54 protein-coding genes and 1 pseudogene (1 of these 55 running past the window's edge) are annotated in these 57,671 nt (G+C 37.5%); 31 read left to right on the top strand and 24 right to left on the bottom strand.

Annotation, left to right across the window (positions count from 1 at the left end; all coding sequences use genetic code 11):
• Positions 1-896, top strand: the 3' portion of a protein-coding gene (locus EHQ24_RS00400) for an extracellular catalytic domain type 1 short-chain-length polyhydroxyalkanoate depolymerase (RefSeq protein WP_135599745.1). Its footprint begins 133 nt before the window's first position; only the last 896 of its 1,029 coding nucleotides appear in the window; its start codon lies beyond the left edge, outside the window; it ends in the stop codon at positions 894-896.
• Positions 897-935: 39 nt separating this feature from the next.
• On the opposite strand, the gene EHQ24_RS00395 is transcribed toward EHQ24_RS00400, so the two are convergent.
• Positions 936-2,225, bottom strand: coding sequence for an alanine racemase (locus tag EHQ24_RS00395; RefSeq protein ID WP_135599956.1), 1,290 nt, complete (start codon positions 2,223-2,225; stop codon positions 936-938).
• A gap of 237 nt (positions 2,226-2,462) precedes the next feature.
• Here EHQ24_RS00395 and EHQ24_RS00390 point away from each other — a divergent pair, with 237 nt between their 5' ends.
• From EHQ24_RS00390 to EHQ24_RS00380, 3 genes are all read left to right on the top strand, one after another.
• Complete coding sequence (locus EHQ24_RS00390; protein ID WP_135599744.1) at positions 2,463-5,687, top strand: SpoIIE family protein phosphatase; 3,225 nt, start codon at positions 2,463-2,465, stop codon at positions 5,685-5,687.
• A 111-nt stretch (positions 5,688-5,798) separates the two neighbouring features.
• On the top strand, positions 5,799-6,479 hold the full coding sequence (locus EHQ24_RS00385) for a nucleoside 2-deoxyribosyltransferase (RefSeq protein WP_135599743.1): 681 nt from the start codon (positions 5,799-5,801) through the stop codon (positions 6,477-6,479).
• Between the two features lie 108 nt (positions 6,480-6,587).
• Positions 6,588-6,962 carry a hypothetical protein gene (locus EHQ24_RS00380; protein ID WP_135599742.1) on the top strand — a complete coding sequence of 125 codons (375 nt, stop codon included), beginning with the start codon at positions 6,588-6,590 and terminating at the stop codon, positions 6,960-6,962.
• Between the two features lie 56 nt (positions 6,963-7,018).
• Here EHQ24_RS00380 and EHQ24_RS00375 read toward each other — a convergent pair whose 3' ends face one another.
• The 3 genes from EHQ24_RS00375 to EHQ24_RS00365 are packed head-to-tail and all read right to left on the bottom strand — an operon-like array spanning position 7,019 to position 8,571.
• The gene (locus tag EHQ24_RS00375; protein ID WP_135599741.1) at positions 7,019-7,504 is read right to left on the bottom strand and encodes an SRPBCC family protein; all 486 of its coding nucleotides are present in this window, start codon (positions 7,502-7,504) and stop codon (positions 7,019-7,021) included.
• 1 nt (position 7,505) lies between these two features.
• Complete coding sequence (locus tag EHQ24_RS00370; protein WP_135599740.1) at positions 7,506-7,853, bottom strand: ArsR/SmtB family transcription factor; 348 nt, start codon at positions 7,851-7,853, stop codon at positions 7,506-7,508.
• A 7-nt stretch (positions 7,854-7,860) separates the two neighbouring features.
• Positions 7,861-8,571: a glutathione S-transferase family protein gene (locus EHQ24_RS00365; protein ID WP_135599739.1), complete on the bottom strand. Its 711-nt coding sequence runs from the start codon at positions 8,569-8,571 to the stop codon at positions 7,861-7,863.
• A 471-nt stretch (positions 8,572-9,042) separates the two neighbouring features.
• Between EHQ24_RS00365 and EHQ24_RS00360 the strand changes: the two genes are divergently transcribed.
• Positions 9,043-9,918, top strand: coding sequence for a hypothetical protein (locus EHQ24_RS00360; protein WP_244310245.1), 876 nt, complete (start codon positions 9,043-9,045; stop codon positions 9,916-9,918).
• Between the two features lie 31 nt (positions 9,919-9,949).
• Entirely contained in the window at positions 9,950-10,969 is a 1,020-nt protein-coding gene (locus tag EHQ24_RS00355; RefSeq protein WP_244310244.1) for a DUF1554 domain-containing protein, read from the top strand.
• Positions 10,970-11,009: 40 nt separating this feature from the next.
• Here the strand turns inward: EHQ24_RS00355 and EHQ24_RS00350 are convergent, their stop codons facing one another.
• The 4 genes from EHQ24_RS00350 to EHQ24_RS00335 form a co-directional block, all read right to left on the bottom strand.
• On the bottom strand, positions 11,010-12,101 hold the full coding sequence (locus EHQ24_RS00350; RefSeq protein ID WP_135599736.1) for a helix-turn-helix transcriptional regulator: 1,092 nt from the start codon (positions 12,099-12,101) through the stop codon (positions 11,010-11,012).
• Positions 12,102-12,173: 72 nt separating this feature from the next.
• Positions 12,174-12,449, bottom strand: coding sequence for a cysteine-rich CWC family protein (locus tag EHQ24_RS00345; protein ID WP_135599735.1), 276 nt, complete (start codon positions 12,447-12,449; stop codon positions 12,174-12,176).
• 49 nt (positions 12,450-12,498) lie between these two features.
• Positions 12,499-13,290, bottom strand: coding sequence for an ethanolamine ammonia-lyase subunit EutC (gene eutC, locus EHQ24_RS00340; protein WP_135599734.1), 792 nt, complete (start codon positions 13,288-13,290; stop codon positions 12,499-12,501).
• A complete protein-coding gene (locus EHQ24_RS00335; protein WP_135599733.1) occupies positions 13,287-14,681 on the bottom strand; it encodes an ethanolamine ammonia-lyase subunit EutB in 1,395 nt (464 codons plus the stop codon). Before EHQ24_RS00335 ends, eutC begins: the two co-directional genes overlap by 4 nt.
• A gap of 325 nt (positions 14,682-15,006) precedes the next feature.
• Between EHQ24_RS00335 and EHQ24_RS00330 the strand changes: the two genes are divergently transcribed.
• From EHQ24_RS00330 to EHQ24_RS00315, 4 genes are read left to right on the top strand one after another with little or no spacing between them, the layout of a single operon-like run.
• On the top strand, positions 15,007-15,228 hold the full coding sequence (locus tag EHQ24_RS00330) for a hypothetical protein (RefSeq protein WP_135599732.1): 222 nt from the start codon (positions 15,007-15,009) through the stop codon (positions 15,226-15,228).
• 13 nt (positions 15,229-15,241) lie between these two features.
• A complete protein-coding gene (locus EHQ24_RS00325; RefSeq protein WP_135599731.1) occupies positions 15,242-15,478 on the top strand; it encodes a hypothetical protein in 237 nt (78 codons plus the stop codon).
• 20 nt (positions 15,479-15,498) lie between these two features.
• The gene (locus tag EHQ24_RS00320) at positions 15,499-15,702 is read left to right on the top strand and encodes a hypothetical protein (RefSeq protein WP_135599730.1); all 204 of its coding nucleotides are present in this window, start codon (positions 15,499-15,501) and stop codon (positions 15,700-15,702) included.
• Between the two features lie 18 nt (positions 15,703-15,720).
• Positions 15,721-16,164, top strand: coding sequence for a hypothetical protein (locus tag EHQ24_RS00315; RefSeq protein WP_135599729.1), 444 nt, complete (start codon positions 15,721-15,723; stop codon positions 16,162-16,164).
• 141 nt (positions 16,165-16,305) lie between these two features.
• Here the strand turns inward: EHQ24_RS00315 and eutB are convergent.
• Positions 16,306-16,598 (bottom strand): annotated as a pseudogene (eutB, locus tag EHQ24_RS00310) (ethanolamine ammonia-lyase subunit EutB); the annotation flags it as partial.
• Between eutB and EHQ24_RS00305 the strand changes: the two are divergent.
• The 3 genes from EHQ24_RS00305 (at position 16,587) to EHQ24_RS00295 (ending at position 21,103) form a co-directional block, all read left to right on the top strand.
• The gene (locus EHQ24_RS00305) at positions 16,587-18,215 is read left to right on the top strand and encodes a cryptochrome/photolyase family protein (RefSeq protein WP_244310243.1); all 1,629 of its coding nucleotides are present in this window, start codon (positions 16,587-16,589) and stop codon (positions 18,213-18,215) included. The pseudogene eutB and the gene EHQ24_RS00305 overlap by 12 nt on opposite strands.
• A 283-nt stretch (positions 18,216-18,498) precedes the next feature.
• Positions 18,499-20,730, top strand: a complete 2,232-nt coding sequence (katG, locus tag EHQ24_RS00300) for a catalase/peroxidase HPI (protein ID WP_135599728.1) — start codon at positions 18,499-18,501, stop codon at positions 20,728-20,730.
• Position 20,731: 1 nt separating this feature from the next.
• Positions 20,732-21,103 (top strand): high-potential iron-sulfur protein, encoded by a 372-nt coding sequence (locus EHQ24_RS00295; protein WP_135599727.1) that lies wholly within the window; start codon positions 20,732-20,734, stop codon positions 21,101-21,103.
• A 23-nt stretch (positions 21,104-21,126) separates the two neighbouring features.
• Here the strand turns inward: EHQ24_RS00295 and EHQ24_RS00290 are convergent, their stop codons facing one another.
• Positions 21,127-21,537, bottom strand: a complete 411-nt coding sequence (locus tag EHQ24_RS00290; RefSeq protein ID WP_244310242.1) for a hypothetical protein — start codon at positions 21,535-21,537, stop codon at positions 21,127-21,129.
• 392 nt (positions 21,538-21,929) lie between these two features.
• On the opposite strand from EHQ24_RS00290, the gene EHQ24_RS00285 reads away from it, so the two are divergent.
• The 7 genes from EHQ24_RS00285 (at position 21,930) to EHQ24_RS00255 (ending at position 30,577) form a co-directional block, all read left to right on the top strand.
• Entirely contained in the window at positions 21,930-23,324 is a 1,395-nt protein-coding gene (locus tag EHQ24_RS00285; RefSeq protein ID WP_167483033.1) for an Lcl domain-containing protein, read from the top strand.
• 543 nt (positions 23,325-23,867) lie between these two features.
• The gene (locus EHQ24_RS00280) at positions 23,868-25,148 is read left to right on the top strand and encodes a sensor histidine kinase (protein ID WP_244310241.1); all 1,281 of its coding nucleotides are present in this window, start codon (positions 23,868-23,870) and stop codon (positions 25,146-25,148) included.
• A gap of 79 nt (positions 25,149-25,227) precedes the next feature.
• Complete coding sequence (locus tag EHQ24_RS00275) at positions 25,228-25,752, top strand: chemotaxis protein CheW (protein WP_135599725.1); 525 nt, start codon at positions 25,228-25,230, stop codon at positions 25,750-25,752.
• Between the two features lie 15 nt (positions 25,753-25,767).
• Positions 25,768-27,288 (top strand): HAMP domain-containing methyl-accepting chemotaxis protein, encoded by a 1,521-nt coding sequence (locus EHQ24_RS19495; RefSeq protein WP_135599724.1) that lies wholly within the window; start codon positions 25,768-25,770, stop codon positions 27,286-27,288.
• Positions 27,289-27,296: 8 nt separating this feature from the next.
• Complete coding sequence (locus EHQ24_RS00265; protein ID WP_135599723.1) at positions 27,297-29,168, top strand: chemotaxis protein CheA; 1,872 nt, start codon at positions 27,297-27,299, stop codon at positions 29,166-29,168.
• Entirely contained in the window at positions 29,168-30,190 is a 1,023-nt protein-coding gene (locus EHQ24_RS00260) for a protein-glutamate methylesterase/protein-glutamine glutaminase (RefSeq protein WP_135599722.1), read from the top strand. The genes EHQ24_RS00265 and EHQ24_RS00260 overlap by 1 nt, the downstream gene beginning before the upstream one ends.
• Positions 30,191-30,208: 18 nt before the next feature.
• Complete coding sequence (locus EHQ24_RS00255; RefSeq protein ID WP_135599721.1) at positions 30,209-30,577, top strand: response regulator; 369 nt, start codon at positions 30,209-30,211, stop codon at positions 30,575-30,577.
• Here the strand turns inward: EHQ24_RS00255 and EHQ24_RS00250 are convergent.
• The 3 genes from EHQ24_RS00250 to EHQ24_RS00240 form a co-directional block, all read right to left on the bottom strand.
• Positions 30,574-31,119, bottom strand: a complete 546-nt coding sequence (locus EHQ24_RS00250; protein ID WP_135599720.1) for a chemotaxis protein CheD — start codon at positions 31,117-31,119, stop codon at positions 30,574-30,576. The two genes, EHQ24_RS00255 and EHQ24_RS00250, sit on opposite strands and share 4 nt — an antisense overlap.
• An 84-nt stretch (positions 31,120-31,203) precedes the next feature.
• Positions 31,204-32,664 (bottom strand): RecQ family ATP-dependent DNA helicase, encoded by a 1,461-nt coding sequence (locus EHQ24_RS00245; RefSeq protein WP_135599719.1) that lies wholly within the window; start codon positions 32,662-32,664, stop codon positions 31,204-31,206.
• A gap of 79 nt (positions 32,665-32,743) precedes the next feature.
• Positions 32,744-32,926: a hypothetical protein gene (locus EHQ24_RS00240; RefSeq protein WP_135599718.1), complete on the bottom strand. Its 183-nt coding sequence runs from the start codon at positions 32,924-32,926 to the stop codon at positions 32,744-32,746.
• A gap of 323 nt (positions 32,927-33,249) precedes the next feature.
• Here EHQ24_RS00240 and EHQ24_RS00235 point away from each other — a divergent pair, with 323 nt between their 5' ends.
• The 7 genes from EHQ24_RS00235 (at position 33,250) to EHQ24_RS00205 (ending at position 39,538) form a co-directional block, all read left to right on the top strand.
• A complete protein-coding gene (locus tag EHQ24_RS00235) occupies positions 33,250-33,651 on the top strand; it encodes a hypothetical protein (protein WP_135599717.1) in 402 nt (133 codons plus the stop codon).
• Between the two features lie 4 nt (positions 33,652-33,655).
• Entirely contained in the window at positions 33,656-33,931 is a 276-nt protein-coding gene (locus tag EHQ24_RS00230; RefSeq protein WP_135599716.1) for a hypothetical protein, read from the top strand.
• A gap of 5 nt (positions 33,932-33,936) precedes the next feature.
• Positions 33,937-34,512, top strand: coding sequence for a WG repeat-containing protein (locus EHQ24_RS00225; RefSeq protein ID WP_135599715.1), 576 nt, complete (start codon positions 33,937-33,939; stop codon positions 34,510-34,512).
• A gap of 9 nt (positions 34,513-34,521) precedes the next feature.
• The gene (locus EHQ24_RS00220; protein ID WP_135599714.1) at positions 34,522-36,099 is read left to right on the top strand and encodes a C1 family peptidase; all 1,578 of its coding nucleotides are present in this window, start codon (positions 34,522-34,524) and stop codon (positions 36,097-36,099) included.
• Between the two features lie 21 nt (positions 36,100-36,120).
• Positions 36,121-36,315: a hypothetical protein gene (locus tag EHQ24_RS19445; RefSeq protein WP_135599713.1), complete on the top strand. Its 195-nt coding sequence runs from the start codon at positions 36,121-36,123 to the stop codon at positions 36,313-36,315.
• A 163-nt stretch (positions 36,316-36,478) separates the two neighbouring features.
• The gene (locus EHQ24_RS00210) at positions 36,479-38,494 is read left to right on the top strand and encodes a sensor histidine kinase (RefSeq protein ID WP_135599712.1); all 2,016 of its coding nucleotides are present in this window, start codon (positions 36,479-36,481) and stop codon (positions 38,492-38,494) included.
• A gap of 99 nt (positions 38,495-38,593) precedes the next feature.
• Positions 38,594-39,538 (top strand): DUF1554 domain-containing protein, encoded by a 945-nt coding sequence (locus EHQ24_RS00205; protein WP_135599711.1) that lies wholly within the window; start codon positions 38,594-38,596, stop codon positions 39,536-39,538.
• Between the two features lie 84 nt (positions 39,539-39,622).
• Here the strand turns inward: EHQ24_RS00205 and EHQ24_RS00200 are convergent, their stop codons facing one another.
• Positions 39,623-39,886: an RNA recognition motif domain-containing protein gene (locus tag EHQ24_RS00200; protein WP_100744458.1), complete on the bottom strand. Its 264-nt coding sequence runs from the start codon at positions 39,884-39,886 to the stop codon at positions 39,623-39,625.
• 377 nt (positions 39,887-40,263) lie between these two features.
• Between EHQ24_RS00200 and EHQ24_RS00195 the strand changes: the two genes are divergently transcribed.
• On the top strand, positions 40,264-43,962 hold the full coding sequence (locus EHQ24_RS00195) for a LamG-like jellyroll fold domain-containing protein (protein ID WP_135599710.1): 3,699 nt from the start codon (positions 40,264-40,266) through the stop codon (positions 43,960-43,962).
• A 5-nt stretch (positions 43,963-43,967) separates the two neighbouring features.
• Here EHQ24_RS00195 and EHQ24_RS00190 read toward each other — a convergent pair whose 3' ends face one another.
• From EHQ24_RS00190 to modA, 3 genes are read right to left on the bottom strand one after another with little or no spacing between them, the layout of a single operon-like run.
• Positions 43,968-44,822: an ATP-binding cassette domain-containing protein gene (locus tag EHQ24_RS00190; protein WP_135599709.1), complete on the bottom strand. Its 855-nt coding sequence runs from the start codon at positions 44,820-44,822 to the stop codon at positions 43,968-43,970.
• 19 nt (positions 44,823-44,841) lie between these two features.
• On the bottom strand, positions 44,842-45,525 hold the full coding sequence (gene modB / locus EHQ24_RS00185; protein WP_135599708.1) for a molybdate ABC transporter permease subunit: 684 nt from the start codon (positions 45,523-45,525) through the stop codon (positions 44,842-44,844).
• A gap of 47 nt (positions 45,526-45,572) precedes the next feature.
• Positions 45,573-46,382 carry a molybdate ABC transporter substrate-binding protein gene (gene modA / locus EHQ24_RS00180; RefSeq protein ID WP_135599707.1) on the bottom strand — a complete coding sequence of 270 codons (810 nt, stop codon included), beginning with the start codon at positions 46,380-46,382 and terminating at the stop codon, positions 45,573-45,575.
• A gap of 188 nt (positions 46,383-46,570) precedes the next feature.
• Between modA and EHQ24_RS00175 the strand changes: the two genes are divergently transcribed.
• Positions 46,571-47,413 (top strand): CPBP family intramembrane glutamic endopeptidase, encoded by an 843-nt coding sequence (locus EHQ24_RS00175; protein WP_135599706.1) that lies wholly within the window; start codon positions 46,571-46,573, stop codon positions 47,411-47,413.
• Positions 47,414-47,439: 26 nt separating this feature from the next.
• Here EHQ24_RS00175 and lsa20 read toward each other — a convergent pair whose 3' ends face one another.
• The 3 genes from lsa20 to EHQ24_RS00160 form a co-directional block, all read right to left on the bottom strand.
• On the bottom strand, positions 47,440-48,057 hold the full coding sequence (gene lsa20 / locus EHQ24_RS00170; RefSeq protein WP_135599705.1) for an LIC11469 family lipoprotein adhesin Lsa20: 618 nt from the start codon (positions 48,055-48,057) through the stop codon (positions 47,440-47,442).
• Positions 48,058-48,064: 7 nt separating this feature from the next.
• Positions 48,065-49,534: an NADase-type glycan-binding domain-containing protein gene (locus EHQ24_RS00165; protein WP_135599704.1), complete on the bottom strand. Its 1,470-nt coding sequence runs from the start codon at positions 49,532-49,534 to the stop codon at positions 48,065-48,067.
• A 63-nt stretch (positions 49,535-49,597) separates the two neighbouring features.
• Positions 49,598-50,512, bottom strand: a complete 915-nt coding sequence (locus EHQ24_RS00160; RefSeq protein ID WP_135599703.1) for a thioredoxin domain-containing protein — start codon at positions 50,510-50,512, stop codon at positions 49,598-49,600.
• Positions 50,513-51,354: 842 nt separating this feature from the next.
• On the opposite strand from EHQ24_RS00160, the gene EHQ24_RS00155 reads away from it, so the two are divergent.
• Complete coding sequence (locus EHQ24_RS00155; protein WP_135599702.1) at positions 51,355-53,058, top strand: cation:proton antiporter domain-containing protein; 1,704 nt, start codon at positions 51,355-51,357, stop codon at positions 53,056-53,058.
• Positions 53,059-53,095: 37 nt separating this feature from the next.
• Here the strand turns inward: EHQ24_RS00155 and EHQ24_RS00150 are convergent, their stop codons facing one another.
• On the bottom strand, positions 53,096-53,974 hold the full coding sequence (locus EHQ24_RS00150; protein WP_135599701.1) for a tyrosine-type recombinase/integrase: 879 nt from the start codon (positions 53,972-53,974) through the stop codon (positions 53,096-53,098).
• Between the two features lie 294 nt (positions 53,975-54,268).
• Between EHQ24_RS00150 and EHQ24_RS00145 the strand changes: the two genes are divergently transcribed.
• The gene (locus tag EHQ24_RS00145; RefSeq protein WP_135599700.1) at positions 54,269-55,900 is read left to right on the top strand and encodes a PAS domain-containing hybrid sensor histidine kinase/response regulator; all 1,632 of its coding nucleotides are present in this window, start codon (positions 54,269-54,271) and stop codon (positions 55,898-55,900) included.
• Between the two features lie 33 nt (positions 55,901-55,933).
• Here EHQ24_RS00145 and EHQ24_RS00140 read toward each other — a convergent pair whose 3' ends face one another.
• The 3 genes from EHQ24_RS00140 to EHQ24_RS19165 all read right to left on the bottom strand — a co-directional run bounded on the left by EHQ24_RS00140 (position 55,934) and on the right by EHQ24_RS19165 (position 57,277).
• Positions 55,934-56,536 (bottom strand): hypothetical protein, encoded by a 603-nt coding sequence (locus tag EHQ24_RS00140; RefSeq protein WP_135599699.1) that lies wholly within the window; start codon positions 56,534-56,536, stop codon positions 55,934-55,936.
• A 75-nt stretch (positions 56,537-56,611) separates the two neighbouring features.
• Positions 56,612-57,073, bottom strand: coding sequence for a DUF6036 family nucleotidyltransferase (locus EHQ24_RS00135; RefSeq protein ID WP_135599698.1), 462 nt, complete (start codon positions 57,071-57,073; stop codon positions 56,612-56,614).
• A gap of 42 nt (positions 57,074-57,115) precedes the next feature.
• A complete protein-coding gene (locus EHQ24_RS19165) occupies positions 57,116-57,277 on the bottom strand; it encodes a hypothetical protein (RefSeq protein ID WP_167483032.1) in 162 nt (53 codons plus the stop codon).
• Positions 57,278-57,671 lie beyond the last annotated feature (394 nt).

Here is a 57,671-nt window from a genome sequence, read left to right as displayed (position 1 = left end):
CACCAATTGCGTCCTCTGACCTAACAACAAAAATCGAAACACCTGGAGATTATACCTTTACCTTTTCCCATGGAGGTTTCCCGCGTTATTATAAAGTTCATGTTCCAAAGTCGTATGTAACAAACAAACAGGCTCCCCTCCTTTTTGTTTTACATGGTGGTGGTGGAGATATGGAAATCCAAGCAAATGAAGACTACTACCATCAAATTTCCAAATCAGAAGAAAATGGGTATATCGTTCTTTTCCCCAATGGATATAGCAAATTCAAATCGGGGAAAATTGCGACATGGAATGCAGGTAATTGTTGTGCCGATGCCCGTGACCAAAAAATTGATGATGTTGGTTTCATAAAAGAAATCCTGGAACATGCCACCAAACAACTGTATATCGACAAAACCAAAGTGTATGTTACAGGAATGTCGAATGGTGCGATGATGTCTTATCGCCTTGCCTGTGAAATGACAGACAAATTTGCAGCCATCACCACTGTTGCAGGAACTGATAACACCATTACTTGTAATCCAACAAAACCCATTTCCATTTTACACATTCATGCCAAAGACGATGACAAGGTTCTATTTTATGGGGGAGCTGGAAACAGTTTCAAAGATAGAAATCTTGTCACAGACTTTGTTTCTGTACCAAATACGATATCTAAATGGGTGAAATTCAACCAGTGTAACACTACCCCCAAACGAGTCTTAGAGGAACCCGGTGTGACTTGTGATGAGTATGGTGAATGTAAAGATGGTGTGAAGGTAAAACTTTGTGTCACAGAATCAGGAGGCCATTCGTGGCCTGGAGGTAAAAAACCTTCCTTATTTTTTGGATCTGCTACACCCTCCACGGCGATCAAAGCCAATGATGCCATGTGGGAGTTCTTTAAAGGAAATTAAGTAGATTAGAATCATTAGTATGTCCATGTCCCAGACATACTAATTGATAAAACACTTCCAGGTTCCAAAGATATTTCCATTTCTGATTAATACCACTTCGCCCATTTCCGCCATTACCTTTTCACTTTGAGTTGGCCGGTAAAAAACATAATCATCAGGTTGTAATCCAGTGGCACGACTTCCATTTAAAATTCCTTGGTTGGTACTCGCTCCATAAAGACTGTTATCAAACAATCCTTGAGGTGATTCTTTTTTTGCTAGATAAGCACCACCATACGTAAAATAGGTGACTTGTAAGTTTGGATTCCATAGAGGAAATAAAAAGGAAATAGGTTCTAAAAAGGGAATTGTAGTTCCTTCCAATCGTTTCAACACAGGAGCCGCAATGAAAAATGCAGGTTTGTGTTCTTTCAGAGTCACTACATCAAAATCGGTAGGCATTACGAGGGCAGAACCCACTGACACATCGTTTACAACTTGGTTATTTTTTTGATAAAATCGATAGGTTTTACTCCCACCGCCATTCAAAAGTAGTTCTTTTTCAAATAAGGATGGAAAGGATCTTTTTCCTTCGGTAACAAATTCATTATAAAGAGACAATGAAGATTGAATTTCTTTTGTTATCGCTTCCTGTTTATCACCTAACAAATTCGGAACAGAGGCCACATGAGGTTCATATCCCATAAATCCATCAAATTCTAGATTGTTTGTATAATTTTGAATGATAGAAAGAGTTTGATTTGATTCCTTTGGATTTACAAATCCACCACGATGGAGTCCTATATCAATTTCTAAAACCAGATGTAACTTTAAGTTTTTAGATTTTGCAAATTCCAAATATTGGTTAAGTCTTGTTTCCGTATCAACCAACCAATGGATTTTTTGGAACCGATCTGCTTTTGTCTTTTTATAAATCTCCTCTAGGGCACGCACCGGCATAGGTTTACCGAGTAAAATATCAAAAGAAGAAAACTCGGGATCATTCAAAAGCATAACCACATCACCTGAATGAAAAACCATAAGCCGACTTGTTTTAGTTTTGTGGATGATATAACGGAGAAGGTCTAGTGAAGGGAGAGATTTCACTACAATTCGATAATGTAGTGGTGGTGGGATATTTTTCGTCAGTGTGGATAAATTTTCATCCAATCGATCCAAATCCAAAAGTACAACCGGTTTACCAAATCCTTCGGTTTTTAGTTTTTGGTTGAGATTGGAAAAGTATTCTAAATAAGGAGAACCTTCATCCTTTGGTCTTAGAAACAAAACAAAAGCGAACAAGATGACCAGAAAAATAAGAAATTTTCGAAAAACCCGACTCTTTAACATCGATAATACTGACTCCCAAGGATTGGTAATTTCCAAAAAGTCCAATGGAAACAACTGAATGTAAATCGAATTTAGCTCTAATTTTAACTGAATGAATGATTTTTTAAGCAACACCAAGAGATCATTGGATTGGCAAGAGAATCCAGTTTTCCTCCGCACTGAATCTTTTCTTCTTGGTTAATTTTTGGCATAACCACTAATGATGCAAAAGGTCGCCTCTTTTACTTTGGAATTAAAATGAAAGTTCGTTATCTATTTGCGATTTATTGTTCCTTTTGCCTACTGCCTGTCTATGCAAGTCCGAACCTTTCCACCTTCTCCCTCGATGACCCAACTCAATTAGTCAAACTTTCAGGAACTTGGAAATTTAATCCCAAGGATGATTTAAATCTAAGAAAAAAAAATATACCAGAAGATGGGTGGCAAACATTATCAATTCCAGCACAATGGAACAATTCAGGATTATCAGGATTTAAAATTGGTTGGTATAGGCAATCTTTTGAAGTTTCAAAAACCTTCAAAAATAAAAAGATTAGCATACTCACACCTATCATAGCTGACGCAAATGAAATTTATATCAACGGAGTCCTTGTTGGTAGAACTGGGCACATTTCCGAATCAGGAGAACTTGTAAAAAAAAGCAGTCGGATTTCCGTGTATTCAATCCCGCCGGAACTTATTTTATATGATTCCGAGAATATAATTGCAGTGCGAGTAGCCGACGATGTGGGTTGGGGAGGATTTGTAAATTCAGAGTTTTATATTGGGGAATCAAATCTCATCCAAGGAAAATTTTATAAATACATAATGTGGAATTCCGCCACTTGTTTCGCATTTCTTTATTCGGCACTTTATTGTTTAATTCTTTGGATAAGAAGTAGAAGGGAAAAGGCTTATCTATTATATTTTTTCTTTGCTATCTTAGCAGGATTTGCAACATTCGGAAACTTATCACTTCCTTACTTTGTTTGCGATGAGTTTTGGTTTAACCATTATGTTTTTCATCCTAGTTTGAATCTTATGGGTGTGGCCGGCACAGTTTTCTTTTTAGAATTTACAAACCATAAACCATCCAAATTAATCAAAGGCATTTTATGGTTCCATTTTGTATTAGCACTTGTTTCATTATTCACTTTTCATCCTACAGTTTTAAGTTTATATTCCAAATATACATTAAACATTTGTCATTTATTTTCTCTATTTGAATTGGTTTATGCTTTTTTTCTAAACTTCGAAGCAGTTAAAAACAAACAACCAGGTGCATTCATCATCTTAGTTGGACAAATAGCCCTTGGCGTTACTGCAACCTTTTCAATTTTAAGTTACACACAAATTTTAGTTACTGTCCTTGATAGATCACTTTCCGAAGGTTTTTTAATTTATACCTTAAGTTTATCTTTTGCCTTATCGATTCGGTTTGCAAAACTATATGAAGTCACAAACCAACTAAAGGGTGAATTAGAACTAAAAAACGAAGAGTTAGTTTCCTTGGATAAAATGAAAAATGAATTTTTATCCAATACTTCTCATGAACTGAGAACACCACTCAATGGCATCATTGGGATCACAGAATCTTTGATCGAAGGTTCCATGGGTGCATTAAGTTCAGGTGTGAATAAAAATTTAGGAATCATCATTTCTTCGGCCAAAAGACTTTCTAGTTTGGTCAACGACCTACTCGATTTTTCTATGATCAAAAATAGAAAAATCAATCTTTTTCCTATCACCTTAGCCATCCAACCATCCGTTGACATTGTGATCAGTTTACTAGAACCAGCGGCAAAAGAAAAGGGGATCAGTCTCACAAGTGAAATACCAGACAACACAGCACTTGTGTTTGGTGATGAAGGTCGGATCCAACAAATTTTGTTTAATTTGATTGGAAATGCGTTAAAGTTTACAGAATCCGGAAGTATCCGAGTCACTGTAAGGCCAATTAACAAAGGTATCTTGGAGTATTTAGAAATCTCAGTTACAGATACAGGAATTGGTTTATCCAAGGAAGACCAAGGAAAAATTTTTGCTCCGTTTGCCCAGGCCGATGCAAGTATATCCCGAAACTTCGGAGGTGTAGGTCTCGGATTATCCATTACAAAAACCTTGGTAGAACTTCATACAGGAAACATTTCTGTTGAATCCGAACTAGGAAAAGGATCTGTATTTCGATTCACTCTTCCTCTTGCTAATGGCCAAACAGGATTTCAATCCAATTCAAATTTATCAATAGAAACATTTAATCCTGTAAACTTGGATGAAGACTTACGTGGTAACTTCATTGTCGAACAAAACTATGTAGAAAGGATGGAAGTCACTTCCAATCTTTCCAAAGATTTAAATAAAAACTTTACCATCCTTGCTGTTGATGATGATCCAATTAATCTGGAAGTATTAAAAATCCAATTGAGTGGTTGCGGATTCAACGTAGTGCCAGTTTTAGATGGACCAACCGCCATTTCTGTTGCCAATGAAATTAAACCAGATTTAATTCTTTTGGATATCATGATGCCAAAGATGAGTGGGTATCAAGTTTGCAAAATTCTTAGAGAAACTTATTCGATTCATGAAATGCCCATACTGATGCTCACGGCAAAAAACAGAATCGACGATGTCCTTTCCGGATTAGAAGCAGGAGCAAACGACTTTTTAGGCAAACCTTTTGATAAAAGAGAACTCCTCGCAAGAGTCAATACTCTCATCCTTTTAAAGTCTGCCGTAGAAGAAAAAGAAGATTATTTAAATATCAAAGCGGAACTCAAACTCGCAAAAAAAATCCAAGATTCTTCCTTACCTTTACATCCACCCACAGGCGAAAGAGCAAAAATTGTATCTAGATACAATCCAATGACTGCTATAGGTGGAGACTATTATGATTTCTATACTCCCGACGAATATAGTTTAGGCGTTGTTATCGCAGACGTTTCTGGACACGGAATCCCTGCTGCCATTGTAGCCGCAATGTTTAAAATGGCATTTAACTTACAAAAACATGTTTCAAAAAAGCCAAACGAAGTTTTAAAAAGAATCAATAAACTATTGTTAGATTCAATCCATAAACAATTTGTAACTGCCTGTTATTTATTTTTTGATTTAAAAAACCAAAGAATCCTCTATGCAAGCGCTGGTCACCCTCCCGTTGCCTTTTATAGAAGGCAAACAAACAAAGTGGAACTCGTTCGGCCCAGAGGAAGGATACTTGGATGTTTTCCTGAAATCCCTGACGAGGTTTTAGACATTCCTTTTAATGTAGGTGACAGAGTTATTCTTTATACAGATGGGATTTCCGAAGCAAGAAACCCAGCTGGCGATATGTTTGGTGACGAAAGGCTTAGCAATTATATAGTGGAAAATTCCACAAACGGCTCCGCAGAGATTTTTGCCGATGGGCTTCTGGAAAAAGTAAAAGAATTCTGCGAAAAACCAATTCCCGAGGATGACATAACTCTCGTTGTAGTAGACTTATAGCCAACCCACCAAACATCTAACTTTTTTCAGTTGTATTTAAAATTTGTAATGATTAATTTTTAGAATGAGTTAAAAACTTCTCTGATTCATTTGAATGACTTAGAGGATATAATGAGCGAATATATTTACTGTTCTGGACCTATGTTTAGCCCCGAAGAACTAAACACAATGGCAACCATTGCTACCACTTTGGAAACAGCTGGTTACAAAACCTACCTCCCACAAAGAGATGGGATCGAAGTGGCAAAGGTTATGGCTATGATCAATACACCTATCATATCTGGTGAAATCTTTCGAGATATCATGATTTTTGTTCAAAAAGCAGTGTTTGCAATGGATGTATACCAAGTTGTGGAACGATGTAATGCAACAGTGTTCAATATGAACGGAAGACCTGCTGACGACGGTTCTATTTCAGAAACAGGGATATCGTTTGCCACAGGGAAACCAATTGTTATATATAAAAATGATCCAAGGACTGAGTTTAACGGGTTAGACAACCCTCTTCTCACTGGCCTTAGTTATAACTGGAAATATGTCACAGATATTTCCCAAATTCCCACCAAACTTGCAGAAATCATTGGGACGGTAAACGCTGCGGGAGAAAATCCTTATCTGAAGAACCCACCACCTATGGTCAAAAAAACAATGGAAGTTGGCAAAGAGGTATGGGAAATTTTAAACATCATTCGGTTTTTTGACCATAAAGAAAAAGATCTACTGGCTATCCTTAAGGTGCTTGTGGAAAAACTAAAAGCTTCCGCAAGTTTTATGAAATTTTTAGAAGGCTAGAATCCATTTTTTTTAGGGGATTTTAAATAAAAAAATCCCCAGTTTTCCAATCCTCTCCGTATTTTGTCCTACCCCACTGGTATTCTGGTTTTAGAGGTTAACAAATTTATGGAATACATGGAATCCCTACTTGATGAGTATTATGATCTTTCTTTGAAACTGACAGGACTCGGTGGCCCTGAGAACGATTCAGAACTCTACCTTGAAATTTTGTCCATTGAAGAAGAAATCTGTTGGGAATTTTCCCTTCCTGCTTCTGCAAAAAACCGCCAACTCTTTCAATTCTTTGATCCAAAAAAAACAAAAGAGACAAACATTCAAACTGCGATCCAATCATTAGAACGAACCAGAACCAAATACTTTTACAAACCTGAAAAAACTTTTTTTGAATATTTAGAAACAAAATCAGATAAGAATGATTTTAAAAACATAAGAGTTCCTATGGTCAATGGAACCTTTTATGAATTTTTGTATCCAGTTTGAACTCTCTTTAGAGTAAAAAAAAATGATAACCGAATGGCTCCGATACAAAGGAGCCACTAACTTAAGTCCTTCACAAGTCGATCGAACCCAGCATTGGTTCCTTCTACTCTGCCTCGGACCTCCTCATCTGTAGAAAATTCATCTGCACTGCCAGGTTCTCGCAATAGTACAATTTGTTCGGTAAAAGTCATTTTAGTTCTGCCTTCCACAGGTGACTCAAATAAAACAGTAACGAGAGAGACAGAAATACGAATGTCATTAACATACATACCAAAGGCATATACAATCCGTTCATTCGGTACAATATCATAAAATGTTGCATCAAAAACATGCCTCCCTCCGGAGGGAGTTACCACTAAATTGGATTCTTTTCCGCCAACTTTAAAATCCAAATTAAATTCAACCGTTTTCCAATCATCATGACAAGCAAACCATCTTCGTTTGGATTCAGCATTGCCCCAAGCAGCAAAAGATCTTTCAATCGAGGCAGGTAAAATCCTTTCGATTGTAAATGTAGAATGTGATTCTTGTCTTTTTTTCATTTCACTCTCCGTCGGAATTCTCGTCTGATGATTCTATTAAAAAATTTGCCAACCTGTCAAAACTTCGATTCCAAGAGTCTTTTCTTTCCGAAATCCATGAATCAATCCCAGAAAGTTGTTGGATATCCAATTGGTATGTGCGAACTCTACCTGACTTTTCAGATTTCACAATCCCACAATCTTCTAAAACTTTTAAATGTTTTAATACAGATGGTAAAGCCATGGAAAGCGGTTCAGCTAATTCTTTTACTGAGATAGGCCCCTGACTCAAACGTTCTACCATTGACAAACGACTGCTATCACCGAGTGCATGAAAGATATCTTCTAATCCAGAAGTTTTAGATTTCATAAAAACCTTAGTTTTCATTTTTTTCTTTTAAAAATCGTTTGGGAATCTTATCAAAAAGAGGATACAAATAAAAATATGGTTCTGCTTCCGCTATCGTCCGTTTGACTGAAGGTCTTTCCAATAAACTTTCAAAATAAACTGTGAGTTTTGGATGAGTGGAACGGAAACTCAAAATTGTATCTGCATAAAAAAGAGCTGGCACCGCCGAACAATCCGCCATAGTAAAACGATCATTGGTGATAAAGTAACTAGAATTCAATTGTTTCTCCAACATATCATAAGCGATTCGAAGACTTTCATAGGCTTGTTCCACGCCGAAAGTATCATTCTGACCTTCGGGACGCAAACGATCGACAACAATCTTTTGCATGGGTACACTGATATAAAGATCGAAAAAACGATCCCAAAGCCTAGTTTCTAATGCCAACGAAAACTCATTTGGAATCAGATCAATTTTCCCAGGATAAAATTCGTTTACATATTCAATCATGATGGAGGTTTCTGGAATCGTTTTCTGCTGTTTTCTATCTCGGAGAAGAGGAATTTTGCCCACTGGCCAATAAGACAAAAGTTCGGCACTGGACTCTTCAGACATTAAGTCGACAAACCGACATTCAAATTCTGTCCCGTTTTCATAAAGAGCAATCAAAGCCTTATGACAAAAAGAAGCAAGCGGGTGGATGTAAAGCAATAGGTTGGGAGTCCGATAGTTAGCCATTTGGAAAACTATTTGACAAGCCAGAAATTTAGGCAAACAAAATACTTAGCCAAATGGAAAAGTATTTAATAAGATTTAGTGAATTTAAATGGTAACTCACTTTCGAATTCCACCTTGTGTAAAAGGTAACTGAGTTTCGAATTTCAGCGCCTGACAAAGGAAACCCAGTTTCCTAATCGCTTCAGCGGAAAATTCCATCCAATGCAAATCGAAACTCACTCACTGTTTACCATACCTTTTCCAAGCAAACGAGGAGAAACCAAAACAGAGAGGATCAAACATTTGGAAACAATCCAAACATGACATTTGGGATAGGCCAAAACCACGGCTCGTGACATCTAGGACATGGTCGGGAAGAGCGGTTCATGTTAACTTAAATGCATGAAAACACCCAAAAACTCCATTCGGCATTTTGATAGGCTGAGACGAAGAACTGTCCAGTTTGTTCGCTGGAACCTTCCGGTTTTAGTCATGACTGGCTTATCTCTTTTTTTTCTAAAATGTGAGGGCACTTCCCCCGATGCAAAAACCCTTCTCGTTCCTCTTTTGGTCTCTGCAGATTCTTCAGCATCTACAGCATTTGGAGGGAACCAAGGAGGACAAACAGGAAACGAAACTCCAATAGCCGTGGATGATATCCCACAAGCAGTTGCTCCGACCCTCAACGAAATAACGTATATCACCAATGATGCCAATCCAGCAGATGATCCTTATTCTACAAAGGGACTATTGCAATTTCAAAAAACAAGCGTTAGTTTCAAAAAACCAGTTCCCTCAAATACAACCATTACTCTCTACTTCGGGAAAAAAAATATGGAACTCCAACCAGATGGAACCGTTACCAATGCACTGGTAACACTCAACCGTACAGCCGCTACCTTTTCTGGTTACACCTATCTTACTGATGCTGACAAAAAGGTCAAAGTGTTCGTTGTGGCAAAAAATGAATTTGGAATTTCCACAAAACAACTAACTATCGGACATCCAAGAATCTGTGCCGATGCACCAAAGATTCCGGCCACATTCGGTGATTGCAATGACCATTGTATTGAAGCAACGAAGACGGGTAGTATAGTGGAACTTAACGCAAAATACAAACTACCGATCCAAGGTACATCTCTTAACTTAGACATAGTTGGAGTAAGTCCCAGAAGTTTCCCGGAATACATAGCCCCATCCCAGAACTTAGTGATCCCCGTTCCGAATGCCGGTATCCATACAATCAAAACGAACTTTAACATTTATGATAAAGAATTTCTCTGCGCAAAAGTTACTTCCCTTTTGGTGATCGATAACCCCATGCGGTTTACAATTGCAAATGGCTATTTAAGTATTCCCAATGATTGATCCTGTTTTCAAAAAAATCCGATCTGCCTCTTTGAACAAAATACCAATTTGCAGATCTGGATTTTGGTCGGGCAAAAGAAGATACACTTTTTCTTATAAACACAAAAATGCATTTTTCTCTTTGGTTTCGATCACTCATCCTTTTGTTATTTTCTTTTTTTCAATAGGAATGATAACTAACTGTGATCCATCTAAAATGGAAAATGTATGTGATCCAAGTTCCGAATCTTATTCCAAAACAATTGCCGCAAAATCATTACTAGGTGATGAAAGTCCTCATTGTTTTCCGGCGAATGGTACAAGTTTTACTGTTGGAGGAAAAATTTCAGGGCTTACTGGAAGCGGACTCACATTAATTTTAAATCAAAAAAATACACTTGTGATTCCCGCAGGCAGCACAGAATTTTCTTTTCCTACCAAGGTTCCTATTGGCTCTAACTACGAAGTCAATTTTGCAACTCAAGCGGAAGGTAACTTCTGTGAGTTGGCAAATTCATCAGGAAAAGTTTCCAACAAAAACATAAAGGATATTCAGATTTATTGTAAGGCATCCTGTATCAAATGTATTATATTTATCACCCAAAATGGTTATCCCGCCAATATAGGGAAAGCATCGATCTTTGATTCCAGCTGCCAATCGGATCCAAACTATCCTGGCACAGGGAATTACAAAGCAATGGTGGTTGATGGAATCTCACGACGAGCCAGTCTCACAGCCAATTTAGGGGATGGTCAAATCGATTGGGTTTTTAAAGCAAACCAGGCTTATATAAGGCCAGGCGGAGTGAATATAGAAACATCCAATGCCAATGGATTATTTACCTCAAGTCTTTCTACGCCAATTACAAGCGTTAGCTCTGACCATTGGACAGGACTCAATCCAGATTGGACTTCCTATTTGGATGGGGCTTGTTTGAAGTGGACTACAAACGCCACTTTTGAACTTGGAATGACTGGAGATGGTTATACCCAAGATATAGTGACACTCACAGCAGGGAGAGGATTACAACAATGCTCCGTCAATCGTGAGTTAGTTTGTGTTGAACAATAAGATAAAACAGACAAACGAATTTTTTTATATGTTCAATGATTCAATTGCTCTGTGATTTTTGTTTAGATAAAAATACAGTCAGTCGTTGGAGTTGGTCTTTTGATGTAGAATTAGATTCTGGAAGTACTTTTCCATATATATTCTTTAAATGATTTCTTAAGGTTCCATCTGATACATTTAAAATTAGCCGAATAAAGGAACGACTATGACCTTCGGCAATTAACTCACAAATCCTTAGTTCTTGTTTGGACAAACCAAAGTTTTCAAGAGGAAGAGAAAACGAAAGGTTCGGTTTTTCATCCTTCAAAGTGGTTTTTAACAGATACGAAAAAAACAACAAACTAGTAAGAGTCGTCACAATCGAAACAACCAACTCGCGTAGTGGAAAAATAGGAAGGATACCCAAAACTAAAATTCCAACAAGTAATCCAACAGCAAGGGAAATCAAAATAGAAGCAAACAAACTATAAATACTTGGTTTTGATGCATTATAACGATTCAAATAAATGGAAAATAAAACTGAAATGGTGGCATCAACTACCGGATGCAAAGGTGGAAAATTGAATCCATACATGGGCAAAAAATTAGAAAATAAACCGAACCACCAAACGCATAATGCCAAAATAAATGTTTTTCGATGAAAGAAGGAATTCCATTCCAAAGGCGAAAGGACAAAGTATAAGGAAATAGCAATTGCAAAAAAATGGACAGAACCACCTAAAATTCCACCGAAAAAAGTAAGCAGAGGAGCTGTCCCAAAGGACAAGGTAGCGAATCCATAAACAATGGTTTTTGGAATGGAAGAACAAAGTAAATCAACTACAAGTGCGTAGACTGCAATAAAAATTGTTCCTTGATTGAATAATTTTCTTCCCGTACAAAAAGAACACAAAGCAACAAGGACTGGAGCCAGAAGGAAAAAGGAATGGCATTGAAAGATCCAAAAAGCAAGTCCAGAAGTTTCATCGGGGGCTAAACAAAGAGCTGCTGTGGCCGCATTCTGAACCCCAATGGTAAAATAAAAAATACTTAAAAGCCTGTGGAAACGATGGTCGCGGGTGATATTTTCAATAAAACAACTTAAATTTGCCAAGGAAGCAAACAAAGGTACTAGAAAAAATAAACTAATCACAAAAAATCATAACCCTACTTATACTAATAAAACAACTAACAAAGTTTTTTTTCCATTCAATTTTAAAATTTATCAAAAACTCCAAGTGATTGCCTTATAAGATTTTGTAATCCTATACTCAAAAGCAAGTGTTTCCATACACTGGTAACAAAGACAATCGGAATACTGTGCCGCCAAATAGTCTCTTTCCTCTCTTGAAAGGTAAACTTTCGTACATTGACAAAGACTAATGGAACCAACCTTACATTCAAAACTTCGATTACAATTAGGACAAAGTTTTTCATCGTGTTTGATTTTAGATTCAGTTTTTTTCGGAATTTCTGAATTGTTTGATTTGGATTCTTCCAAGATAAATCTCCTTACACCCACGAATCGCTCAACCTCTGTTAGTTGGATGTCACAAAGATTCCGGTATCTCGGCAATCATAGTGTTGTCTTTCGATTGTATTAAAAATTCAGGAGGCATCTCATCTTTCAGATCCACACCAGAAAGTTTTCTTTGGATGGATTCAGTGATGAGATACATGGTTTTGGCAACCGCACTCTCAAAATTAAAACCACTGGGGCGAACGTTTGAAATACAGTTTCGACTTTCATCGGTTTTTCCCACTTTTGGATGATAGGTGATGTACACCCCCAAACTATCGGCAGAAGACAAACCGGGTCTTTCTCCGATCACCACAACGGAAAGTTTTGCATTTAAAACTTCACCAATTTCATCACCAATAGCAACCCGCCCAAATTTAGAAAGAACAAGCGGTGCGATAGATAACTTAGTTTTTCTAATGGCTTCTATGAAAAGTTTTAAAAAAGGAATTAAATTTTCATCAATTGCTTTTGCTGAAAGTCCATCCACCCCAACCAAAACCAAATCGAAATTACCAGCGAATGGTTGTAACTTGCTTTTGGACTCAAAATCCAATCTTTTGCCCAGATCTGGTCTAAGTAAATATTCTTCTTTGGAATGAACTTGACTTTTCACAAACAGGCTGGAGAGATTTTGTGGGTTCCCCAAAACTTCCATCTCTTCCACTAACTTAGAATAGTCGGGATTAAGTAAAACTGCATCTCTTGCACGAGCATGATCCAAACGAAAACGTAACGTTTCTTTAGTGGATATCGAACTACCAAACCGAGAAAGTCCAATCCTCGCGTTACTAAACTGTTTCCATTCATCCAAAAAAGTCATAATTTTGATTTCCCCAAAATTTCTTCCAACAACAGTAACTCTCGATTCTCTTTGGGTAAAAAGCCATTTTGGTTTGAAAAAATTCCACGGTCGAGTAACCAAGTTTCAAATTCAGGAGCCGGTTTTAATCCCAAAACTTGCCTGAGATAGAGAGCATCATGAAAAGATGTGCTTTGGTATGACAACATCACATCATCGGCCCCGGGGATTCCCATAATGTACGTGCAACCCGCAACACCGAGTAGTGTTAAAAGTGTATCCATATCATCTTGGTCCGCTTCCGCATGATTGGTATAACAGACATCCACTCCCATGGGAAGACCAAGTAGTTTCCCACAAAAATGATCTTCGAGTCCAGCTCTGATGATTTGTTTTCCATTGTATAAATATTCAGGTCCAATAAAACCCACAACGGTATTCACAAGAAGTGGAGAAAACTCTCTAGCAACTGCGTATGCTCGAACCTCTAACGTTTGTTGGTCGATTCCATGGTGAGCCCCTGCAGACAGGGCACTTCCCTGCCCTGTTTCAAAATACATCACGTTATCTCCCACAGTCCCTCGTCGCAAAGAAAGTGCCATATCTCTTGCTTCTTTTAATACAGAAAGTGAAATACCAAAACTTTTATTTAAATCTTCTGTTCCCCCAATCGACTGAAATACCAAATCGAGAGGAGCCCCTCGTTTCATCACTTCCATAGAAGTTGTCACGTGAGATAAAATACAAGATTGGGTGGGAATGGAATACTTTTGAATGAGGTTGTCCAACATTTCTAAAAGTGCAATCGAAGTGGGAATGTTATCAGTAGCAGGATTGATTCCAATCACTGCATCTCCACTTCCGAGTAATAATCCATCCAGAAGACTAGCGGCAATTCCTTTTGGATCATCCGTCGGATGGTTAGGTTGTAACCGAACAGAAAGGCGACCAGGTAAACCCAAGGTATTTCTAAATTTTGTGATTACATTTATTTTTTTACCAACCAAAATTAAATCTTGGTTAGACATGAGTTTGGATACAGCCGCGGCCATCTCGGGTGTGATTCCCCATCGGATGGAAGTGATCAATTCGGATGTTGTTGTCTCCGATAACAAAAATTCGCGAAACCCACCTACCGTTAAGTGGGAAATCAAAAGAAAGGCTTCTTTATTATGAGATTCAAATATAAGACGAGTCACCTCATCTTTGTTTGCCGGTATTAATTCTACATTTAAAAATTCTGATAAATATACATCTGCCAGCGCCATTTGAGCCGCAATTCGTTCTTCCTGGTTTTCCGCAGAAACACATGCTAAATCATCACCGGAACGATGAGGGCTTGCCTTTGCTAACAGGTCTTTTAATTCAGGAAAATGATAGGTTTTTGATCCGAGTATGGTTTGGTAACCCATAAAGAAATTATATTAGATTTAGGATTTTTAGGATATAACTTTTCCCTAAGATTTGGCTTGGGAAGCCATGTTTATTTGATTCTACCGACTTCCTTCGAAACCCCGAGGACGACCACTAAACAAATAACAAGCATTCAGTGATTTATTGCAAAATTCTACCAAAAGTTTAAAAACAAAGCTAAATATCAACTTTGTAATGGAAAATATTACAAAACTAAACATCAATATATTCGCATAATATCTATTTCCAATTGCAGAATATATTGACTCCGGAAAGAAAGACGACTAACTTTGTCTGAAAATTCATCGTGAATGAGGAAGATCTATGAAAAAACTAGCGTTAGCTGGAATTCTATTTTCAATGTGTGGTTTTGCAAATTGTACGCAATACCGCGTCATTGATTCTGCAAATGTTGACGGAAAACTATACTTAACCGTAATTAAAGCACCTTTTTTTGGTGGGGCTGAAGGATACGTTGCAAAATGTGACGCAGATGCTTCTGGAAACCTAAAATGCAAACAAGTTCGTTTGAATGTAACTAACTAAGGAGAAGAAAATTATGAAAAAAATAGCATTAACACTGGGAACCCTTCTCATTCTTACTTTTGCAACAAACTGTGTCTCTGTTTATCAAATTAAATCAGGTGGCAAAGGAAAAGTAACAGTCACACAACATGGACCAATTATTTTTACTACTGATGAATATACTTGCGATGTTACAGCTCAAGATGACCTATCCTGCGTAAACATTGAAAGTGCTTTCGATAACAACCCAAGCTTTGGTGCAAACAATTAATCAGTTAAGGAATAAAAACTATGAAAAAGATACTATTAACACTTTCACTCGTTTCTGTTAGTGCACTCATTTCTTGCACAACAACAAGTTTGACACAAGTTGGAAACTCAACATACCGTTTCTACTTTCACCCTTACCAATTCAATTCTGAAGTAGAAAAATGTGAAATTGCTGCTGACGGAAAAAAAGTTTCTTGTAAAGAAGTAACAATCGCTTTCGAGTAATTCTACAAAAGGTAGGTTATGTTAAAAATTTTCATTTATTGTTTCGTTTTAGGTGTAACCTACCTTTCCTGCAAACCATCCACAACTTTGGATTCCAAAACCTTAGTTGGAAATCCTGAAATCAAATCCATCTCTCTTTCAACTTTTATCTCCAGTACAAAACCAGCTACGGAAATGGACAATGTAGAAACTTCCATAGCCAACCTGGGAAGTTTTAGCTCCTCCATCGCTGTTGCCAAGTCTCGCACTGTTTTCAAAGAGAACAAAAATAAGTTCACAGTCCCGAGGGCCATATACATCCTCTCTGGTTCTGGCAAGATACATTTTGATGATGCTGTATTACCAATCAACAAAGAAGACTGGGTTCATTTCCCACCGGCAAATGCGATTGATATAGAACCAACACCTGGTAAAGTTTTAAAGTTTATCATTTTTCAAGGCTATTGGACAAACAATCAATAACCATCATTAGTTCTAATTTTCAAACACACCAAGTAACAAAAACTTAACGGAATTTCTTTTTTCGTTTAGGCATTCCCAATGCCTTCTGATTTTAATATATTTTCCAGGTTCGGGCCGAACTCGTCTGGGGTTCCGCTTTCCCTCCCGTCCCCCACCTACTGTTAAGTGGGAAATCAAAAGAAAGGCTTCCTTATTATGAGATTCAAAGATAAGGCAAGTCACCTCATCTTTGTTTGCTGGTATCAATCCTACATTTAAAAATTCTGATAAATATACATCTGCCAGCGCTATTTGAGCCGCAATTCGTTCTTCCTGGTTTTCCACAGAAACACATGACAAATCATCACCGGAACGATGAGGGCTTGTCTTTGCTAACAGGTCTTTAATTCAGGAAAATGATAGGTTTTTGATCCGAGTATGGTTTGGTAACCCATAAAGAAATTATATTAGATTTAGGATTTTTAGGTTATAACTTTTCTATTTTCTTAACTAAGGACTTGTATATTTCTTACGAAAAATGTCTAAAGATCACGCTCACACAAAAGATGAAAAAAGGCCTTCTGATACTTGGGAATCAACTTTTTGATTTGTCTGACTTGGTTCCAAAGACCGTCAGAGATCAATATACCATTTTTATGCGTGAGGATAAAGAGTTGTGTAATTACTATCAGTTTCATAAACAAAAAATTGCCTTTTTCTTTTTGGCTATGAGGAAATATTCCGATGAGTTAAAATCTTTAGGTTTTAATGTTCAATATGAATATTTGGATGAAACAGGTATTTCCTACGATGATAGTTTATCAAATTTTTTAATCCAAAACCAATTCGATGAATTCCATATTTTTGAAATCGAAGATAAATTTTTTGAAGTACGAATCAAACATGTTTTAACTCAACAAAAAATCCATTGGATTGAACACAAATCTCCAATGTTTCTAACTTCCCGAGAAGAATTTAACAAATACTTGGTGAAAGTATCAAAACCATTTATGAAAACATTTTATCAGTCTCAAAGAAAAAAATTAAATATTTTAATTGATGAAAATGGAAAACCAGAAGGTGGGACATGGAGTTTCGATCTTGAAAATCGAAAAAAATTACCAAAAGGATTTTACCCTCCACCTATCCCCGAAATCAGAATAAACTCTGACGAACAAAAGGTTTTAGATTTAATTGAAAACAAATTTCCCTCTCATCCAGGAGATACACGCCATCTTTGGTTGCCCACAACTAGAGTTGAGGCCAAGGAATGGTTAAATCATTTTCTAAAATTCAGACTATATGATTTTGGAGTTTATGAAGATGCTCTCTCCACCGAATTTCCGTTCATACATCATTCGATTCTGACTCCTTTTCTAAATCTAGGATTACTTACACCTGCTGCAGTCATTGATGAAACATTAAAATATTCCAAAAACAACAATATTCCACTTCAATCATTGGAAGGATTTATCCGCCAAGTCATCGGTTGGCGAGAATTCGTAAGAGGTATCTACCAGAATTTTGGAGAAACTCAACTTACATCCAATTTTTTTGGACACAAAAGAAAACTCACCAAACATTGGTATGAAGGAAATACTCTCATTCCTCCGTTAGATCACGTAATTCATAAATGTAACCGTTATGGATATGCACATCATATTGAAAGACTGATGATTGTTGGTTCATTAATGGTATTATTAGAAATAGATCCATTGGATTCATATAAATGGTTTATGGAAATGTTTATTGATTCTTCGGATTGGGTCATGACACCCAATGTATTTGGAATGGCTTTGTTTAGTGATGGAGGAATTTTTGCCACCAAACCCTATATATGCGGCTCCAACTATTACAAAAAAATGGGATCCTATCCAAAAGGAGAATGGGAAATGGTTGTTGATGGGTTATATTGGAAGTTTATTGAAAAACATAAAAGTTTCTTTGAAAAAAATCCTCGCCTTTCAGTGATGATTGGAAATTTGAATCGATTAGATTCAAAAAAGAAAACCCAACTTTATCAAATAAGCGATGAATGGAAAGAAAGGATCACTAGTATAGAATCCAATTAGTTTAGAATCGACTTTCGCCTAACTACCAAATGAGTCATAAAGTTTAATTCGAAAACTTGTTTGGTTCCATGAACTTCCTGATTTTTACCTGTCGTTGAAACTCCCAATGCCTAAAAAAAACCGAATAGAGAATCCGATTCAGATTTTTTTTCCGTTCGCATTGACAAAAACCAGATTTAGTAGTCCCTCCTGCATAAATTTAGACTAAATCTAAAAAAATAGCTTGATTTCCATTGTTAGACTTGTTCTAAATCTAAACTAAATCTAGAAAGTGAAGGACAATATGAGAACATTTAATCTACCTGCTATTGCCATTTTAGTGCTCTCCTTAAGCTCACTGGGAGCAGCGGACACTAAAGAATCATCGAGTTCGATGGAGCGCCAAGGAAACTCTAACCAGTTTTGGTGGCCCGAAAGACTCGATTTAGCACCTCTCCGCCAACACGCTGCGGAATCAAACCCCTTGGGAAAACAATTCAACTACTCCAAGGAATTCAAAGAACTCGACATCCAGGCAATTAAGGAAGAAATCAAAACCTTAATGAAGACCTCGCAAGATTGGTGGCCTTCTGACTACGGTCACTACGGGCCATTTTTCATTCGGATGGCTTGGCATAGCGCCGGAACTTACCGGATCGCAGACGGTCGTGGTGGTGCCGGTGGTGGACAACAAAGATTTGAACCACTCAATAGTTGGCCTGACAACGCAAACCTAGACAAAGCAAGACGACTCCTTTGGCCGATCAAAAAGAAATACGGAAAAAAAATATCTTGGGCCGACCTTATGGTTCTCACAGGAAATGTGGCTCTTGAGTCCATGGGTTTCAAAACTTACGGTTTTGCAGGAGGAAGGACAGATGATTGGGAAGCCGACCTCGTGTATTGGGGTCCAGAAAAAAAATGGTTAGCCGACGAACGATACGAAGGTGATAGGAAACTAAAGAACCCTCTCGGTGCCGTACAAATGGGACTTATTTATGTAAATCCAGAAGGACCTAATGGGAATCCTGACCCACTAGCAGCCGCTAAAGACATCAGAGATACCTTTGGAAGAATGGCGATGAATGACGAAGAAACCGTAGCTCTCATTGCCGGTGGACATACTTTTGGAAAAGCTCATGGGAAAGCGGACCCTTCCAAACATGTGGGAAAAGAACCAGCAGCAGCCGGAATCGAAGAACAAGGATTTGGTTGGAAGAATGCTTATAAAAAAGGAAATGCAGAAGACACCATCACCAGTGGACTCGAAGGGGCCTGGACTGCCAATCCAACAAAATGGACAACCCAATATCTAAACAACCTATTTGGTTTTGAATGGGTACAATCAAAAAGTCCAGCAGGTGCCATCCAATGGATTCCTAAAGATGGAGCCGGTGCCAATATGGTTCCCGATGCTCATGACAAAACATTACGTCATGCACCCATCATGTTTACAACCGACTTGGCTTTAAAATTTGATCCAAGTTACAAAGTCATAGCCAAAAAATTCCAAGAAAATCCCAAAGAGTTCGAACTTGCTTTTGCAAAAGCCTGGTTCAAACTCACTCACAGAGATATGGGGCCTCTTTCCCGTTATATCTCTAAGGATCTACCAAAAGAACCTCTCATTTGGCAAGACCCACTCCCAGCCGTAGACCACAAGTTAGTTGGGGCAAAAGAAATTGATACCCTCAAAGGCAAAATTCTAAAATCAGGACTCAGTATCCCTGAATTAGTGAAAACTGCTTGGGCATCAGCCGCAAGTTTCCGAAGTACTGACATGCGAGGGGGAGCCAATGGAGCAAGAATTCGTTTGGCACCTCAAAAAAATTGGCCAGTCAATGATCCTGAAGAACTCGCAAAATCATTAAAAAAACTGGAAGAAATCAAATCCGATTTTAATGAATCAGGATCCAAGATTTCTCTCGCAGACTTAATTGTCCTCGGTGGAAATGTTGCCATAGAAGAAGCCGCAAAAAAAGCAGGAGTCAAAATTTCTATTCCTTTTACACCGGGACGAACGGATGCAAGTGCTGAACAAACAGACGTTTATTCATTCTCTGTTTTGGAGCCAAAAGCAGATGCATTCCGTAACTATTATGGTGCAGGTAACTCTCTTTCACCTACAGAGATGTTAGTTGACAGATCCAACATGTTGTCGTTATCCATTCCGGAAATGACAGTGTTACTAGGTGGACTCAGATCTCTCGATGCCAATTCAGGAAAATCGAAACATGGAATCCTCACCACACGACCAGGGATTCTCAGCAATGATTTCTTTGTCAACTTACTCGATATGTCGACAAAATGGCAAAAGTCAACGCAAACGGACGGATTATATGAAGGTGTTGATCGCAAAACAGGCGCTAAAAAATGGGCTGCCACTTCTGTGGATCTCATTTTTGGTTCCCATTCCGAACTCCGCGCCGTTGCCGAAGTGTATGCGGCAGATGATGGTAAAGATAAGTTTGTTAAAGACTTTGTGGCCGCATGGAACAAAGTGATGATGTTAGATCGATTTGACGTGAAGAAGTAAAATGCCCAAAACTTCGCGAAAAGACTTTTTAACCAACACATTGTATTTGGTAACCTCTCTCTATTTTGTAGAGGGAGGTTTTGGTTTCTCTTCTAGTTTGGTGGCAGAAGAAAAACTTCCTGAGACTATGCCAGAAGGATTCAAACCCGCTTCCGAATCAGATCCAACAGCAAAAGCACTAGGGTTTCATCAGGATGCCAAAAATACAGATTTCACCCTTTATCCAGAAAGAAAAGAACCAGGATCTAAAAACCAATTTTGTAAACACTGCGTACAGTATACAAAGATCAACGAAAAATGGGGGAAATGTAATATCATTTCTTCTGGTTTTGTTTCTTCACAAGGTTGGTGTTCTGCTTGGTCGTTAAAATAGTAATAGTAGTTTGGAAATAATTTTTATTTCCAAACACATTGAGTCAGATCTACTTTTTCAAAAACCCAAGGTTTATGGGCATGTTTTGCATTTTTATCTTCGATCAAATCGAATGACTTTGTTTCGGAAGGAATACTCGGAAAATGCAAAGTAAACGGAGTATTTTTCATCTGTGTTCGTTTGGGGCAAAGTCCCACACCTTCAGATTTCACAAAAGGATAAGATGTTCCTAAGTCATCGCGAAACAACATCCCTTCTTTCAATACACAAACTTTTTTAGATTCTTTTGTGTACAATTCCAATTTGGTTTCTGTTTCGGAAACACAAACTTTACTAAGGACAACCACTCCTAAAAATCCGGAATGGAGGTCACAACATTGCGGAGTCGGATTCCAATTACGTTTTGTGACGGTTGTTTGAGTTGACTCTTCCACCACCCCATCTTTTATCTGCTCGGTCGAACAAAAACTAACAAAACAAAAAATACGTATAAATATTAAAATATTCGAATTTAAAAATTTATTACCCATACAAAAATACTTCCTTAATATCCTGATGAAAGGATGAGAATCACATTTACACTAAGAAAACCCATTTCCTCTTCCATCCCTTTTTTTAAGCATTTGTATAATTTCTTCAGAAAACAAAACCGGCAAAGTGATAAAATAAAGGAAGTTTTCAGCCAAAAATTTGGTAATTTATTGACTCCCGAAATAAAATTCCGATTTCAAAATTTAGAATCCCTATAGATTTATACATAAATCTATAGGTGGGAATGTCCCATTTGACTCTGTTTTTTAGGTTTGGAAGGACGGTTAGGATCAATATGAAACGAAGTGATGAACGTTCTCTTACAAACTTCCGTTTCATTTATTTCTCCTTACTGGTATTTTTCATTACCTGCAAAAATCCCGAGTTGGAAAACCTTTGCGACCCAAAGTATAGTGGTTACTATGAAACCATCCTTTTCAAAATCCTTTCTGGAAATACATCCAATCACTGTGGCCTGAACCTAAACCAAGTATTTATCCCTATGTTTTCTCCAAATCCTGGACACTATACGAAACCTAATTTTATCTCCATAACCTCCCTCACACCCGGGGCCACCATCTATATCACAACGGATGGTTCTTTACCAACGACAGGTTCTACTCCCTATACTTCTGCCTCTTCCATTTGGCTACTGGCAGGACAAAGGATCCGTGCGGTGGCGACCAAACTAGGAATGGAGAATAGCCCCATTGCGGAAGCTACCTATTCCATTATCCCATTAAAAACGGGACAAACGGCTTCTTATACTGCCGGAGATGATGCCTTCATTGGTTCGGGTCTGTCGATTAGTTATGGTACACCGAATTCGAGCGCATCCTACCCGAATGATTACACTACTTTGGATAACGCCACAGGAATTCTTTGGAAAACTTGTTCCGAAGGTTTATCTGGATCAACTTGCGCAATCAACAGTCCGAGTGTCACAACCGCAGACATTACAACTTTAATTGCATCTTGTAATGCACTCAATACTGCCAATTCAGGAAATGGATACGCAGGATACAAAACCTGGCGATTGTCCACAGCGAAGGAATTACTAAGTACAAATGATGCAAGTAAATCATCGTTAACTATTCTAGATCCAACAGCACTCCCAGCAACTGTCAATTTTGCATATTGGGCTTCCACTCCCTATCCTTCCAATTTAAGTTCCGGATGGTATCTTGACTATAGTGGTGGCAATTCCTATGCAACAATATCGAATGTCTATCATGGTCGCTGTGTGGCTTCCCTTCCGCCGATAGAAACTTCTACCTTTTTCGATCACGGAGACGGGACAATCAAAGACAATACAACCGGACTTACTTGGCAAAAATGTTCTTACGGACAGAATAATGACTCGAGCTGTTCATCGGCAGCAAACCCTCTCGATTGGTCTAATGCTATTACTTATTGCAATTCTTTATCTTTAGGATCTAAATCCTGGAGATTACCCAACCGAAATGAACTGGCAAGTCTCTATGATTATACAAAGGCAGCAGGACCGACCATCAACCAAACAGTATTCCCAAATACTGTCTCTAGTCCTAGCGGGTATTATTGGACGTCCACAACCGCTGCCAGTAATGCAAATCTAGCTTGGTATATTAATTTTACTACTACCTTTAATAGTTTCTATGAAATCCATGCCAAAGTAAATAGTTTGTACGTTCGTTGTGTCTCGCAATAATCATAATTTTCTCGATGGATTAATTCCCTTTCTAACAACGGCAACGACCAAGGTGTTCACTCCCACATTGTTGTTTGCCATCAACCGTGACCATTTGATTCATAGCGGTGGGAAACTGAAATTGGTTCAAATCACCTTTCTCTCACTACAACGCTTTCAAAAAAGTACAAAAGTGATAGTTCACAAATTTAGAACACAAACAACTCTGCCCTAAGTGTGCAAAGAAAAACTGCGGCAGGTAACGGTAAATAAAATCAGCCGTACAGACCGTACCATCTTAGTATAAAAACTGATTTAACTAGGAAATAAGACTACAGAAAATAATAAAATTCGCGTATCAATATATTATAAATTATAGAATCAATTGTGTATTGCAAAAAAGAATCAAGAAAACAGATTGGCCAAAAGCCGTTTCCGATCAAGTTTCCAAAATTCTATACGACATAGTTCTGAAAACCTCTTTATATCTTAATTTATGAATTTTTTTTCATACGCCCCCTTGAATTTATGAATTTATTATGTTATAAATAGAGTCCATTCATAATGTATTCTAATTCAAAACCTGAGGCTGAGACGACAGAAATGTCCACGGATGATATGATTAAATCTTTTGCCGGTTCTTTATTCCCCTCGTTACCTACTGGAACCTACATCTTGCTCTCAGCCACTGGAGAAATTTTAGAAATCCATACCTCAGAAACAAATCCTTGGCAGTTGGATTCGAGTACCATTGGGAAATCTTTTGAAGAACTACTTCCTCAAAGTTATGTAAACTTGAGAGAAACCATAACTAAAGCAATGGAAACCGAAATTCCCTTTGCCTCTAGTTTTTCTTTTTCAAATTTTCAATTGCATATCAAAGTAGCTCCTTTTCTATTTCCCAACCAAACACAAAAATTTTTTCTAATCTCTGCTTTGGAAACCGCGGGAGACTCTGAAACTTTAGCGAACCTTTCCCAAGTAGAAAAAGCAGTCGTACAATACGAAGAAAATTTACATAAAGAAATCATCAAAATCTTTAATTGGCGCCACGAGATCGAAGGCAAAGGAAACCATAAAGATTGGATGGAAAAAGCCTTACCAAATCTCAATACATCCCTCATGCAAGGCTCTGGACTTGGTGCACTGGTAACAACGGTTGGTTCTTTGATCAGAAAGGCAAAAAAAGTAGGCGATCATTATGAAGTTCCTTCTGCTATCTTTGAACTGATTGACGACAACTTCCGTAGCACCAAAAAATTAGTTCAAACCTTAGCGGAAGCACAAATAGTTTTTGAAGGAAGTGCCAGCCAGACGGAAGCTTCTTCATTAAAAGAACTTCATTCTATGATCCAGGAAGAAGTCAGTTATCTTTCGGACATGGCTGCCATCAAAAATCAAAAGTTTCATCTCTCTAACTTACAAAATGGACATGATAATCACTTCAAATGTCATTTTAAATTATTAAGAACTGCCATTCGCGAGCTTTTAATCAATGCGATGAAATATGGGCCAGATAATTCCAGCATCTATATTCTATTTATGAGAGCAGGAAGTAAACTTTCTCTAAAAATTTTAAATTCTCCTATGGATTCTTCCATCCACCAATTTGATTTCAAAAAATCGGAAGAAATCATTTTATTCCAACCATTTTACCGTGTGAATAGATATGTAGATGAAAGGTTTTCTAAAGAGGAATTTGGATTAGGGCTTGGATTGCCAATTGTTAAAAAAATTTTAGAAGATATGAACGCAAAAATTTATTTTAGTGTTTTGGATTCGAATATTTACAAAGATAAATCGTCAGAAGTATCTGTAACTTTGGAATTTGACATTGTTTCTTAAAAACTAATTCATTCAGCAATGTTTCGATTTTTATAATTTTGGCTTAAATAGATTTTTTTGATCACAAGTAGGTGACGTGATGAACAACTTAGATATGGACTCTCTTTCTGATGAAAATGATGATTACGATGACGATGATACGTTAGACGGTCGCTTTTTAATCTTCTCACTCGCTGACCGAAGTTACGGGATCGAAATTAAATTCATCACCGAAATTGTAGGGATGCAAAATATAACAGAAATCCCCGACATGCCTACTTTTATCAAAGGAGTCATCAATCTTCGAGGAAAAGTAATCGCACTTATCGATGTTCGTGATCGGTTCCGAATGCAATCCATTGGATACAATGACAAAACTTGTGTCATCATTCTCAACGTAAACCAACAACTCATCGGACTTATTGTTGATACTGTTAAAGAGGTAATCAAAATCCCTCCAACAAACATGGAAGAAGCTCCAAAATTTGGAGACCACCAAGGCAATCAGTTCATTAAGTCAATAGCAAAGGTCAGCGACGATGTAAAAGTTTTACTCAATATCGAAAACCTTCTTAAAGATGAAGACCAACTTGCGTTAGATGCAGCAATTAATAATCAAACATAAAAAGAGGAATAAAAAATGTTTAATCTTAAATCCATGACAGTGAAAGGAAAATTGATCCTCGGATTCAGTTTGTTAGTTTTATTCATAGGTATAGGTACCGGATCAGGAATTTACAGTGTTAATATTTTTAACCAAAAAGTAACCGATTTGGTTTTGATATATTCACCTAAGGTTCAGTTATCTGAGAAAATCCGAACCAAATTTATGTGGCTTGCTCGAAACGAAAAAAACCTAATTCTTGATCAATCAATCGAATTAATGAATAAAAGAATCAGTGACCGGGCCATTTATACCAAAGAATTATTTGGATACATTGCAGACTTAGAAAAAATTGGGAATCCAAAAGACAAAGAAAAACTAGAAGAACTGAAAAGCGCATTCAAAGATTATGCAGATGCCTTTGAACTAGTCAAAGTAGTTGCTTTAAAGAATTTAACCCAACAAGCACAAGACATATCAACAGCCAAAGGTCGCCCAGCGGCAGATCGTTTTGATGCGGTAGCAGATGACATTGCTGCTATGGCTGCAGCCGATATGGACGAAGCCAACAAACTGACTGACGAACTTTACCAAGGAATTTTTATATTTATGGCAGCCCTTTTCGTAGTTTCTGCTGTCATTTCAACCTTAATCGCTGCTTGGATCATCATAAGCATCACCAAGGCACTTAACTCTGCCGTAGAAATTGCAGCCACTGTATCCACCGCAGCAGAACAAGTTTCTTCTACGGCTTTTTCTCTTAGCCAAGGTGCCAGTGAACAGGCAGCTTCGATCGAAGAGTCTACTGCCTCTATCGAAGAGATGTCATCTTCTGTTACCCAAAATTCACAGGCAGCAAACGAAACAAACGAAATTGCATCAAAGTCTGCGAATGAGACAACAAAAGGTAGAGAATCAGTATTTAAAACTCTTGATGCAATGAAAAATATCTCTTCCAAAATTAAAATCATCGAAGAAATCGCATACCAAACCAACTTACTTGCATTAAATGCTGCTATCGAAGCAGCTCGTGCCGGGAAACACGGAAAAGGATTTGCTGTCGTAGCTGACGAAGTTAGAAAACTTGCCGAAAGAAGTCAGGTGGCTGCCCAAGAAATCAACCAACTTTCTTTTAACAGTGTTTCCCTAGCGGAAGAAGCCGGAAAAGTCATTGAAGAAATTGTTCCTAGCATTCAAAAAACCGCGGAACTAGTTTCATCCATCGCCGATGCATCTAGCGAACAATCCTCAGGAATCAACCAAATTTCTCTAGCCATGACTCAAATGGATCAAACAACTCAAATTGCAGCATCATCATCTGAAGAGTTAGCAGCAACTTCCAATCAGTTAAAAGAACAATCAACCCACCTAATGGAAATTATGGGAACACTAGTCTCTATTGATAAAGAAAAACTCACGCACAATAAACAGAAAAAAAACGTTCCGAACAAACCTGGTGATCTCAAAAACATTGCAGCTGAATTTGGGAAAAATAATAAATCCTCCAATGTTTTTGGTTCTGGGCATGAACACGCTGCTTTGACTGAAAAATTCTGAGTTAAGTTATGGGAAGAGAACAGCTCTTACTCGATTTTATCCCTGAGGGATTTGAACTCATAGAGGTTTGCGAATCAGCAATTCTTTCTATTGAAGAAATCAATGATAGATCAGGTGATTATGATGAAGAGTTAATTAATAACTTATTCAGGGCCGTCCATACCTTTAAAGGTTCTAGTGGATTACTCAAACTGGAAAGTTTAGTAAAAATTTCTCACGAAGCAGAAACCCTAATGGATATTTTGCGAAAAGAAAAATTACTGCCGGACGAAGATATATGCCAAGTATTAATTAACACCTGTGACCAGCTCCGAAGATTGTTACAAAAGGTAGATGAAACCAAATCTAACCCGGAACTAGATGAAGAGTCGGAAACAATCATTGAAGTTCTCAAACGAGAAATCAAGCAATTGATGCAAAATACAAATGTTTCAGAAGCAGAAGTCAAAACAAGTGAACCAAAGAAAAAAAGTTACGAAATTTTTGGAGAAGAATCTGAAAATGTTTCTGCCGCATCCGTAATAAAAAAACCAGCATTTGAAATTTTTGGTGAGTCATCTACGCCCACACCTCCTCAATCTGAAGAAGTTAAAAATCCTGAGATTCTTAAACCTCAAATTAATACGGAAAAACAACTCCAGGATTCAGTTACCCAAACAAAAACCCCGATCGACAAAGATGGAATGAATGCTCCCACAGCAGTCCACAAAAAAGAAATCAAAGTCGCCAATGAAAAGTTAGATGCTCTGATGGATTTAGTTGGCGAACTAGTCATTGCGGAATCGAACGTGACCCAACACCCGATGTTGAAATCGTTACGAAACGAAGATTTTAATTCTTCGATCAATCGACTTCGTAAAATTGTTTTAGATCTACAAGAAGTTGCACTCTCCACACGAATGATACCAATTAGTGGGGTTTTTCATAAAATGTCTCGTCTCATACGAGATCTACAAAAAAAAGCCAATAAAAAAGTGGCGCTGTATATCAGTGGAGAAGAAACTGAAATCGACAAATCCATTGTTGATTTAATTGCAGATCCTATTATACATATTCTAAGAAACTCAATCGATCATGGAATTGAAAACACAGAAGAACGTTTATTATCAAATAAACCTGAAGTAGGATCCATCCAACTCAGCGCAAAACAATCCGTTAACGAAGTTTGGGTGATGATTCGTGACGATGGAAGAGGACTGAACAGAGAAAAAATAATCAAAAAATCAATCGAAAGAGGAATTCTTTCTGGTGATACTGATCAACTTTCAGATAAAGAAGTGTATAATCTAATTTTTGTACCGGGTCTTTCAACTGCAGAATCAGTAACGGATATTTCTGGCCGTGGTGTCGGCATGGATATTGTTCGTCAAAACGTAGAAAGGATGGGCGGAAAAATTGAAATCCATAGTCGTTACGGCATGGGCACTAGTTTTATCTTAAGAATTCCATTATCCCTTGGAATTATGGAAGGAACCGTTGTTCGCATAGGATTTAAATTTTTTACAATCCAAACAACAGAACTGAGAGAGTTCATTAGCCTTCGTGATAGAGAAGAAATTCCCTTGGAAGACAATCAAAAGGTAATCGATGTTAGAGGAGTATTCATCCCCATCTTTGACATCAATCAAATTTTAAACCACAGAGAAGAAATTCCTTATGATGGTTTGGATCCACTTATGATTGTCCTTGAATATGAAAAAAAACTAATAGGGATCCGAGTTGATGAAATCATCGGCAACCAAAACGTTGTCATCAAACCACTACAAGGAATTTTAGAAGAAGCAAATGGGGTAAACGGATTTACTATTCTCGGCAGTGGGAATGTTAGTTTGATCTTGGATGTTAAATCCATTTTTCAAAAAATGCAAAGAATCGACTAATGATAAAGTTACTCATTGTTGATGATCAATCGGTTGTACGAAAAGTTCTTTCTGAGATGTTTATTGGTGATAAAAACATACAAGTTGTTGGAACAGCAGCAAATGCCTTGGAAGCCAAACGATTGATTCCCCAACTCCTTCCTGACGTAATTAGTTTAGATGTGGACATGCCTGGAATGTCAGGCATCGAATTTTTGGACTGGCTTATGCCCAACTTCCCTACTCCAGTAATTATGCTTAGCACCTATACAGAGACAGGTGCCAATGCAACAATCCAAGCACTTGAAAGAGGTGCGATGGATTTTGTAAAAAAACCAGATGGTACTGAAGCTGATTTTTTGCGAATGTTAGACGAACTAACAAACAAAATTAAAAAGTTAGGTTTAGGTGCAAAACCCAAACAATACATCACAAATTCCCAACCAAAACTGGTAAGCCCAAAAGGCAAACAAACAAACATCAAACTAATTGCCATTGGAGCCTCAACTGGGGGAACCCAAGCATTAGATTTCATTTTACATGCATTACCCAACGACCTGCCACCTATTGTTGTTGTACAACATATGCCTGAACATTTTACAACCTTGTTTGCGCAAAGGCTCAACCAAACCACCGGTCTTCCGGTAAAAGAAGCCGCGCATGGAGATATTCTAGAAAAAGGTCATGTTTATTTAGCACCCGGTGACCAACATCTTCTTGTTCGTCGTATGGCAGGCCGTTATTATTTAGAAATCGAAATGTTTGATAAAGTTAGTGGCCATCGTCCATCAGTAGATGTTATGTTCAACTCAATCTCAAAAGGGAAGATGGGAGATCATTGTTTAGCAATTCTACTCACAGGAATGGGAAGAGATGGAGCCAGTGGATTAAAAGGAATCAGAGATGCTGGCGGACGAACCATTGGCCAAGATGAAGAGTCTAGTGTAGTTTACGGAATGCCTAAAGAAGCATTTTTGTTAGGTGGTGTAGAAAAACAAGTAAGCCTTTCCGCCATACCCGATGTTATTTTACAATATTTATAATGAAAGAGGAGATTCAATATGTCAAAAAAAATATTACTTTGTGATGATGCACCAACTGCCCTAAAACTCATGGAGATGGTACTTGGTGATGAGGGTTACGAAATATTCAAAGCAGAAAATGCAGAGCAGGCAATAAAAAGTCTAGAACTCAATGGTCCTTTTGATGGTTGTGTATTTGATGTCAACATGCCAGGAAAAAATGGAATCGAATTATCTCGTGATTTTTTAGCACACCCAAAAGGAGCTGGAGCCAATATTGTGATTGTTTCCACAGAATCTAGCGATCATTTACGCCAAGCAGGAAAAGACGCTGGTGTAAAAGCTTGGATCGTCAAACCTTTTGATGATGAAGATTTGATCGAAGTATTGAAACGGATCACTACCTAAAATGTATAAATAGCCGTTTTTTTAACCATCCTTTCGCGAACCTTCGTTTCAAAATGTCTTTCTTGTGTGAGAATTTCAGTAGATAGGTTCGCAGGTAACCTTGTTATAAAAACATCATAACTATCCGTATGGAAAACCAACTTTCGATACAACTCTCCACCCGTGTCTTCACTGATGATTGGGATTTTTTCTGTTTGCAAAAAACTTTTAACAAACGTTACGTTTTTAGGACCAGCATTACTCGTTGTTAGTTTCAAAGTCTGAGATCCACCAAATATTTTTGCTTTTAATTCGTTACGAGGAATATTGAGTTTAACAAATTCGTTGATGATAAGCTCCATAGAAGTTATCCCATACCGTGAACTTTTTTTTTCTTCTATTTTATCGTTACTTCCAGGTAACAGAATATGATTGATGGCGCTATGTTTTGTTTTTTCGTGAAATAAACAGACAGAAACGCAAGATCCCAAAATAGTCCGGACTTCATAATTTCCAGAGGTAAAATAAGCTTCACCAATATTTAGAAAAACTTGCTGTTTCATAGAAAACGATACATTAGGCAGAGATATATTTTCATAATTATCGGAGAAATAAATTTGTCATTCCAAATTATTTTTCTGATTCATTTAGTCGCGGATCCGACCTAAACACAAATCACAATTCCCACAAATCTCAAAAGGAGAATCAAAATATTCATGGATAAACTTTCTTCTGCAATCTTGTGTTTTTGTATAAAGAACCGTTTGATAGAGTCGTTTCTGGTTTTCCTTTTTTTTATCCAATAATTCTGATTCTGAAAAAATCGAATCTGACCAAGTGGACTCAATTTGTAAAGTTCCGCGTTCGATATCCCCAGAAATAAGACCTTTGCTTGCCAATAAACTTAGAGCTGTTTGGATTCGATGGTCTCCTTTGTTCTTATAAGTCATATAAGATTGTAAAGTTTCATAATCCAAACTTGGTAATTCAGTTTGTTTTTGCACCAGCGTATGAAATAACTTTTTCAAATACAACACATCTGGGTTTTGCCATTCAATAAATTCCATTTGTACACTGAGATCATCTTGGCAATAATAAAGCCTACAATCAGAAGGGTGCCCATCTCTCCCAGCGCGGCCAATTTCTTGATAATACGATTCAATACTCCCTGAAATTTGTGCATGGTAAATATTACGAATATTTGGTTTATCAATTCCCATTCCAAAAGCGTTAGTAGCAAGTAGTAGCCCCTCCTCCGATTTAAGAAATAATGATTGGATTTTATTTCTTTGATCTGGAGAAAGTTTGCCGTGATACGAAAAATGTCTTTTATTTTTTGTATCCAAAAAGTGGCTAAACTTTTCTAATTCGCCAATCAAACTAAAATAGATAATACTTGCTCCTTTCGATTGATTTAAATCGTCTAAAATTGTTTTGTATTTTGATTCCGAATCAAAACAATCCTTTACAGATAACTTCAAATTAGGACGAAACAAACCATTATCAAAAATCTGAATTTCCTCTTTGGGAAATCCCAGTTGAGTGATGATATCGCCTTGTACTCGTTTGGAGGCAGTTGCCGTCAGTGCAATTGTAGTTGGAGAACCTAAAATTTCACGAAACCAAGCAACCTTAGTATAGTCAGGCCTAAAATCATGACCCCATTGGCTGATACAATGCGCCTCATCAATGGCAAGAAGAGAAATATTGATTCCCCTGAGTGCATCCAAAAATTCTTTTTTTTGAAATCTTTCCGGTGAAATATATACTATTTTATACTCTCCGGATTTTAGTTTCTCATACCGATCCAACCTTTCCTTTTTTCCCAAACTCGAATTGATAAATGTTGTTGGAACAGCTTTACTTTGTAAGGCAGCGACTTGGTCTTTCATGAGAGCAATCAGAGGAGAAATGACAACACATGTTCCAGGCAAAATGAGAGCCGGGATTTGATAACACAAAGATTTACCCATCCCCGTCGGCATAAGGACGAGAGTATGTTTGTTCGAGAGAACATGTTTGATGATAGTTTCCTGGTTTCCACGGAACTGGGAAATACCAAAAACTTCACAAGACTGTTTTAAATCTAAAGATGTTGGGAGAGATATTTTATGATCAATATTCAGAGTCTATACCTAACTCTAATGATCTTAATACCTAGTTAGAGTCATTTATTTTTTTAAAATTCTAGGACTCGTGTGTGACGAGAAAAACTTCGATCGGCTTTAGCTTTCCTTTTACAGTTTCTTCCGCAACAAACTTAGTCTGAAATAATTCAGGCCTTTCTAAACCAGCAATCGTAGATCCAGAAACCAGAATGTCGGCAGAATATTTTTTTGTTAATCCTTCTAAACGAATACATGGAAACATTTCCCGGAATGCTAACGGATAGTAGGAGATTGTCAATCGAATTCGATCCTAAAGAAGAACAAGGAAAGGCAAAAACATCGACCATTGATCAATATAATTCCACCAATGAAGTAAGAACGATTCATTCACACAGAATCTACTGGTATTAAATCCAACGAATCATCTTACAAAAATTACGGTGTAATACTAAACGTTAATAATGTAACTACACTTTTAATCCCGTTTGTTATAAAGAAATGAACAAAGTCAAAACAGAAAAGATACCCAAAGAACTTGACAATCGATTTTAGAACTTTAAACTTTTGTAATCTAAAGGAGGCTAGATGAAATTAAAATTCTCAATGATCATTTCGATTTGTATTTTTTTTACGCTGATTGTATCCATTACGGCGCAAAAGGGACAACAGTATGAAGCAAAACCACATGGTGGATTTACAAAAAATTTATCAGGCACTTGGGATTGTGGTGACTTTGGGAAACTAACACTCAAACAAAATGGAATTTCAGTCACTGGTGTTTATGATACCAACGGAGGGAGTATTAGAGGAACCATCACTGACAATACATTTAGTGGGGTCTGGTCTGAATCAGAAACTGGTGATTCCGGAGCGTTTGAGTTCAAACTAGCAATCAAACGTATGACTCCAGACCCAACACATTTAGAAGGAAAGTGGAACCACACAAACGATCGTAAATGGCAGACTGGTTGGAACTGCGTCAAATAAGATTATGATAGGAACAATCGTAAAATCTGTTTTGATTATCGCAGGATTCATTGCATTAGGTGGGCTCATTGGTTTTTTTGGACCTTTCATCATTGCACAATTCGATCAAAATCCTGCTTGGTCTATGATCACAATGATTACAGTACCAATAGGTTTTCATATAGGACTTGTCATCGGGTTATTTTGGGTTTTTGGATTTACCTTTCCAGGAGTCATCGTTCCTTTAATTACAAGTCTTGGTTTAGTTACAATGGTTTATTATCTAATTTTTAATCAGTAGGTGTTATGAAATTTCTTTTTACTTTCTTCATTCTCTTTATACCATTATTTGCCAGGCCCAATCTTCCCATCTCTTTTGAAGAAAATGGGCTTTATGGTTTTAAAAATAAATCGGGCAAAGTCATCATCAAACCCCAATACCAACATGTGATGGACTTCACTAAAGAATCAGTCAGTTTTGTTGTGAATGAGAACAAGTGGGTATGTATCGATACCAAAAACAAAATTCTTTTGGAAACCTTTGTTTATGATAATGGACCTGATTATTATTCAGAAAAACTCGCAAGGTTTGTAGAAAATGGTAAGTTCGGTTTTTTTGATTCTCGTTGTAAAAAACAAATCCCAGCAACTTATGATTTTGTTTTTCCTTTCGAAAATGGTTTTTCTATCGTATGTAATGGCTGTAAATTACAACCAGAGGAAGAACATTCAAGGATCGTAGGAGGAAAGTATGGTGCAATAAATAAAACAGGCAAACTAGTCATTCCCATCGAATTTGAATCAATCAATTCCATCGATGCAAAAAAGAAAACAGCCAACGTTACCAACAACAAAACAAAAAGCACAATCAACTTCAAATAGAGAATCACAATGCCAATTCGAATGACAGATGACGACAAGGAGCCAGAAGAAGAATCAAAATCAGAAGGAAGTTCTTTTTTTCTAATAGCGATTATCGCCTTCCTCGGTGGACTTATTTTCAAATACCCCAAGGTAATGATCCCGATTCTGCTGATAGGTCTACTTGGACTCATTTGTATTGGAAGTATTTCAGATGATTCTAATACAGAAGAAGATCATTCCACCGAATCTCTGTCAGATGGCCCTCATAAATTAGGTGCAAAGTTTGATGCAAAAAAATATGACGAAACTCCTATTTATGAACCTCTTTCAAAAGATTCTGAGAATACATTACCTTCCGAAATTTCGTTACTCAAATACGCGCCCAGAAGACAAAGCCAAGGGGAACAAGGTTCATGCACAGGCTGGGCAGTTTCCTATGCAGCTCGTACCATTTTACTTGCAAAAGCAACAGGAGAAGATCCAAACAAAGTTAGTTTTAGTCCTGCTTACCTTTTCAATCAAAACACAGATAGAAATTGTGATGGGGCTTACCCTGTCGACTTACTGGAAGATTTAAAAAAACAAGGGAATTTACAATTTTCAGAATTTCCTTACAATGAAAATTCGTGCCGCAACAAACCTTCGTCAGAACAAAAAGAAAAAGCAAAAGAGTTTCGAATTGAAGGTTATCAGCGACTAACAGAAGATGATGAAAAATACGAAACAGACATTGATTCGATAAAACAATATTTATCTCAAGGTTCTCCTGTCGTGATTTCGATGGAAGTTGGTGGAACTTTTTTAGACCTAAACAAAGCAGTTTGGATTCCCACTTCAGAGGATTACAAAGCAGTCAAACGTTATAAAAAAGGAAAAGATTCATCGGGAGACTGGGGTGGTCATGCAATGACTGCCATCGGTTATGATGATAACAAAGAAGGTGGTGCCATCCAAATCATGAATTCCTGGGGAGAACGATTTGGCCATAAAGGAATTTTTTGGCTTCGTTATGAAGATTTTAATCTATTTGTGAGAGAGGCCTATGCTCTTTACCCTCCAAAAACTTTTGCACCTAACGAAACCTTTTCTTACCAACTAGGTCTGGTCGACAATGCCACCAAAGATTTCATCCAATTAGAACAAATTAAAGACAATGTCTACAAAACGAAAAATCCAATTAAAATTGGGACTCGATTCAAAGTCAGTGTAAAAAACGAAAAACCAATATATCTTTATATTTTTGGACAAGAAACAGATGGTAGCTCCTATGTTTTATTTCCCTATACTGAAAAACATAGCCCTTATTGCGGAACCAGTGGTGTAAGAGTTTTTCCCAAAAAACAAAGTTTAGAAGTGGATAACTTTGGTAAAAAAGATAGTATCGTTATTGTTTTCGCAAAAAAGCAGTTAGACTACAAATCAATCAATGGTACCGTCAATCGCTCTAAATCAAATTCTTATTTAGAAAAATTCCAATCAGCAACTAAAACAAAACTATCGAAAACATCCCAATTTGGAAAGGATGGAGATAAAATTGAATTGGTTTCCACTGATCATGATCCGAACACAATAGACTTTGTATTCGTTGAGTTTGATAAAGAATAAGAGAACCATCTTTCCAAAAACGTGACAGAAAATATTGTTTCTTTAAATATAACTAATGTTACCGCTGATTGTACTCTCTGCGGAAATGGGATAAAAGCATCTTACGAAGTATATGATGATGCAAACCATATGAATGGTGATGGCTGTAGTAATACTTTTACCATTGAGCCTGGATTCACTTGCAATAATACATCACCCTCTGCCTGCACCAATTAGTTTAGGATGAATTTAAGTTGGGTTCCCATTCTAATTTTGACTAGTTGTTTCAGAATCCGAATCAATTCGGAGCTTTGACAAGTTCAAAATACCTGTGACAACATGATCCAGATTTTTACGATGGCAGTGCTGGGTGGAATTGATTTCATCGGATTTTTTAAAAATGAATTGGAAACTTTTTATTGGGTTACTTTGTCTTTGTGGTTGCGTACAACTCCCACAAAACACTCCTGTGGCAACCAAAGGACAAATTGATTTTAGGAATTGGGATTTCCAAGAATCACATCCTCTTAATGGTGAGTGGGTTTTTCACTGGAAACATTTCATTCCACCAAAATCTACCCTTTCGGAAAATGCCAAGGGTTCTAATTCCACAAAGATAAATTCCGAACAGTTGTCCAGTTTTCAAAAAATTGGAGAAAGATGGAAAAATAAAGGGGAAGGCAGAGGATATGCTACTTACCAATTAAATATTTTATTCCCTGAATCCGCAAAAGAAAATATATATGCCCTTCGATTCTTTCAAACCGGTGGAGCAGCAATGTCTATCTATGTCGATGGAGTTTTGCAACTCAAACTAGGTGAAGTTGGAAACACTAAGGAAACAATGGTACCCACTCGTAGTTCAGGGATTGTTCTTCTTACTCATCCGGAGATAGAAACAAAAATCCTTGTCCATATTTCTAATTATTATCATGATGATGGAGCTTTTTGGTACCCACCTGTTTTAGGACTTCAAAAAAATATATACCACCAATCGTTTTTAGAAATCACAAGAGATTCCCTACTCACTGGTGCTCTTTTGTTTATGGCATTCTATCACTTTGTGGTGTTTTTATTTAGAAGGAACCGGTCGTTAATTTTTTACTTTGGATTGTATAGTTTCGTTATTGCTTTACACTCCATTTCACTGAACGGAGATTCTCTATATTATTTATTTCCGAATGTTCCTTATCGATTGGCGTTTGCGCTGTCTTTGGTTTTTTTCTTAGCATTACCTGCTTATCTTTTATTTTTAACAGAAAGATTTCCAAATCACTTTTCCAAACGAATTACCAATTTTTTAGTAATAACCTCTTCATCATTGTTTATATTTGTTTTAGTGACACCGTCTGAATGGGGATCACAAACTACATTCTATGGTATATTTCTCACCATCCTTGGTTTATTTTACTCGATCGTTTGTATCACTTATGCAGCGGTTCAGAAAAAAGAAATGGCCATTCCTTTGTTACTGATCCAAGTTTTTTTATTTTTAGCAGCGATCAATGATACCCTTTTTCTCTACGGGATATTCAATTACTTTTTAATCCTTAAATATTCTTATCTTTCCACAGTTTTATTTCAATCTTTAGTTCTCGCATCGTATTTCACAAAATCGTTTATCAAAAACGAAACCCTTGGAAAAGAACTTACGGCACTCAATGAATCTCTGGAAAAAACAGTCATTCTGCGTACAAATGAATACAAAGAAGCAAAACAAATTGCCGAAGAGGCCAATGAATGGAAAGACAAGTTCATATCTCTTGTGGCACATGATTTACGTTCACCACTTAGTACTGTTTATTCTGCCTTAACCATCGTAACGGACAAAGATTCTACCGAAGAAGAAAAAACTCATATTTACAAACAAGTGTTTGTTATTTTAGAAAATGCCATGTCCACTGTGGAACATTTATTAAACCTAAACCGGTTCCGAAGAAACCAAGGACAATTTCTTTTACAAGTAACAGATAATCGTCTTATCGAAGTTACAAATTCTCTGAAGGCTTCAGTCTCATATGATCTACAAAAAAAATCCTTACAAATGGATTGGGACATTTCTGAAACGGCAACCGTCTATGCAGATCCTTCCATTTTGAAAGAAATCCTTCGTAACCTAATCACAAACGCAATTAAATTCAGTAATCCTAATGGTTGGATCCGAGTCAGTTCAGAAGAACTAAGTGATTTTACTACAATCGCGATTGAGGATGGTGGCCAAGGGATTTCACTAGAATATCAGAAAGAAATTTTTACTAACCCTAAGCCATCACTGGGAACCTTGGGTGAAAAAGGATTTGGGATTGGTCTTAAACTTTGTTTGGAACTCATGCGTCTCCATGGTGGAAACATCAAAGTGGAATCTGAACCAGAGAAAGGTAGTAAGTTTATTTTAGAGTTTCCGAAAAAAAATTAAGATAACAAAGTTTGGTCGGCCAAATTTCTTACTTCGTTTATTTTTTAATTTCTATCATTGACAAAACTTAATTTTGTCAATAAATTTACTGATTAGATCATGAAATCTAAAATTATAAAAGTTTCCATTTTTGCCTTCATTCTGTTACAAACTTGTAAACTTGAGGATATCTGTAATCCCAACGATGTGAATACAAAATGTGGTTTAACTAATGATCTAATCATAACAAATTGCCAAATATCCACTTCTCCACCGGCTATTCCGAAAAATTTAAATGGTACGCCAAACAATGGGAAAATCACATTAAATTGGAATGATAGTTATTGTGCCAGCCAGTATAATGTTTATTGGTCAACAACACCCAATGTAAATATTGTTACGGCAAACAAAATAGTAACACAAGAAGCAAAACTCACACATTCAGGAATCATCAACGGTGTTACCTATTATTATAAAATTTCTGCCGAAAATTCTTTGATCCGAAAGGAAAGTGGTTTGTCAGACGAAGTGTTTTTTTCACCATCTATGGCAACTTTAAAAACATTTATTACTGGGGCTACATACTCAATACCCACAATTGGGAGCGTTGCCGGTGCCGATTCCATTTGTAATAGTGATGGTGGCAAACCGTCTGGTGGTTCCACATACAAAGCATTACTTGTAGATGAATCTGGATGTAGTTCATTGCCTTGCCGTAGGGCTTCCATCACTGCCAATGTGGGAGACGGACAAATTGATTGGGTATTGAAACCTAATACAAATTATGTGAGAGCCGATGGAGTGACTCCAATTATGACAACCAATGCAAATGGGCTTTTTATTTTTGGAACGTTAACCAATAGTTGGACAACGGCTGCTGTGACCGGGATCAGTGGAATGGCGGGAACATGGAATACTTTTTCAAACTCGAGCTGTTCCAATTATAGTAATGGCGCAACCGGGACGGTAACAACAACACAATACAACCAAACTGGGAGCGGATCCCTTTCTAGTGCTGGTTTAAGCTGTACCAACTCTTATTCTTTACTTTGCATTGAACAATAGAAAAAATATTTTTGATTGAAACTTTGATTTCAGTTCTTAGTCCATTGGCTCTAGAAACTGAAATCAAAGAAAGTTACTAAAAACTTAATTCCAATTATTGGTTTTTGGTTTTGCAATGTTCACTTTCATTTCACGGTTTAGAATATTCTTTCCGTTTAAATCATTGATTGCATTGTCTGCATCTTTACGTTCTTTCATTTCGATAAAACCGAAACCTTTAGATCCACCAGTGTACTGGTCTGTAATGATTTTTGCAGAAGATACTGCTCCGTGTACTGAAAAAAGCTCATTCAACTTGTTTTCCGTCATTTCGTAAGAAAGGTTGCCTACATAGATATTTACTGACATTTGATTTCCTCAAATTTTAATTTTGACTCTTACATTTTAATGGATTAGAAACGACTTTCCCGGAAGGAGATTAGGTAAAAACACAACGAAAATGCAGAGGAAAACTTTTAAAGGAGATCAGGATGCAAGAAAGTGAGGACTACTTAGAGGTTAAAAAAACTATATTACTTCGAATCACTTACCAGTATTATATTTGTCCTAAAAAATAGCAAGGCAGATAAAACTTTTTGTTTGAACAACTAGTCAGTTTGGACTTTCTTCCTTCAATGAAAATCCATCGAACGATCTGAAAGTAAAAAACTTCCGAGTTTTTCCCTATGAAATATCTTGATTAAAATCCAAAACCTAGGACAATAGTGATACTTATAGGGAATCAAATGAAGAAAATCACATTGCCATTGGTATTTTTTCTTCTTTGTTCCTGTTCGTTACCTTCGCTCACTCGCAGCCCACTAGATTTTTTAGCATTCCTACGTTTTTTTACAGGCCCACAGTTTACAGGACATAGTATCGGTGGAGTGGTCTCTGGACTCCTACCGGGAACTTCCGTCACAGTTACGAACAACCAAGAATCGGTGACAGTGAGTTCCGATGGAAACTTTATTTTTCCAACCAAACTCAGTTCAGGACAAAGTTACGACGTTAGTTTTGTGACCAATGGTGTTGGACTCATTTGTTCCATTGCCAATTCCCAAGGTGTTGTACAAAGTAGCAATATAACAAACGTAAGTATCACCTGTGGGCTTGGCTCAAACTTTTATGAAGTCGGTGTGAATGTCTCCGGCTTAAGCGGAACCATTACGGTTCAAAATAATGCCGTCGATACTTTAAATATTTCCACCACTGGCCTTACTAAATTTACAACACTTGTACCAACGGGCAACAATTATGCAGTGACCATTACATCACAACCGGTTGGTACAATCTGTTCGTTTGATGATCCTAATTTATCAGTGGGAACTATTGTCGCTGCCAATGTAACAATATTCATCACTTGTGTAACAGGATACCTTGTGGGAGGGAATATTCACCCGAATCCAAGTGCAGATCTCGGAACTAGTTTGATAGGAAGAAAATCTTTTCTAAGAACCAGAGTTGGATCTTATCCTACGAATGCTGGTGGTGGTGGCGCTGTCACAGGGGGAGCCGTTGCCACCGCGGGGCCAACAGCAGCACGTTTCAACGGGCCAGCAACAATTATCACTGATGGCAATTTTATTTATGTTGCAGATAGTGTAAATGCAGTCATCAGAAAGATTGATAAATCGAATGGAACCACAACCATCCTTGCCGGTGGAAATTCAGGTGGAGGAACTGTTTGCCCGGGTACTGTCACAACCAATTGCCAAGATGGAGTGGGAACCGCAGCGCAGTTTAACGGTCTTGTTGGTCTCACAACAAATGGTAACAATTTATTTGTTTTAGAATCTTCTGGTAGACGGATTAGAAAAGTCAATCTGGCAACATCCGTAGTATCGACGTTAGCTGGAAGCGGAAGTGCGGCTTCGGCGGATAACGTTTCCGGAATTTTAGCCTCTTTTAATAATCCTTCCTCCATTACCATTTTTAATGGGAGTTTGTATGTAGTTGATCGTGGAAATTGTACCATTCGTGTGATCAACCCTAATACAACTGCCGTTAGTACCATTGCTGGAGGGGCCACTCTTTGTAGTTTCGCCGACGACACAACGGGAACTAATGCTCGCTTTGTGTCTCCCATAACTGCGATTGGTTTAGGTGGATACCTTTATATTACGGATCTTGCGGGAGTGGGCGGACATAAAATTCGCAGACTTTCCTTAAGTGGTACTAATGCAGTGGATACAATTGCTGGTGATGGTGTGCAAGCGTCTACAGATGGAATAGGAACGGCGGCCCAGTTCAATGACCCGCATGGACTCACAACCGACGGAACCAATTTGTTTATCTCTGAATGGTCAGGACATAAAATCAGACATCTAAACTTATCAACCAGTAAAGTCACAACCCTTGTGGGAAGTAGTTCGGGATATTCTGACAATACTGGTGGAATGGGTCTTTTGAATTTTCCTGGATATCTACTTTCCGATGGTCTTAATATTTATATTTCGGATTCTGGAAATCATTCCATCCGTTACTTAGAACCTTCCGAATTACTTCGCTATACCTTTGATGGAAATTCAAATGATTCGATAGGAACAAACCATGGTTTGGTGACTGGTGCACCTACTCCCACAATGGATGAAAATGGCCTCGCCAGTGGAGCTTATGAATTTCATGGAAGTCCCGAAGTCATCCAGTCGACGTCAAATATTACACCTCAGATTTCCGATAATTTAACCGTTTCCGCATGGGTTTATCCTGCGGGAAATGCCGGTTCTCAGTTTTTGTTTTATAATGGAATGGGTGGTTCCAATGGTTATGGTGTTATATTTGATGGAGCCACTCGAAAGCTAAGTATTTCCCTAGGTGCAGTTGCTTCCAGTGGCAACACGACCATGAGTCTTCCTTTGAATCAATGGTCACATGTAGTACTCACACGTTCTTATCCAAATTGGAAAATTTACATCAACGGTAAAGCAGATCCTCTCGCTTTTTCCACGAACCCAAACCCGCCAGCAAACACTTTTAAAGCGGGAGATGCAGGAAATGGTTTTTATTTCAAAGGAAAAGTTTCCGACCTTCGTTTTTTTAACGGTGGCCTCGATAACGATGAAATCCAAAAACTAGCCGTTCAAATACCTTCTGGACTCGTCACCTATTACCCGTTTAATGGGAATGCCAAAGACTACGGAAGTGCCGGAAACCACTTAAACATCTCTGGTGCCATCACTACAAATGATAGAAGTGGTCATCCCAGTGGAGCCTATTATTTTAATGGTGCCTCCTATATGCAAAAATTATCTCCGAGTGGTTTACCCACAGGAAATAGTCCGAGAACCGTTTGCGCCTGGTTCAATACTTCCAACTCCGCCGGCCAATACATTGTAGGATTTGGGACGATGGCTGCTTCGTCAGGGAATGGGCTTGTGATCACTTCCACCGTGACTGGAATGTTTGGAACCACTGACGATGTCACCATCTTTCACGAAGGATTTATGAACCAATGGATGCACCTCTGTGGTGTGTATGATTCCTCAACGGTTTATATCTATGAAAATGGTGTTTTGCGAACTTCCATGAACAAATCTTGGACTACTGCCGTAAGTCCTAATTTGGAAGTAGGAAGACTCATCAATGGTGCTGCTAATTTTTCCGGAGATCTGGATGAAATAAGAATTTATGATCGTGTTTTATCTCTTTCGGAAATTCGAACTCTTTCCGGCCACTACCCGACTCAGGTAAGTTCGTGGAACCAAACACCTGCTAGTAGTAGTTTGAAATTTTATCTTATGCCAGAAGCCGCTTCTTTTGGTCCAGGAGCTTGCAGTGGAGGAGCTAATTGTGTGGGCGTTGTGGATGACCGGAGCGGGAACGGACTGCATGTCAGCCAAGGTACGGGAGCCCAACAGCCAATTTTTAATTCCACAGGGATCAATGGATCCAAAAGTTTACGTTTTGTGGATACAGTAGGAACATTCTTAACTAGAGCCTGTACACCTGAATTAAACACTGCTGCTAACACAATCTTTGCTGTATATAATGATATGAACGTAGCTGGCAGCGATGGAATTTTTCATAATGGCACATCAGGTAAGTTACTGTACTTACCTGATTCAGCTGGAAATCAACTCGCCTTATTTGACCTACAATTAAATTCTATTCGGATGGTCACCAACGGAAATTACAGTTCTATCAATGAATTCGTTCTTATGGCTCTCGATTATGATGGTACTTCCGGAAATATTTTTAAAGGAGGTAGCGTTGTTGCTTCCACTAGTTTTGGCGCTCCCGCTTACAGTTGTTCTGGTGGACAATTGGACATCGGTAGATACTATTGGGGTTCAGGAGCACCTGCATCTGATGGTGACTATTTAGATGGTTTTATGGGAGATTTGATCTATTTCGACCAAGTCCTGTCCACTGGTGACCGACACATTGTTGAATGTTATCTTTCCAATAAGTATAGTCTTCCTCTCAGTCATTCCTGTCCATAATCTAATCAAAAATCTAATTTGTCTTTGGGCAAATGTATTTCCGTTTGAATCAAATCTCCTACACCTAACTTTTGTTCCTGAATCCCCTTTAGCACCATAAATGGACGAGGAAACCATAAAGCTACCTCATCTGTATCTTCGTTTACTTGCATCACCTCGGCTTCCATCGAATTAAGATTTTTTTGTCTAAAAATTTCCATTGGATGCCCACTGGAATGGATTTGCCCCTCCGAAACCAAATAAACTTTTTTAGACAATTTGATAAGTTCCGGAATTTCATGGCTGATCAGAATGATCGTCATTTGTAACCGGTTCTGCAATGATTGGATGAGGGAAACAATTTGATTACGGATCCTATGGTCTAAGGACGTAAAGGGTTCGTCTAAGAAAAGATACTTGGGTTTTTGTATGAGAGCACGAACAAGGGCCAACCTTTGTTTTTGTCCCCCAGACAATCCTTCAACTTTTTGATCCAATAAATCGCCTACTTCTGCAATAGAAATTAAATCCTTTAAAAAAGACTGGTCGCCCTTTCCCTTAGGAAAGGCAAACTCCAAGTTTTCGCGCACATTCATATTCGGGTATAAAGAAGATTCTTGGAATAAAAAACCAATGGATCTAGAAACAATGGGTAGGTTTATTTTTTTTTCGGAATCAAACCAGGTTTGTCCATCAACAGATATGAAACCTCGGTCAGGAGTTAGTAGTCCCGAAAGCATTTTTAAAAAAGTTGTTTTTCCAACACCAGATTCTCCAAAGAGGGAATTTGTTTGGTATAGAGGAATTTCACATTGAAAATCAAAATGCAGAGTTTTTGATGATTTTGATATAAAAGTTTTTTGGATGTCTATTTTGATCATACGAAACTCAAACTAACAACTAACTTTTTCCGGCCAAAACCATAGTTAAATTTCTCTTATAACGGAAAAGAAAAAGAAGAACTGTCATAGAGATAACCACTAAAATCGCTGCATACAAATGTGCTGAAAAATAATTCATCGCCTCAACCTCTTCAAAAATTGCAATCGAAGCTACTTTTGTTTTTCCTGGGATACTTCCTCCAATCAAAAGCACTACACCAAACTCACCAATGGTGTGTGCAAAAGTTAATACCATTCCGGCTAATATGGCTGCTTTACAATTAGGAAGGATCACGCGGAACAAAATAGTAAGTTTAGATTTACCGAGTACAATTGCCGTTTCTATGTAAGATTTTGCAATAGAGGAAAATCCAACTTGGAAGGCCTGCAACATAAATGGCAAACTGAATAACAAAGATCCGACAAGGATACCAAAAAAACTAAACGCGATTCGGAAGTGAAATACTTCTTCAATCCATTTTCCAGGAAAACGATTAGGACTAAAAAGTAGTAAAAGGTAAAAACCAAGAACAGTGGGCGGTAAAACCAATGGTAAATTCAATATTGTTTCGAATACAAAACGATATCGAAAAGAGGAAAAAGTTAGCCAATAAGCAATGGGAACTGTGATCACAACCAAAACAATAGTTGTTAAAAAAGCAAGTTTTAGTGTTAATAACAAGGGATCTATATCAACTAACATAAATCATACTACCTATATAATTCCTTGATCTCAAAAAAGATAAAAAATCATTCTTCCGCTGATGCATAACCATATTCCGTAAGAATGGTTTGTATTTCCTTAGAAAAAAGATAATCGAAAAACATATAAACCGCAGAAATTTTATCTTTCGACCGACTTTCTTTTGAAGATGTAATGATAACACCTTGGAGGATAGGAGTGTATGATTTTCGATCGATACTCTTCCAAAACAAATTGTGATTTTCTTTGGCCTTTGCTGTAGAGAGCGAAGTAAAACCAAAATCTGCAGAACCAGTAGATATAAACTGATTTACCTGAGTGATATTTTCCCCAAACACAAGTTTACCCTTTACCTTTTCATAAATTCCATAATACTTCAGTGTTTCTTCAGCGGCTCTACCATATGGAGCAGTCTTCGGATTGGCAATTGCAATGAACTTTGTATTTTGGCTCAAAAGATGTTCCTGAACCGAAAAGGTTTTGTTTTTCTCTGCCTGTGACATGAGTATCAATTTTCCTATGGCATACACCTTCGGTTTGTTCTCCGCAAATCCTTCATTGAATAAGGTAAGTGGAAAATCCATATCAGCAGACAGAAATATATCAACCGGTGCACCGTTCCGAATTTGATTTGTTAGTTGACCAGAAGCTCCCGAAACCATTGTAATTTTGATTTGCGGATTTTGTTTTAGAAATGCCACCCGAATGTCTTCAAATGGGTTTTTAAAATTTGCAGCCACAGCCACAAAGATTTCAATTTCGCCTTTGGGGTTTTTTAAATCCGATTCTGGAGTTTCTGAAAAAACACCGTTCACAAAGATTAAGGCAAACAAGATCAAGGTTTTGAAGTTTTTCATTGTCTGACCTAGGCTAGAAAAAATAAATTTTCCAAGTCGTGTTCTACTGATTTTAAACACTGAACTCGATTCAGCGAAGAGAAACAACAGGAAAAAGGAGCACCGTTAAAAAAATGATAAAAAAACATTTGAATCAAAAGTAAGATATACTAAAACACTAACACTTCTAGTTTTAGTGAACCTCTTGTATGTCTGTTTATAAAAAATTTACCGTTTTTTTCGTATCCATCATCTTCCTAAGCCTACTAGTCAGCGCATTAATTTACAACTTACAAATGTTTGTTTATCATAAAAACCAAGAGACTCAACTAAAACCATTTCATTTTTCAAAAATCCTTTCAAGAACTGCTACGGTTGTTCTTTTCATTTCACTGATTTGGTTTCGAAAAAAGATCGACAAAAAGTCGATACAATCCCTCGGCCTTGAAAATTTTTCTAAAAACAAACCCCAACTCTGGATTGGATTTTTGGTCGGAATTTTAACTTTGTCACTTGTGATTATTGTAAAAATTTTCTTTGGTGTTTCCACCTTTTCTCCAAAAACTTGGGAGATATTCGATTTGGTTAAATGTTTTTATTTTTTAGTTGCTGTGTTTTGTATCGCATTTGTTGAAGAATTGTTTTTTCGAGGTTACCTCTTACAATCATGGATTGGTGATTTAGGAGAAAAAAAAGCCGCAGTATACACAAGTTTATTCTTTTCTCTCACTCATTTCATCCGACCAATTTCTGATCCGTTGATTTTCGTTTCCGAATTCATTGGACTTTTTTTGGTAGGATACATTCTATCTTTAGCATGGATTTATACTCGTACATTATATCTTTCAATTGGAATCCATGCCGGTTGGGTTTACGTAGTCAAGATGCAGCCATATTTTGTAGAGTCCATACCCCATGACAATCATTGGGTGTTCGGTGGAGAAAGACTTGTCTCAGGTGGAATCTCTTGGATGTTTATGATAGCCTTAGTATGGTTTCTCAAACTTTCATACGAAAGAACCTTAGAGAATAAAAAAATAGAACTAGTTTAGTCGTATTTCGGAAATGAATGCGAAACTCAGTCCATCTCACTCGGGATCGATTTTCCTGCACTTTTTTCAAATTCCAACATCCTCTCTCGACTGATTCCAATTAGGTTATGTGTCAAAGTCAATTCATCCCCTAAAAAATCAGGTGCCAAACGAATCTCTACAACACGATACCAAGTTTCCTTTGGGGGAACGGAAAATGCATGATTGACGCAAAGGCATTTGAATTTGAATCCAAAACTATGTTCCACTGGAATCGCGGAATGGGGAGCAGCAAAAAAATAAACAGGGGAATCCGTTGGATTTTGCATCACGAGTAAAAATTGTTTTTTGGAACCAGGTTTTAAAACGAGCTTATCCTCAGGAATTAAATCTCCAAATGGTGCCCGTTTTCCTTCTTTTACAGAACCAGTCGTCCACAAGGCCAAACTTTGAGCTCCACTAGGTTCACGGATTTCCATTTTTAAGGGAAGTTTGGTTGTCTCCCATTTGATGAAAATAGATACCTTACTTGCTTTAGTTGGATTAGATATAGGAGTATCTGTTGATAATACCTTAGGCCTCTCACCTTCCTCTCCACAGGAGAAGGCAAACATCAGAACAAAAAAACATATAACAGACGTTAATTTACAAAACAAGCGAACCATCCAAATTTTATTCTAAACTTAATTCTAAGGTTGAAAAATCAAGATTTTCCGTTTTTTTAGAATTGGTTAAGTAATATTGTTTTCCTCGAACTTGTAAAGTGACGAACTCTTGAAAAATTTTCTCTGTGTTGTTTGGATCTGGATTTTTGACTTGGTTACAATCTCGTCCACAACCATTACAATCACCTTCTCCATAATCTAAAAAATTAGTGAATGTTTGTTTACGAAGGAATCCAAAAATTCGGAGATGAATTTTTCCTGGACTAGTTTCTTTGACTTCATAATTTCCCATTCCATAAAACCGATTCGAACTTTCTTCGCCTGCATCGTAATTAGTACGAGCCGTTGATCCCTCTAAAAAGAAAGTTCCATCGGAACGCAAACGAATCGTCCAATCAGAAGCAGTTGGTGGATCCAGATTTTCTTCTACCGAAACTTCATTATCTGCCCCGACAGGGAGGTCTGTTACTTCACCTTCCGCTACCTCAGACACTTCCCTACCTGTCAAACCACGATTCAATACTTTCCGTAAAGCCGCTTTCGTAAAAGCATCAAAATTTTGTGAAGCTGTCGCTTTGGATTTAGGAAGTGTGTCCATCGCAAACCAATCCCCATCATGTCCAAAACGTAACTCGGATAAAACGATTCCCTTTTCGGTTAAACCTGGGTAAATTTCTTCTACCTTCATAGATAGTTTTTGTCCCTTATAAGGAGTGGGAAGTGTGATCTCTTGGCTTCCCATTGTATCTTCTACATTGATCTTTGCAGAATAACCATCATCTCCAGTTAATAGAAAAGATTTGACTCGTCCATTTTTAATACAATGAACATCGGAACGTTGGTATCCATTCCAAATTTTTATTACGGATATCTTTTTCCTTTCCGCAAAATCAAAGTTAAATGTGACTCCGACACCTCCTTTAACAGAAGCATATCCATTTTCATATTTAGAATCAAAAAGATTCATTACTGAATATGTTGGTTCAGGCGACGCTGTTTCCGAAGCAGTCACGGAACCTGATATAATTTCAGGAGCGTATGTTCTGTATGATTTTTTCTTTTCATCATAAAACTTCACTGACTTAAGACAAATATTTTGGTTTCTCTGAAAGTTCAAGGTCACTGACCTTGCCTGCACCACTGGGTCAAAAATGACTTCCGAATTAGAATTTTGAACATCTGTACTCGCATACACTTCGTCAAAATTTACATAGGCAGCAATACGGTCTTTGAACTGGCCCGAACAAGACTCAATAGAAACTTTACTTAGAGAGAACGCATTGTCCGCATAAAAATGTAATTTGACAAATTCAGCTCCAGGTTCCGCCTTCCATTCTTTACCATCTAACACGAAAAAAGGGAGCCCATTTTCCATCGACGTAGATGTTACCATTGAAAAGTGGAGTTTTTTGCCACAATTCATGACTAGTAGAGATGTTAAGACCAAAAAGGGAAGTAAATAGGATCTAAATTTCATAACCTGTCCTCTGAAAAAGTGGATTAAGGAAAACCTGGTTCGAAAAAGAAGGCAAGAAATTTTTTAATGACTCATTGTATCTTTTAAAACACGCTCCCAAGTTTCTGCATTTAAGGCCCCGACCACCCACCGCCCATTCACCCAAAAACTGGGAGCAGAATTCACTCCAAGTTCTACAGCTTCCTTCATATCAATTTTGACTTGTTCGAAGTATTTAGATTTTAAATTCTGCGGTTGGCAATCCGGATAGGATCCCCACTCACTCACATGTAAATCTTCACCATTAGATATTTTTTTAGCATTATCATATAACAATTGCATATGTGATGCAAACCTCTCTGGATCTTTTTCCCACAAACATCGACCCAATGCTAAAGGAAACATTCCTTCTTCAGAGTCTCCATCCAAAGGAAAATCTTTGTGTATGTACAAAATTTGAGATTTGTATTTGGAAAGTAAATTCTTTGTATGAGGAAATGTTTTTCGACAAAAGTTACATAAGTAATCACTCCACTCAATCACCACCCATTTAGCACTCGAAGAACCAAACTTAGGTGAACTTTTCAAATTTAATTTTGTTAAAATTTCTTTTTTTCCTATCTCGTAAGATTTTTCTTTCCATTTCAGTCCTGATTGGTGGAACAAACGACTCCAAACAATACGAATCCGAATCGATTCTCGCAAGCGGTCAATTGAATCTGTATCCAAAATCTCCTTTGGCAAAATTTTTCTTTCTACCGACCAATACTTTGATATTTCCTGGTCAGTGACAAACGAACGTTCCGACTCTTTCCATTCCGTTAACGTTTGTCCTTTTATATTCGCAACTTCCCGTAACTTCGCCAAACTCGCGTCAGACGAAATTGAAAGCTTAACAACCTCTTCCGAAGGTAATGTTTCAGGCAAAAACCGATCCTGTTTTGGATTCTCCCCGCAGGAAAATAACTGAAAGAAAAATACAATCACTAAGATAGGCATAAAATTCATTATTTATAACCACTATGACCCAATAGCAAGATCTTTAATTAATCAATACACAAACAAATTCCAGGAAAATCCTGATCCCATCGTTAAGAATTTTTGGGACGTCCCCAATGGCTTTGTTTTTTTTAGTTTTTTCTGATACGGGCCAGGCTACTTCGGGGTGCGCTTTCGCTTCCGTCTGACGAACGTCAGACCAAGCCCTGCGTATCCTTACGTAAGAAGATAGTTACTTTGATTTCAGCATCTTTGCTATATATTCCCTACACCTTGGGTCATCACTCAGTTTGTTTTATAATTTTAATATAAAATATTCGATGAGGGAATTGGCACTCGATCCAATCACACCAGATAGGGTAAAAAAATTTTTATCTAAAAACAAAAATTCATGATAGATACCGGGGTAAACTTTAACCGTATCTCCTTTTTCTCCTGAATCAAGTGCCCCGATGGTCGCAAAACATTATTTGCAAACATTGGTGGCGGGTGGCATTCAGCACATCTGGCTACAAAAGAACGGAAGACATTATAACCTATTCAAACACGGAAGTTTCTGAAACGATCTTAGATTCTACTTTAGAACAATAACAAAAGTGAGACTTCACAAGACAAAGGAAACGAAGAGAGTCAGGATAGAAATTATTTTAATCAATGGTTAAAAAAGAAATCATACAAATTACCATCGAAATTTAATACCCACCAAAAGCTCATTGATATATATATCAATCATCTTAAACGTGACATCAATTTAAGTGAAAACGAATCCCATTGATACAAAGAAGTAAAATGGGGGACAAAAAAAGATTGTAACATGAGGACTATTATCATTCTAATTTTGTATGCCCCATGAAGTTAATTTGATTTCAACTGTTGCTGTAGGCCTTGGTCTGGCAATGATCTTAGGATTTATCTCCATCCGCCTACGAATGCCGCCACTCGTGGGATATTTAATTGCCGGTATCATTGTTGGCCCTTATGTCCCAGGTTTTGTGGCGGATGCGGAACTTACTGCACAACTTGCTGAAATAGGTGTCATGTTGCTGATGTTTGGTGTAGGACTTCACTTCTCCATCGAAGACTTAATGTCGGTGAAACGCATTGCCATCCCAGGTGCTATTGTACAAATTTTAGTAGCAACCATACTCGGAGCTGGTGCCATTTTATTCTGGGGAGGAAGTTCGGGAGAAGCTGCTGTCTTTGGGTTGGCACTTTCCGTTGCGAGTACGGTAGTACTTCTCAAGGCACTGGAAACACGCGGTGTGATTGATAGCATCAATGGACGCATCGCCATCGGTTGGTTAGTTGTAGAAGACTTAGTAATGGTACTTGTGCTTGTATTATTACCACCTTTAGCAGGAATCATGGGTAGCCAGGTTGATGGCATCAACAATACAACCGATACAAATATAATGGTTACACTTGTTGTTACCCTCGCCAAAGTAATCGCATTTGTGATCGTGATGTTAGTAGTAGGAAAACGTTTGTTACCCAAAGTTTTGTGGTGGGTTACCGGTACCGGTTCACGTGAGTTATTCAGTTTGTGTGTCATTGCTACAGCAGTTGGTGTGGCTTATGGTTCCGCCCTTTTATTCGACGTATCTTTTGCATTAGGCGCTTTTTTCGCCGGTATGATGTTACGTGAATCTGAATTCAGTCATCGAGCAGCAGAGGAGTCTTTACCCTTACGTGATGCCTTCGCCGTATTATTTTTTGTTTCCGTTGGGATGATTTTTGACCCGCACATCTTGGTGGAACAACCGTTAAAGGTATTTACTGTCATCGCCATCATCATGTTCGGAAAAACACTCGTTGCCATCGCACTAGTGCTCATCTTTCGTTATCCGCTAAACACTGCATTGACGGTTGGGGCAAGCCTTGCTCAAATCGGTGAATTCTCGTTTATTTTAGCTGGACTCGGAGTGAGCCTTGGGCTTCTAGACATAGAAGGTCGAAATCTAATCGTAGCAGGTGCTTTGGTTTCCATTGCGTTTAACTCCACATTGTTTGCAGCACTGGAACCGTTTCAAAAATGGATCCGCAAACACTCATCATTTGCACGCAAACTTGAAATGCCTGACGATCCGCTTTCTATGTTACCCATGTCTACGGATAATGTTTTTTTATCAGGTCAAGTGGTGTTAGTCGGTTATGGTAGAGTTGGAAAACGGATTGCAAATACTCTGGATGAACATAAAATTCCTTACGTTGTTGCAGAATCCAATCGAGAGATTGTGGAAAAATTACGCGCAAAAGAAATACCTGCAGTGTGCGGTGACGCGTCAGATCCAAATGTACTAGTTCAAGCACACATTACACATGCTAGTTTGTTAGTTGCAGCGACTTCAAATACATTCCATGTACGCCAAATGGTTGAAATCGCACGTAAACTGAATCCAAAAATCGAAACCGTCATTCGTACTCATAATGAGGACGAAGCAAAGTTATGGACAGAAGAGAAAATAGGCAAAATTTTCCTCAGCGAACAACAGCTTGCTTCCGGTATGGCAGAACATGTATTAAAACGCATGGGGAAAATAGTTTAAATCGGGATCTTTTGCTACGTTTCGTTAGGTGATAAACTTATCTAAACTGCAATCCATATTGATTTTGGCTTTCGAACATACCTGGTTTGAAATTTCCGATTTTCTCCAAGGGACTTGTAATTTGTAAAAGGGATTCGGGACTCACATGTAAATATAGGAGTGTTGTTTTTATATCCGCATGACCTAAAAGTTTTTGAATATAAACCAAACCATATCCATCCTCCAGAAGGTGAGTTGCAAAAGAATGTCGGAGAGTATGGACAGTGCCATATTTCTGAATCCCAGCGAGTTTTCTAATTTTTTGAAATGCAGCTTGGATGGAGCGTATACTAACAGCAACATCTTTCCCTTTATGAGAAAAAAACAAATAGGATTTAGGATTATAAATTTCCATATATTGTTTGAGTAAAGCGGCAGTTTTATCCGCCAAAAGTGCATATCTTGCATGACCGCCCTTCCCTGATTCGATAAATATTGCCTTCCTTTCAAAATCAATATCTGATATCTGTAAGTTCACCACTTCACCAATACGTATCCCTGAAGAATATAGTAAGGTAAAAATAATTTTCTCCCAAAACGTACAACAATTGGAAAGTAAACTAACTATCTCTGTTTGGCTAAACACAGAAACAACCGTTCGTTTTCTTTTTGGTAAGGGAACCAGCTGTAACATCTCTTTTCTATCTATTAAAGAATAAAAAAGCAGAATTGCGCTATAAAAATTAATCAAAGAGGAATCAGAGCGATTCTCCAACCTCAGATATAGAAAAAATTTATATATATCTGTAGGTTCCAATTCCAAAGGAGACTTTTGAAAGTATCGAGTTAATACAGTCATACATGTTGTGTAATTCCGAATTGTTTTCGTTGCATATCCATGGACGATCATATCACTGATCATTTTATCTTTTAACATACCCATTCGTACATAAGTTTAACTGTATGAAAAAGGAAAACGGTTTTTAGGTATTACTACTTTGTTTTATGTATCCCGATAGTATAATTTTATTCCTACTGATTCCGAACGAAAAATCAAGACATTCAATTTCCCTAAGTAAAAATCTCGTTTTTAATCGATACAAAGTTTCTTAATCAGTGCAGTCAATTTCCCGGCTCAAATTTATATCCTTTTTAAGGATTTAATCCTAAATTATTCCCTGTGTTTCCCCGTCTTATCTTAATAGAATTACAATGAGATCGAATTACCCAAATGAATTCTAAAAACAAAGGAGAAGATACCGACGATGGACAAATGATACGACGAGAAAGACATCGTTTTGCAGAACTAGTAAAGGCCATGAATGCCGGCACTTGGGAAACCGATCTCATTGCCAACACAAGCCTCGTCAACGAACGTTATGCAGAAATTTTAGGTTATACACTAGAGGAACTTGGGCCAGTCAATTACGAGTTATGGACAGGACTCACACATCCCGATGACATGATTCGCATCAACAGGGAACTCGAAGAACATTACTCAGGGAAAAAACCCTACTATGAATGTGAAGTGCGGATGAAACATAAAAACGGGCACTGGGTCTGGGTTTTAGACAAAGGCCGAGTTTCTGAATGGACTGAGGATGGGAAACCGGCCTTTATGTTTGGGTCTCATCAAGATATCACATATATCAAAGAAACAGAAGAAGAATTAAGATTAGCAAAAGAAGCTGCAATACAAGCAACTCAATCTAAATCTGAATTTCTCGCCAATATGAGTCATGAAATCAGAACTCCCTTAAATGCTGTTATTGGTTATCTTGATTTAATGCTCCAGGGAAAAGAAAACGAAGTTCGAAAGGAATATTTAGAAATTGCACACACATCCGCTTTATCTTTACTCGACCTGATCAATGACATTCTAGATTTTTCAAAAATTGAAGCAGGAAAACTAGAACTTCATTATGAATTTTTTCCGATAGGAACCCTCGTTGACCAATTAAAATCGATTCTGCTCTACTCTTTTCAAAAAAAAGAATTAGAGTTTCAAATCAAAATCGATTCCAAGATCCCCGAATTTTTAAAAATGGATTTGATTCGCCTCAGACAAATTCTGATCAATCTAATCGGGAACGCAGTAAAATTCACCGAAGAGGGACTTGTCACTTTTGAAGTCAAAGTTTTGAAAATCATTAGCGATGACCAGATCCATCTTCTTTTTAGTGTTGAGGATACTGGGATTGGAATCGAAAAAGAAAGTTTTGATAAAATATTTGAAATGTTTTCTCAAGAAGACTCCTCTACCACCAGAAAGTATGGGGGAACTGGTCTCGGACTTACCATTACGAATCAATTATTAAAACACATGGATTCAAAGCTGCAACTAGAAAGTGAATATGGATACGGAAGTCGCTTTTCGTTTATTTTAAAAATGGAATATACGAATTCCCTAAAGGATCTGACTCACAAAAAAATCGAAGAACCCAACTTATGGGACATTCGAACAGCCCCCTTACTTAGTTCCATCCAACCAAAAATTTTGATCGTAGATGACAATGAAATTAACCTAACTTTACTTAGGACAATGTTACAGAGGATTGTACCAAGATCGGTAGTATTACAAGCTAAAGATGGAGAAGAAGCAATACTTGTTTACCAAAAAGAGAATCCTGATTTTATTTTTATGGACATTCAAATGCCAAAAACCAATGGATTTGATGCTACTTTAAAAATCAGAGAAATTGAAAAAGTAAATCAAACAAGTGTAATCATCGTCGCCTTAACTGCTGGGGAAACTTCTGCTGAAAAAGAAAACTGCCTTCAAGTTGGGTTTGACGATTTTATCTCAAAACCAGTTGTTTCAAAAACAATTGCAAGTTGTCTTGAGAAATTTCTTTTAAGTTAAAGCGAATCTTTACTTCAAATTACTAAATTTTAATCAAAAATTTAAATCATATAATTCAATGATATTTCTTTGAAACTTGGTTTTGTCCGAATCAAAATAGTGACGAATGCCAAGTAGATTGTCTAACTTACCTGAATTATCGCTGTTAGTATAGAGAACATCTTCGATTTCGCGTTTGCGGCTTTCTAAGTCTGGCTCGATATCCCTTCTGTGAGTGATCATTACTTTTACTAATTTCTTTTCTAAGATTGCGACTTTGTTAAAAACGTACTCAGTTTTTTTGAATCTATTTTTTCGTTTAATAAACCAACGTACTGCGTCAGGGTATTTTTCCAAAAGAGACCGATACCCATCTTTATCCAGGACGATTGGCTCCGGTTCCATTTGATTGATCTTTTTCAAATTCTTCACATGTTTGATTTTGGAAAATTTATCGATGAGATAGAGGTAAGCCTCCTTGTATTTTGATGATTGTAACTTCAAAGTCCAAATCAATCCATAAGAATGAAAAATAGGTTTCTTTAATTCGATGAGCGGCAAAGAACTTATTTTTTTCCGAATTAAATTCAGTTCCCGATACAAACGAATCAGCTTTTTTTCTCTATATTTAATATTAATTTTTCGATCAATTCTCATTAAGATGAGATGATCGAGAATATAAAAAATATCTTAACGTTCCTTTATATTTTTTTCTGAGTTCGTTTTATTTATTTATTTTAATTTCTTTAAAGCCTTCACATCTTCCAAATCTTGAACTCTACCCGTTTTCGATTTCATTCGGATCAAATCCTCCAAACTAATCACCGGCAAAGATCCAAAATCCGTTGTTGCCTGAATGATCCTACAATTGCGAATATCTTCTGTCAGAACAATATCCAAACTTTCCCTCTGCTTATTCGGATTTATAAAGTTCCAAGCGACAAGATTTTTCTCTTTTTGGTAGAACGCTAATTTTTGAAATATTTCCTTTGCTGAAACAGGCAAAATGGGATTTAATCCAATGGAATTAAGAGCAGACTCCATTTTTGTCAAATTCCCCTCACTGATTTCAGTAATCACATCTAAGTCAAAAGTTCCGCGAGCAATTCCATGGATGGCTACGGCATAACCACCAACGATTGCAAAAGGGATTCCCTCTCTCGAAAACTGTTCTTGAATTTTTTTTAAAAACATAGATCTGTATGATGTTTTTTTAAAACAATGGGTATAGTGATCTTAAATTGAATTCCATTCTTTCAAATATAAATTTTGTTTTTCAGTAAAAACAGACTCAGGAAGGAGTAAACGGTATTCTTCCAAAAATTCCAACCTTTCCGTGACGGATAGGCTCTTACTCTTTTGAATATATTCGTCCGTAAGTTCTTGAAAAGCTTCCATATAAAAAGTCTTCCTAACTCTATCCGAAAAGTATTGATGAATCAAACTGATTTTTTTGAAACATAGCAGAATGCATTCTGACTTGGGTTACCTAAAGAATTTCTAAATCTTCCCCCCGGCTATAAAAAAAGCCTCACATCTTTCGACGTAAGGCTTCTTCTTATCTTACTCTTTTTCAACTATATACGACAAAGGTTCTATTTTTCCCGATGAGGGAAAGCCAACCGCAACGACCCATAGGGAGTGAGGTTGGGACTTTTGCGGAGCGTAAGCCTAGCAAGAAGTCCATCGGCGCAGACCGCCAAACAGAACAAAGTAAAACAAACAATGCTATAATCTATACATACACGTTGAACACGTGTATATTGTAATATGGTCAAGCCGATCGAGCGAT

Origin of the sequence: Leptospira noumeaensis (genome assembly GCF_004770765.1) — a bacterium.
In the GTDB taxonomy this organism is placed as follows: Bacteria; Spirochaetota; Leptospiria; order Leptospirales; family Leptospiraceae; genus Leptospira_A; species Leptospira_A noumeaensis.
Note: the sequence above shows the minus strand (reverse complement) of the source record. Positions and strands in the feature narration are given on the sequence as shown.

Excerpts from the sequence above, each read along its gene's own strand:
- EHQ24_RS00380 (WP_135599742.1), top strand. The coding sequence starts at position 6,588 with ATGGAATACATGGAATCCCTACTTGATGAGTATTATGATCTTTCTTTG.
- EHQ24_RS00360 (WP_244310245.1), top strand. The coding sequence starts at position 9,043 with ATGACTGGCTTATCTCTTTTTTTTCTAAAATGTGAGGGCACTTCCCCC.
- EHQ24_RS00165 (WP_135599704.1), bottom strand. The coding sequence starts at position 49,534 with ATGAAATTTAGATCCTATTTACTTCCCTTTTTGGTCTTAACATCTCTA.
- EHQ24_RS00200 (WP_100744458.1), bottom strand. The coding sequence starts at position 39,886 with ATGTCAGTAAATATCTATGTAGGCAACCTTTCTTACGAAATGACGGAA.
- EHQ24_RS00265 (WP_135599723.1), top strand. The coding sequence starts at position 27,297 with ATGGGAAGAGAACAGCTCTTACTCGATTTTATCCCTGAGGGATTTGAA.
- EHQ24_RS00315 (WP_135599729.1), top strand. The coding sequence starts at position 15,721 with ATGTTAAAAATTTTCATTTATTGTTTCGTTTTAGGTGTAACCTACCTT.
- EHQ24_RS00150 (WP_135599701.1), bottom strand. The coding sequence starts at position 53,974 with ATGTTAAAAGATAAAATGATCAGTGATATGATCGTCCATGGATATGCA.
- EHQ24_RS00255 (WP_135599721.1), top strand. The coding sequence starts at position 30,209 with ATGTCAAAAAAAATATTACTTTGTGATGATGCACCAACTGCCCTAAAA.
- EHQ24_RS00295 (WP_135599727.1), top strand. The coding sequence starts at position 20,732 with ATGCCCAAAACTTCGCGAAAAGACTTTTTAACCAACACATTGTATTTG.
- EHQ24_RS00330 (WP_135599732.1), top strand. The coding sequence starts at position 15,007 with ATGAAAAAACTAGCGTTAGCTGGAATTCTATTTTCAATGTGTGGTTTT.
- EHQ24_RS00335 (WP_135599733.1), bottom strand. The coding sequence starts at position 14,681 with ATGGGTTACCAAACCATACTCGGATCAAAAACCTATCATTTTCCTGAA.
- EHQ24_RS00190 (WP_135599709.1), bottom strand. The coding sequence starts at position 44,822 with ATGATCAAAATAGACATCCAAAAAACTTTTATATCAAAATCATCAAAA.
- EHQ24_RS00370 (WP_135599740.1), bottom strand. The coding sequence starts at position 7,853 with ATGAAATCTAAAACTTCTGGATTAGAAGATATCTTTCATGCACTCGGT.
- EHQ24_RS00230 (WP_135599716.1), top strand. The coding sequence starts at position 33,656 with ATGATAGGAACAATCGTAAAATCTGTTTTGATTATCGCAGGATTCATT.
- EHQ24_RS00235 (WP_135599717.1), top strand. The coding sequence starts at position 33,250 with ATGAAATTAAAATTCTCAATGATCATTTCGATTTGTATTTTTTTTACG.
- EHQ24_RS00175 (WP_135599706.1), top strand. The coding sequence starts at position 46,571 with ATGTCTGTTTATAAAAAATTTACCGTTTTTTTCGTATCCATCATCTTC.
- EHQ24_RS00280 (WP_244310241.1), top strand. The coding sequence starts at position 23,868 with ATGTATTCTAATTCAAAACCTGAGGCTGAGACGACAGAAATGTCCACG.
- EHQ24_RS00155 (WP_135599702.1), top strand. The coding sequence starts at position 51,355 with ATGCCCCATGAAGTTAATTTGATTTCAACTGTTGCTGTAGGCCTTGGT.
- EHQ24_RS00140 (WP_135599699.1), bottom strand. The coding sequence starts at position 56,536 with ATGAGAATTGATCGAAAAATTAATATTAAATATAGAGAAAAAAAGCTG.
- EHQ24_RS00195 (WP_135599710.1), top strand. The coding sequence starts at position 40,264 with ATGAAGAAAATCACATTGCCATTGGTATTTTTTCTTCTTTGTTCCTGT.
- modB (WP_135599708.1), bottom strand. The coding sequence starts at position 45,525 with ATGTTAGTTGATATAGATCCCTTGTTATTAACACTAAAACTTGCTTTT.
- EHQ24_RS00365 (WP_135599739.1), bottom strand. The coding sequence starts at position 8,571 with ATGGCTAACTATCGGACTCCCAACCTATTGCTTTACATCCACCCGCTT.
- EHQ24_RS19495 (WP_135599724.1), top strand. The coding sequence starts at position 25,768 with ATGTTTAATCTTAAATCCATGACAGTGAAAGGAAAATTGATCCTCGGA.
- EHQ24_RS00135 (WP_135599698.1), bottom strand. The coding sequence starts at position 57,073 with ATGTTTTTAAAAAAAATTCAAGAACAGTTTTCGAGAGAGGGAATCCCT.
- modA (WP_135599707.1), bottom strand. The coding sequence starts at position 46,382 with ATGAAAAACTTCAAAACCTTGATCTTGTTTGCCTTAATCTTTGTGAAC.
- EHQ24_RS00285 (WP_167483033.1), top strand. The coding sequence starts at position 21,930 with ATGAAACGAAGTGATGAACGTTCTCTTACAAACTTCCGTTTCATTTAT.
- EHQ24_RS19165 (WP_167483032.1), bottom strand. The coding sequence starts at position 57,277 with ATGGAAGCTTTTCAAGAACTTACGGACGAATATATTCAAAAGAGTAAG.
- EHQ24_RS00320 (WP_135599730.1), top strand. The coding sequence starts at position 15,499 with ATGAAAAAGATACTATTAACACTTTCACTCGTTTCTGTTAGTGCACTC.
- katG (WP_135599728.1), top strand. The coding sequence starts at position 18,499 with ATGAGAACATTTAATCTACCTGCTATTGCCATTTTAGTGCTCTCCTTA.
- EHQ24_RS00275 (WP_135599725.1), top strand. The coding sequence starts at position 25,228 with ATGAACAACTTAGATATGGACTCTCTTTCTGATGAAAATGATGATTAC.
- EHQ24_RS00205 (WP_135599711.1), top strand. The coding sequence starts at position 38,594 with ATGAAATCTAAAATTATAAAAGTTTCCATTTTTGCCTTCATTCTGTTA.
- EHQ24_RS00260 (WP_135599722.1), top strand. The coding sequence starts at position 29,168 with ATGATAAAGTTACTCATTGTTGATGATCAATCGGTTGTACGAAAAGTT.
- EHQ24_RS00250 (WP_135599720.1), bottom strand. The coding sequence starts at position 31,119 with ATGAAACAGCAAGTTTTTCTAAATATTGGTGAAGCTTATTTTACCTCT.
- EHQ24_RS00240 (WP_135599718.1), bottom strand. The coding sequence starts at position 32,926 with ATGTTTCCATGTATTCGTTTAGAAGGATTAACAAAAAAATATTCTGCC.
- eutC (WP_135599734.1), bottom strand. The coding sequence starts at position 13,290 with ATGACTTTTTTGGATGAATGGAAACAGTTTAGTAACGCGAGGATTGGA.
- EHQ24_RS00375 (WP_135599741.1), bottom strand. The coding sequence starts at position 7,504 with ATGAAAAAAAGACAAGAATCACATTCTACATTTACAATCGAAAGGATT.
- EHQ24_RS00325 (WP_135599731.1), top strand. The coding sequence starts at position 15,242 with ATGAAAAAAATAGCATTAACACTGGGAACCCTTCTCATTCTTACTTTT.
- EHQ24_RS00390 (WP_135599744.1), top strand. The coding sequence starts at position 2,463 with ATGAAAGTTCGTTATCTATTTGCGATTTATTGTTCCTTTTGCCTACTG.
- EHQ24_RS00145 (WP_135599700.1), top strand. The coding sequence starts at position 54,269 with ATGAATTCTAAAAACAAAGGAGAAGATACCGACGATGGACAAATGATA.
- EHQ24_RS00220 (WP_135599714.1), top strand. The coding sequence starts at position 34,522 with ATGCCAATTCGAATGACAGATGACGACAAGGAGCCAGAAGAAGAATCA.
- EHQ24_RS00225 (WP_135599715.1), top strand. The coding sequence starts at position 33,937 with ATGAAATTTCTTTTTACTTTCTTCATTCTCTTTATACCATTATTTGCC.
- EHQ24_RS00385 (WP_135599743.1), top strand. The coding sequence starts at position 5,799 with ATGAGCGAATATATTTACTGTTCTGGACCTATGTTTAGCCCCGAAGAA.
- lsa20 (WP_135599705.1), bottom strand. The coding sequence starts at position 48,057 with ATGGTTCGCTTGTTTTGTAAATTAACGTCTGTTATATGTTTTTTTGTT.
- EHQ24_RS00210 (WP_135599712.1), top strand. The coding sequence starts at position 36,479 with ATGAATTGGAAACTTTTTATTGGGTTACTTTGTCTTTGTGGTTGCGTA.
- EHQ24_RS00395 (WP_135599956.1), bottom strand. The coding sequence starts at position 2,225 with ATGTTAAAGAGTCGGGTTTTTCGAAAATTTCTTATTTTTCTGGTCATC.
- EHQ24_RS00160 (WP_135599703.1), bottom strand. The coding sequence starts at position 50,512 with ATGCCTATCTTAGTGATTGTATTTTTCTTTCAGTTATTTTCCTGCGGG.